The following is a 57671-nucleotide window of genomic DNA, read 5'->3' as shown; positions in this document are numbered from 1 at the left end:
GGGGCGGGGCGGGGGCTCAGCGGTAGAGGTCGGCGATGTCGTCGCGGTGCTCGCGCAGCACGACGGACCGGCGGAGCTTGAGGCTGGGGGTGAGCTGCCCGGCCTCCTCGGTCCAGTCGTGGCCGAGGACGGCGAAGCGGCGGATCGACTCGGCCTTCGACACCGCGGCGTTGGCCTCCTCGACCGCGTCGGCGACCGCGGAGCGGAGGTCGGGGTCGTCGACGAGGTCGGCGACCGTGCCGCGCTTGCCGTGCGCCTCCGCCCAGGCGGGGAAGGACTCCTCGTCGATCGTCACCAGGGCACCCACGAAGGGCTGCCCGTCGCCGACGACCAGGCACTGGGAGACCAGGGGGTGCGCCCGCAGGCGGTCCTCCAGGACGGCCGGGGCGACGTTCTTGCCGCCGGCGGTCACGAGGATCTCGGTCTTGCGGCCGGTCACGCGGACGAAGCCCTCGTCGTCGACCTCCCCGACGTCCCCGGTGCGCAGCCAGCCGTCGCCGTCGAGCACCTGGGCGGTGGCCTCGGAGCGGTCCCGACCGGGCGGCGCCCAGTAGCCGTCGAAGACCTGGGCGCCGCGGAACAGCAGCTCGCCGTCGTCGGCGACACGGACCGTGACGCCCGGCAGGGGCCGGCCGACCGTGCCGACCTTGTGGGCGTCCGGCAGGTTCACGGTCAGGGCTCCGGCCGACTCGGTCAGGCCGTAGCCCTCGAGCACCGGGACGCCGACGCCGCGGAAGACGTGGCCCAGCCGCTCGCCCAGCGGGGCGCCGCCGGACACGGCGTACCGGCAGGCGCCGCCGAGGGCCGCGCGCAGGCGTCCGTAGACCAGCCGGGAGTACAGGGCGTGGCGGGCGCGCAGCCGCAGCGGCACTCGGGGGCCGTCGATGGCCCGGGAGTAGTCGATGGCGGTGCGCACGGCGGCGTCGAACACCGGGCCGCGGCCGTCGGCCGCGGCGTTCTGCGACGCCGCGTTGAAGATCTTCTCGAACACGCGCGGGACGGCGAGCAGGAACGTGGGCGCGAAGGACCGCAGGTCGTCGTCCAGGTCCTTCACGTCACCGCAGTGGCCCAGACGGACGCCCGCGCGCAGGCAGCCGAGCTGGATGATCCGGGCGAAGACGTGGGCGAGGGGGAGGAACAGCAGGGTGGAGGCCTGCTCGCCGGGCTCCTGCTCGTCGGGGTCCTCGGCCTCCGCGGGCCGGAACACCTCGGCGAGCTCGGCGACGGCGACGGACAGCTCGACGTCCAGGTTGCCGTGGGTGACGCGGCAGCCCTTGGGCCGGTCGGTGGTGCCGGAGGTGTAGATCAGCGTGGCCAGGTCGCCCGGCCCCGCCGTACGGCGTCGCTCCTCGAGCTGCTCGTCGGTGACGTCCCCGCCGAGGCGGCGCAGCACGTGGACGGCGTGGTCGTCGATCGACCACACCTGCCGCAGCTCCTCGAGGTCGGCGCGGACCGAGGACACCCGGGCGAGGTGGCGGCGGCTCTCGACGACGGCGGCGCGGGCCCCGGAGTCCCCGAGCACCCAGGCCACCTGCTCGGTCGAGGAGGTCTCGTAGACCGGGACGGACACCGCGCCGGCGAACCAGATCGCGTAGTCGAGCAGCGTCCACTCGTAGCGGGTGCGGGAGATGAGCGCGACCCGGTCGCCGACCTCGATGCCGGCCGCGACGAGGCCCTTGGCGACCGCGCGGACCTCGGCGAGGAAGGTGGCGGCACCGACGTCGACCCACGTGCCGTCGTCGCCGCGGCGGGCGAGGACCGCACGGTCGGGGTCCGTCCCGGCCCAGCGCAGGAGGTCGTCGGTGAGGTTGCCGGTGCGCTCGACGAGGCTGGGGACGTGCACGGTCATCGGGGTCGAGAACTCCCGCACAGCCCCTCCTCCACCTGCTCTGCTCGGCGCTGCCGCGCGACCTCGGTGCAGGTTACCGGCGTGCGGTCGGCGGGCCCGGGTCCGGTACGCTCCGCGGAGGTCAGCCGGACGCCGCCGCGCCCGTCGTCCACACCCCGACCCGCCCCACCAGGAGACCCGATGGCCGAGCAGACGACGTCCTCGATCGTCGTCGACGCCCCGCCGGCGCAGGTGATGGACGTGATCGCCGACTTCGAGTCCTACCCGCAGTGGGCCAAGGGGATGAAGAGCGTCGAGGTCGTCGAGCCGGGCGCCGCGGGCGCCCGCGCCGAGCGGGTCCGCTTCGAATTGGACGTCACGCCCATCCGCGACGAGTACACGCTCGCCTACGAGTGGGACGGCGACCGCGAGGTCACCTGGAGCCTCGTCGAGGGGACGATGCTGAAGACCCTCGACGGCGCCTACACGCTGCGGCCCCTCGACGGCGGCGCGCGCACCGAGGTGTCGTACCGGCTCTCGCTCGACGTCACCATCCCGCTCATCGGGATGATCAAGCGCAAGGGCGAGAAGATCCTCATCGACACCGCCCTCAAGGGGCTCAAGAAGCGCGTCGAGCAGCACCCCTGAGGGCCAGGGTGAGGGTCTGTCTGTTCACCGGCAAGGGCGGGGTCGGGAAGTCGACCGTGGCCGCCGGGACCGCTGCCCTCGCCGCGACGTCCGGCCTGCGGACGCTCGTGCTGTCCACCGACGCCGCCCACTCGCTGGGTGACGCGCTCGACCACCCCGTCGGCGCCGAGCCGACCCCCGTCGCCCCGGGCCTGTGGGCCCAGCAGGTCGACGCGCAGTTGCGCTTCGAGCAGTCGTGGAGCGAGGTGCAGCGGTATCTCCTCGCCGTGCTGGACGCCGCGGGCGTCGACGCCGTCGCCGCCGGCGAGATCACCGTGCTGCCCGGCGCCGAGGAGGTCCTCGCCCTGCTCGAGGTACGACGCCAGGTCGAGGAGGGGTGCCCGGACGGGGTCCCGTGGGACCTCGTCGTCGTCGACTGCGCGCCCACCGCGGAGACGCTGCGGTTGCTGGCGCTGCCCGAGGCGCTCGGGTGGTACATGGACCGGGTCCTGCCCGCCGAGCGACGGATCGTGAAGGTCCTCAAGCCGGTGCTCACCCGCGCGGCGGGCGTGCCGATGCCCACCGACGACGTCTTCGACGCGCTCGTGCGGCTGCACGCCGACCTCGAGGACGTCCGCCGGCTGCTCACGGGGCCCGACGCGTCGGTCCGGCTCGTCCTGACGCCCGAGTCCGTCGTCCTCGCCGAGGCGCGCCGGTCGTGGACGACGCTGTCGCTGTTCGGCTACCGCGTCGACGGCGTCGTCGCGAACCGTGTCTTCCCGCCCGCGGAGGCCGACGACTGGCGGGCCGGCTGGGTGCTGGCGCAGGACGCCGTCCTCGAGGAGGCGGCCGTCTCGTTCCCGGGCCTGCCGCTGTGGCGGTCGACGTACGCCGCGACCGAGCCGGTGGGCCGTGAGGCGCTCGTCGCGCTCGCCACCGCGCTGTACGGCTACGACGAGCCGTGGGCGACGCCCGGCGGCGCCGCGCCCTTCGTCGTACGACGGGAGGCCGGGGCCGGCCCCGAGCTGCGGCTGTCGCTGCCCGGAGCGTCCCGCGAGGAGGTCGACCTCGCCCGCCGCGGCGACGAGCTCGTGGTGACCGTCGGCTCCTACCGCCGCCTGCTCGCCCTGCCCGCCGGGCTCGCGGGCTGCCCGGTGACCGGGGCGAGCGTGGCCGACGGCGAGCTGACCGTGCGCTTCGCGGAGCGTGGGGCATGACCGACCGCGGCCCGGACGACGGCTCCGCCGGCACTGGGGGCACCGACGGGGTCGGCGACCTCGGCGAGGAGGCGGCGCGCCTGCTCGGGGTGCTCGCGAGCTTCACCCGCAGCGTCGACGAGCACGTCGCCACCGGCGCCCCCGAGTGCGAGTGGTGCCCGGTCTGCCGTGCCGTGCACGTCGTGCGGTCGGCGAGCCCGGAGGTCCGGGACCACCTGGCCACGGCGGCGTCGTCGTTGCTGCAGGCCGCGGCGTCGCTGCTGGCCTCGGCGGGCGGGGCCACGACGGAGGGGGACGGCGGATCGCCGTCCGACGACGGTCTCGAGCACATCGACCTGGACCCCGGACCCGGGCCCGGCGAGGAGGAGTCATGAACCAGGCGCGACCGGCGTGCGGCATCGACATCGGCGGCACGAAGATCGCCGGCGGCGTCGTCGACGCGGACGGCACGATCCTGCGGCAGGAGACCGTGGTCTCCCCGGCCACCGACAGCACCGCCATCGAGCGCGCGGTGGCCGACCTCGTGGCCGAGCTCGGCCGTGACCACGACCTCTGCGGCGTCGGCGTCGGCGCGGCCGGTTTCGTCGACAAGACGGGCTCGACGGTGATGTTCGCCCCGAACCTCGCGTGGCGCGACGAGCCGCTGCGTCGCGACCTCGAGCAGCTCACGGGCCTCGGTGTCGTCGTCGAGAACGACGCCAACGCCGCCGCCTGGGGCGAGTTCCGCTTCGGCGCCGCGAGCGACGCCGACGACCTGCTGATGCTCACCCTCGGCACTGGCGTGGGCGGCGGGATGGTCACCGACGGTGAGCTGTACCGCGGCGGCTTCGGCGTCGCCGGCGAGCTGGGCCACCTGCGGATCGAGCGCGGTGGGCGCCCCTGCGGGTGCGGGAACCTCGGCTGCCTCGAGCAGTACGCCAGCGGCACGGCGCTGGTGCGCGGCGTCCACGAGGCCGCGCAGCGGGGCGTGCCCGGGGCACGGATCCTCGTCGAGCGCGCCGGCGGCGACCCGGCCGCCATCACCGGCCCGATGGTGACCGAGGCCGCGCTGGGCGGCGACCGCTTCGCCCTCGAGCACCTGGCCGACCTCGGCCGGTGGCTCGGCGAGGGCGTCGCGATCGTGTCCGCCGTCCTCGACCCCGCCGTGGTGCTGGTGGGCGGTGGCGTCGCCGCCGCCGGCGACCTGCTGCTCGACCCGGCCCGCGAGGTCCTGGCCAGCCACCTCACCGGTCGGGGCTACCGGCCGGAGCCCGAGCTGCGGGTCGCCGTCCTCGGGGGCGAGGCGGGCATGATCGGCGCCGCCGACCTCGCGCGCCGCCGCCTCGTGGCGCCCGCGTGAGGCGCCCGTGACCGTGGTCGGCGTCGACGTCGGGGGCACGAAGGTGCTCGCCGGGGTCGTGGAGCCGTCCGGGGCCGTCGCCCGCGTCGTACGACGCTCCACGCCGGGGCGTCTCGCCTCCGTCGGCGCGACGGAGGACGCTGTCGTGTCCGCCGTCGTCGAGGCCGCGGGCGGCGCCCCGATCGACGCGGTCGGGGTGTCCGCCGCCGGGTTCGTCGACGCGGCGGGGGAGCGGGTGGCCTTCGCGCCGCACCTGCCGTGGCGCGGCGAGGCCGTCCGGGCCCGGCTCGAGGATCGCTGCGGGGCACCGGTCGTGCTCGACAACGACGCCAACGCGGCGGCGTGGGCCGAGTACACCCTCGGCGCCGCCCGCGGTGCCGACACCGCCGTCGTCGTCACCCTCGGCACCGGGATCGGCGGCGGGCTGGTCGTCGGCGGTCGGCTGCACCGGGGCTCCGGCGGGATGGCGGGGGAGTTCGGCCACGCCCAGGTCGTGCCCGACGGCCGGCCCTGCGAGTGCGGCGGACGCGGGTGCTGGGAGCAGTACACGAGCGGCAACGCCCTCCTCCGTCACGCCCGCGCCGCCGTCGGCACCTCGGCCGGTCCGCTCGCGGCGCTCTGCGACGGCGACCCGGCCGCGCTGACCGGACCGCTCGTGACCCGGGCCGCGGCGGAGGGGGACGACGTCGCGCTGCACGCCTTCGAGGAGGTCGGCAGCTGGCTGGGCGTCGGGGTCGCGAACCTCGTCGCCGCGCTCGACCCCGACGTCGTCGTGATCGGCGGCGGCCTCGTCGCGGCGGGCGACCTGCTGCTCGCCCCCGCCCGCACCGCCCTGCGCCGCTCGCTCGTCGGCGCGTCGTACCGCACCGTCCCCGACCTCCGCCCCGCCGCCCTCGGCCCCGAGGCCGGCATGGTGGGTGCGGCCCTGCTCGCGAGTCGGCCCGAACGCACCCGCTGAGGACGCCGAGTCGGCCCGAACGCACCTGCTCAGGACGCCGAGTCGGCCCGAACGCACCACGGAGCGGCGTCCAGTCGGCCCGAGCGTCTGCACAGGCGCCGCCGGGCCGCCACTGTCCACAGGCGGGCGCCCGATGGGCGTACGTCGGGTCGGCGGGGGGAGACCCCTCGGCATGCCGACCCACCCGTCCTGGACCGAGACCTCCCTGCTGGGGAGCGACTTCCCGCTGCCCCTCGACCAGCCCTTCACGCTCGCGCAGTCCCGGGCCGAGGGCGTCCGACCGCCGGTGCTACGCCGCCTGTGCGAGTCGGGTCTGTTGCGCAGACCCGTGCGGGGCGTCTACCTCGCGACGCAGGCGGGTGACTCCCCGTTGCTCCGAGCGCAGTCCCTCGGTCTCGTGATGCCCCCCGACGCTGTCGTCTGCGATCGTCACGCGGGCTACCTGCACGGGACCGACATGACCCTGGCGCCCAACGAGCACCTGCACCTGTCGCCGGTCTCGGTCGCGCGCCCCAGCGACCACGGCCGGGTCAAGGGCGCCCTCGCCGTCGGTGGCGAGCGTGCGCTCGCGTCGTACGACGTCACCGAGGTGATGGGCCTGCCCGTCACCACGCGCCTCCGCACGGCACTCGACCTCGGGCGCGTGCGGAACCCGGACCGGGCCATCGCGGGCATGGACGCCATGCTCCGGCTCGGCGGTTTCACCCAGGACGAGCTCGTGGCGAGCACCGCTCGGTTCGCCGGTGCGCGGTGGGTGACCACGTTGCGGGAGATCGCCCCGCTCACCGACGCCCGGGCCGAGTCGCCTCCGGAGTCGGTGCTGCGGTTGCGCTGCCTGCAGGCCGGGATCGAGGGGATGGTGCCCCAGGTGGAGGTGTACGACGACGGCCGGTTGCTCGCTCGGCTGGACCTCGCGGACGAGGAGCTGCGCTTCGCCGCGGAGTACGACGGCGTCGCGTTCCACAGCTCGTCGCAGCAGGTGAGCGACGACCGCACCCGTCGGTCCGCCCTGGAGGAGAAGCAGGACTGGACGATCGTCGTCGTCGTGAACCACCACCTCGTCGGGCCGCACCAGGACGCCGAGCTCCTGCTGCGTCAGGGCGTGCGGGAGGCGCGACGACGTGCCGGACGACGCGTCCACCTGGACTGGTGAGTCCGGCGTCCGGGCCGACTCGGCGCTCGGAGCGGGTGTGTTCGGGCCGACTCGGCGCTCCGGGCGGGTGTGTTCGGGCCGACTCGGCGCTCAGACCCGGGCGCCGTCGTCCCAGGGGTCGCGGGGGTCGCGGGGCATGCGGATGACGAGGTAGACGAACCCGCCCACGAAGCCGGCGACCGCGAGGAGCTGGATGATCCCCGGCAGCCAGAAGTCCAGGACCAGGCTGAGGAGCAGCAGCACCGGGCCGCCCACCATCAGGCACCAGGCGAGCAGCCGCGAGGGGGGCACGTACGGCAGCGGGGGCGGCTCCGGCGGGACGAACCGCTCGGGCACCTCGTGCTGGGCCTCGAACTCCTGCTCCCGGCGGGCGGCCTCGGCCGCCCGGGCCGCCTCGTGGTCGGCGCCGTCGGACGCCGGGGCGTCGGCACCCGCGTCCTCGGCGGGCGTCGACTCGACGGTGTCGGTCGCCGTGTCGCCCGAGGGGTCGGCCGTGTCAGGCACGTCGGCCGTGCTGACGGCCGCGGCGCCCGCGCCGTCAGGGGTCGAGGCGTCGATGTCGGCACGCTCGCCGTAGTTCTCGACGATGGCGCGCCACAGCGCGTCCTCCTTCGACCGGTCCACGCCCCTCACACTACGTCAGCGAGGCGGGCGACCCGAGCCACGAAGTCCGCCGACGCGGACGCGATCAACGGCGCGTCGTGGTCGAGGGTCGCGACGTGCCAGCTCCGGGTCAGCAGCTGCTCGGTCACCTCGTCCGACGACACCGACGCGGTGATCAGGGCCGCGGACGACGGGTCGACGACGTGGTCGACCACCGAGCGGAACAGCAGCACGGGCGCCGTCACGCGGGGCAGCTCGCGCCGCAGGTCGCGCCACCCGCGCAGCATCGTGTGCAGGGCCGCGAGGGGCACGGTGTCGTAGCCGACCTCGTCCTGGCCCTCGAGGCGGATGTCGCCGACGATCCCGGGCTGGGTGGCCAGCACCCGCTTCAGCAGCGGTACGGCGACCAGCCGGCGGTCGCGGCTCGTCACCGCCGGGTTGACCAGCAGGAGCCCCGCGACGTCGCCCGGCCGCTCGGCGGCGAGCCGCAGCGCGAGCCCGCCGCCCATCGACAGCCCGCCGACCACGACGACGTCGTGCTCGGCGACGAGCGCGTCGAGGGCGCGGTCGAGCTCGGCGTGCCAGTCGTCCCAGCCGGTCGTCGCCATGTCCTGCCAGGAGGTGCCGTGCCCGGGCAGCCGCGGGACGGCGACGCCGTACCCCCGCTCGGCCAGCGCGGTCGCCCACGGCCGGATCGAGGCGGGCGACCCGGTGAAGCCGTGGGACAGCAGGACGCCCACGCGGCGCCCACCCGTCAGCTCGGGGCGGGCGGCGAGCGAGAGGGCCTCCGCCCGCGGGTCCCGGACGGTCTGCGAGCTCGTCACGGCGCGATCATGCCGCACCTCGGCAGGTGCGCCGCGTGGGACTACTCTTCGGTCAGCCGACCCGGCCGGGTCGACGGCGCCCTGGGAGGAGCACGCGGTGTTCTACTGGTTCCTCAAGCTGGTCGCCATCGGCCCCGCGCTGCGCCTGGTGTTCCGCCCGCGCGTCGAGGGTCTGGAGAACGTCCCGGACGAGGGCCCGGCCGTCCTGGCCAGCAACCACCTGTCGTACGCCGACTGGCTGTTCATGCCGCTGACGTTGTCGCGGCGGGTCAGCTTCGTGGCAAAGGCGGAGTACTTCACCGGCCCCGGGGTCAAGGGGTGGCTGCAGAAGCGCTTCTTCTCCGGCGCCGGCCAGATCCCCATCGACCGCTCCGGCGTGGACGCCGCCGCCGGCGCGCTGATGTCCGCCAAGAAGGTCCTGGGCCGCGGCGAGCTGTTCGGCATCTACCCCGAGGGCACCCGCTCCCACGACGGCCGCCTCTACCGCGGCAAGGTCGGCGTCGCGCGGCTCGCGCTGGAGACGGGCGTCCCGGTGATCCCGGTCGCCGTCGTCGGCACCGACGAGGTCGCCCCGCCCGGCAAGAAGTTCGGCCGGATCACCCGCCCGGTCGTCCGGTTCGGGCCGCCGCTGGACTTCGCCCGCTACGAGGGCATGGAGGGCGACCGCTACATCCTGCGGTCGGTGACCGACCAGATCATGTACGAGATCATGCGGCTCTCCGGCCAGGAGTACGTCGACGAGTACGCCGCCCAGGCGAAGGCCGCCGAGCAGGCCGCCCGCAAGGCCGCCGCCGAGGCGGCCGCGGAGGGCGAGGACCCCGACGCCCCGGAGGCGAAGGCGTCCTGAGCGCCCAGCCGACCACCAGCCCGGGTCGGACGGCGGCGGTCGCCGTCCAGGACCGGATGTTCCGGGCCCTGGCGGTCCTGCGTGCCCTCGTGCTCGCCAACACCCTCGTCGTCTTCGGGTTCCGGTACGACGGCATCGAGCGGCCCGCGCTCGGGCTCACGGTCATGGGGCTGCTGGTCGTCTGGTCGCTGGTGGTCGTCCTCGTGCTGCGGCGGGCGCGGCGTCGCACTCTGCCCGTCCTGGTCCTCGACCTGGCCGTCGCGGCGGGCGCGCTGCTGGCCTCCCCGCTGGTCGAGGGCCCCGACTTCACCACATCCCTGCCCAGCTTCTGGGTGATGGCGCCGCTGCTGGTCTGGGCGGTGCGGCTGGGGTGGCCGGGCGGGCTGCTGGCGGCCGTCGTGCTGACGGCCTGCGACCTCGCCGTGCGCCCGGAGATCACCCAGACCAACCTCGGCAACGTCTTCCTGGTCCTCATCGGCGGCCCGATCGTCGGCTACCTCTGCGGCTCGCTGCAGGAGATGGCGGCCCAGCGCGACGCGGCGCAGCGGGCGGCCGCCCTGGCCCAGGAGCGCGCGCGGCTGGCGCGGGCGGTCCACGACGGTGTCCTCCAGGTGCTCGCGATGGTGCAGCGCAAGGGCCCTGTCCTCGGCCCCGAGGGCGCCGAGCTCGGGCGGCTCGCGGGGGAGCAGGAGACGTCGCTGCGCACGCTCATCAACCGCCAGGACGCCCTGGTGCGGCCCGAGGCCGCCTCGACGGTCGACCTCGCCGAGGCACTCGCCGCCCGGGTGGCCCGCCGCCCACCGGCGGGGTCGCTCGTGGGGACGGGCGCGCCCGTCCTGGTGCCCGCGGCGGTCGCGACCGAGCTCGTCGACGCGGTCGGCGCCTGTCTCGACAACGTGGCGCGCCACGTCGGCGAGGACGCGCCCGCGTTCGTGCTGCTCGAGGACACCGCCGGCTCCGTCGTCCTGACCGTCCGCGACACCGGCCCCGGCATCGCACCCGGCCGCCTGGAGGACGCCGAGGCCCAGGGCCGCCTCGGGGTCACCGGCTCCATCCGCGGTCGCCTGGCCGACCTCGGCGGCACCGCCTCGCTCACCACCGGCACGGGCGGCACGTCCTGGGAGCTCACCTGGCCCCGGACGGGCGCCGGCACCGCTGGCTAGCGTGGACGGGTGACCATCCACGACACCCACCCCTTCGCGGACCCCGAGGGCGCCCGCGAGCCCGGCCGTCGCCTGCGGGGCCGGCTGACCGGGACCGTGTCGCTGTGGACCGCCGGAGGGCCCGGCGTCCCGGACGGCGGGGAGCGGGCCGGCCTGACCGTCAGCTCCTGGCTCGTCGTCGCCGGCGAGGAGACCCGCCTGGTGGCCATGCTCGACCCCGACTCCGACCTGCTCGACGCCGTCGAGCGCACCGGGCGGGCCGTGGTGCAGCTGCTGCGGTGGGACGACCGCGACCTCGCCGAGGTCTTCGCCGGGCAGGCACCCGCCCCCGGCGGCATGTTCGCGCAGGCCGCCTTCGACGACACCGACCACGGCCCGCGCCTGACCGCGGCCGGCACCTGGGCCGACGTCCGGCTCGAGTCGACCGCGACCGTCGGCTGGTCGACCCAGGTCACCTGCGTCGCCGAGCGGGTCGTGGTCGGCGACGAGTCGGACGACGGCGGTGGGGCGGTCCTGGAGCACCGTCGGGGCCGCTACCGGCGTCCCGACGCCGGCGCGCGCTAGCCTCCGCCGCGTGAGCGACGTACCTGACTCCTCCGACGCGGACAGCGGCAGCGGGACCGACGCGGCCCTGCGCGTGATGGTGGTCGACGACCACCCGATGTGGCGCGACGCCGTCGAGCGGGACCTCGCCGCCGCGGGCTGCGAGGTCGTCGCCGTCGCCGCCGACGGCACCCAGGCGATCGCCCGGTTCAAGGCCGCCCGGCCGCGGGTCGTCGTCCTCGACCTGCAGATCCCGGAGCCCAACGGCGTCGAGGTGACCCGCGAGGTGCTCGCCCACGACCCGTCCGCCCGGGTGCTGATCCTGTCGGCGTCCGGGGAGCAGGCCGACGTGCTGGCGGCGGTCAAGGCGGGGGCGACGGGATACCTCGTCAAGTCGGCGTCGGCGGCCGACCTCCTCGCCGCGGTACGACGGGTGGCGGACGGCGACACCGTCTTCACCCCGGGCCTGGCCGGGCTGGTGCTGGGCGAGTTCCGCCGGATGGCCGACGGCCCCGCCGAGCCGGAGAACCCGGCCCCCGAGCTGACCGACCGGGAGGTGGAGATCCTGCGCCTCGTCGCGACGGGGCTGAGCTACAAGCAGATCGCCGAGGCCCTCGTGCTGTCGCACCGCACGGTGCAGAACCACGTGCAGAACACCCTGCGCAAGCTGCAGATGCACAACCGGGTCGAGCTGACCCGGTGGGCCATCGAGCGGGGGCTGGACGGCTGAGCACCCCGGCGAGGACCGAGCCGCTGCCCTGGCGCACCGCCGGGCCGGGGGACGCCGTGGCGCTGCGCGACCTCGAGCGCCGGGCGAACCTCGCCGGCCTCGGGCACGTCTTCGGCGCCGAGCCGTTCCCCGACGACGACGTGCTCGCCCGCTGGCGGGCGACGCTGGCGGAGCCGGGCGTCGTCACCGAGGTCCTCGACGGGACCGACCGCCCCGTGGCGCTGCTGTGCCACGACGCCCACGTCCTGCGGCACCTGTCGGTCGAGCCCGCGGTGTGGGGCCTCGGGATCGGCTCCGCGGCCCTGGCCCGCTTCGCCGAGGGCCACGGCCCCGGGTCGACGCTGTGGTGCCTGGAGCGCAACACCCGGGCCCTGGCCCTCTACGGCCGCCACGGCTGGACGCCGACCGGGACCACCCGTCGTACCCCCTGGCCGCCGTGGCCGGTCGAGGTCGAGCTGGTCGCGACGGCCCTACCATCGCCGGGTGGCCGCTGACCCTGTCCTCGCCGAGGCCGACGCGCTGTACGGGCTCCTGCCCGGCGACTTCACCGCGGCGCGGGACGCCCGGGCGAAGGAGCTGAAGGGCTCGGGCGAGGACGGCGCCGCCGAGCTCTCCGCCCGCGTCAAGAAGCTCCGCAAGCCGTCGGTCGCCGCCTGGGTCCTCAACCTCCTCGTACGGCGGGAGGCCGGCCAGGTCGACGAGGTGCTGGCCGTCGGGCGGGCGCTGCGCGAGGCCGCGGCCGACCTCGACGCGGCCGCGATGCGCGAGCTCACCACCCAGCGCCGCCAGCTCACCGCCGCCGTGACCACGCGGGCCCGGCGGCTTGCCCGCGAGTCGGGGCACAAGGTCAGCGAGGCGGTGGCCGAGCAGGTCCAGGGCTCGCTGACGGCAGCCATGATCGACGAGTCCTGCGCGGCGCTGGTCCGCAGCGGGCTGCTGGTCGCCACCGTGTCGGCCACCGGGCCGGGGATGACCGACCCCGAGGACCCTGCGCAGGCCGCGGCGCTGCCCGAGGCCGCGGGCTTCCTGCCCCGGACCGTCGAGGGCGCCGGCACGGGCGCGGGCGCCGGGGCGGAGCGGCAGGACGGCGGCGGGCCCGCCCTCCGCGTCGTCCCCGACCCCGACGCCGGGGCGAAGGCCCGGGCGGCCGCGCAGGAGGCGCTCGACGAGGCCGCGGCGGCGCTGGAGCAGGCCACGGCCGCGGCCCAGGAGGCCGAGGAGGCGGTCAGCGGGCTCGAGGCCCGCGGGCTGCAGCTGCAGGCCGAGATCGACGAGCACCGCCGCGCGCTCGCCGAGCTGGAGGAGCAGGCGGAGGAGGTCGACGACGACCTCGAGGCCGCCGAGGACGAGCGGGCGGACGCCCGGGACGCGCTCAGCGCGGCCGAGCGGGACCGGGCCGCCGCGCAGGCGGCGCTGGACCGGCTGGAGGAGCGCGGCTAGGAGGTCCGCCGACCCTGCTCCCGCAGGATCGCGAGCACCCGCTGGTCGATCCACGACCCGTCGTCCGCGACGCGCATCTCGTGGTTCTCGGTGCCGACCCAGGACGCGAGGTCGGGGTGGCCGAGCCCCTCGACGAGCTGCTGGAGCTCGGCGGCGAGGGCGTCGTCGACCGCGACCTTCTCCTCCTCGGTGGAGGCGGTCAGGTACAGGTCGTTGAGGTCGAGCAGCCGTGCGAGCTCGGTCACGGGGTCGGCGTGGTCGTCGACCCGCAGGTCGACGGCGATGTCGTCACGGCCGCCGTACCCCGCCTCGTCGCGGACGACGAGCAGCGCGGCGGACTGGCGTCCGCGCTTGTCCCCGCCGGCCTCGTCGCCCGCAGCCAGCGCGGCGAGCAGCCGCCGGGCGAGGTCGGGCTCCCCGGCGGAGCGGTGCCACGCGGCGAGCATCTCCTCGACCACCTCGGGGCCGGCCAGGATGTTGCCCTGGATCGCCACACCGTCGTCGGTGACGCCCCCGGCCCAGTCGAAGCACGACGCCCCGGTGTGGCTGGCCGCCGTGCCGTCCATGTCGACGAGGCCGACCTGACGGTGGTCCCGCCCGTCGTCCTCCTCGAGGAGCCGCTGGAGGGCGACCGGGGCGGTGGCGCCCTCGTCGAGGTGCGAGAGCGCGAGGCCCTTGTAGGCCACGTTGGCGTCGGCCTGGGTGGCGATCGCGCCGACACCCGCCACGGCGGCGGGGACGGCGCTGCCGACGGCCAGGAACTTGGAGGCGACCGCGACGCCCCAGGACTCGCCGTCGTCGGACCGGGCCACGATCGAGAAGGTCACCGGACCAGCCTAGGCGCTGGTCACTCTCGTCGCCGGGGCCCTCCGGCCCCTAGGGTGGGCCGCAATGTGAACGATCCAACAACGGAGGCCTGATGCGCGTCGGAGTGCTGACCGGAGGCGGGGACTGTCCCGGCCTGAACGCCGTGATCCGTGCGGTGGTCCGCAAGGGCGTCGCCGCCCACGGCTTCGAGTTCGTCGGCTACCGCGACGGCTGGAAGGGCCCGCTGGAGGGCTACACGATGCCGCTGGGCGTCGAGCAGTGCCGCGGCATCCTGCCGCGCGGCGGGACGATCCTCGGCTCCTCGCGCACCAACCCGTTCGGCATCGAGAACGGTGTCGAGCGCATCAAGGACAACCTGGCGGCCGACGGCGTCGACGCCCTCGTCGCGATCGGCGGCGAGGACACCCTCGGCGTCGCCACCAAGCTCGCCGACCTCGGCGTCAACGTCGTCGGCGTGCCGAAGACCATCGACAACGACCTGTCCGGGACCGACTTCACCTTCGGCTTCGACACCGCCGTCAACATCGCCACGGAGGCGATCGACCGGCTCCACACCACCGCCGAGTCCCACCACCGGGTGCTCGTCGTGGAGGTCATGGGCCGTCACGCCGGCTGGATCGCGCTCCACTCCGGCATCGCCGGCGGCGCCAACATCGTGCTGATCCCCGAGGTCCCCTTCGACATCGCGGAGGTCTGCGCGCAGGTCGAGTCCCGCTTCCGCAGCCAGTACTCGCCGATCGTCGTGGTCTCCGAGGGCGCCACCCCGCAGGACGGCGACATGGCGCTGCAGGCCGGCGACACCGACGCCTTCGGCCACGTCCGCCTCGGCGGGATCGGCGACCAGCTCGCGAAGGCGATCGAGGAGCGCACCGGCAAGGAGGCGCGCTCCGTCGTCCTCGGTCACATCCAGCGCGGCGGCACCCCCACCGCGTTCGACCGGTGGCTGGCGACGCGGCTGGGCCTGCACGCCATCGACGCCGTGGCCGAGCAGGACTGGGGCGTCATGACCGCGCTGCGCGGCACCAAGGTCGTCCGCGTCCCGCTCGCCGAGGCCACCGGCGAGCTGAAGCTCGTCAGCGCCGAGGAGTACGCCGAGGCGCAGGTCTTCTTCGGCTGAGTCGCACCCGGCGGTCCGCCCGGACCTCAGCCGGCCAGATGGCCCCAGGTCGACGACAGCTCGGTCCACGGACCCTGCGCGGCGATCCGGCCGTCGACCAGGACGACGACGGTGTCGGCGAGCGCCAGGGCGGCGGCCTTGGACGTCGACCCGAGGACGGTCGTCCCGCGCTCGCGCAGCGCCGACCACAGCTCGATCTCCGTGGTGGCGTCGAGTGCCGAGGACACGTCGTCGGCGAGCAGCAGCTCCGCGTCGGTGGCGAGCGCGCGGGCGAGGGCCAGGCGCTGCACCTGGCCGCCCGACAACCGGACGCCGCGGTGCCCGACCAGGGAGTCCGGACCGCCGGCCTCCTCCAGGTCGCGGCCGAGGCGGGCGTCGTCCACCGCCGGGTGGAGCGTGCGGTCGGCGTGGTCGAGGAGCACGTTGTCGCCGAAGGTGCCGGACAGCACCCGGGGCACCTGCGCGACGTGCGCCACCCGGGCGGGTCGCAGGTCGTGCTCCGGGTCGTCGACCGCGACGCCGTTCCACCGGATCGCCCCGGTGTGGGTGACCAGCCCCGCCAGCGCGGAGAGCAGGCTCGACTTGCCCGACCCGACCTGGCCGACGAGCAGCACCAGGTCGCCGCGGTCGACGCGCAGGTCGACGTCGCTGACGCCGATCGTCCCGTCGTCGTGGATGGCGTCGACGTCGGCCAGCTCGATGCTCTCCAGGCGCTGGCGGGCGGCGGGCGGGGGTGCGGGCGCGCTGCCCGCGACGAGGTCGACGCCGTCCGGGAGGGTCATCAGGTCGCGGCCGCCGGCGAAGCGGGAGGTCTCGGCGGCCCAGGCCCGGACGCCGGGGGCCTCGGTGATGACCCGGGCGGCGACCTGGCCGAACCAGCCGAAGCCGAGGACGGCGCCGGACACGAGCAGCGCCGTCGCGAGGTCCCAGCCCTCGAGCAGGTACACCGCCCACGCGGTGACCACGCCCACCTGGACCATCACGACGGGCACGCCCTCGAGCAGCGCCAGGATGCGGTGCTCCTTGACCGCTGCGTCCACCCGGCCGCCGTCGACGGCGGCGAGGTGGGTCCGGGCGTCGCGGGTGGCGGCGGCGAGCTTGAGCGTGCGGGCGGAGTCGAGCGCCGAGACCAGGGCGCGGCCGAAGCGCGCCCGGCTGGTCGAGGCCCCCGCCGCCGCACGGCCGGCGTACGGCGCCCCGATGACGGAGGCGATCGCCGAGACGCCCATGACCACGAGCAGCACGAGACCGGCGCCGAGGTTGAGCCCGAGGGCGGCGGTGACCACGGCGACCAGCAGCCCGTTGGTGACGTCGACCCAGCGGTCGCCGTACCGGGCCAGACGGTCGGAGTCCATGGCGCGGGCGACGACCTCGCCGGGCGGGGTGCGGGGCAGGCGGTGCTGGTCGGTCTGCGCGGCGAGCACCGAGGTGCGCACGCGCAGCATCACCGCGATCCACCACCGGGGGTAGCCGCGGATCGCCTGGGCGATCAGGAGCGGGGACAGGAGCAGCGAGACGACGACGCCGACGAGCAGCCACCACGGGCGGCCGCCGTCACGCAGGTCCTCGATCGCCAGGCCCCACGCCAGCCCGGTGACGGCGCCGAACGCCCCCACCAGCGAGCAGAGGAGGAACAGGAACGCGCAGAACAGGCCCCACCAGGGGTGGATCGACAGCACGCGCCGGGTCAGCCGCGCCAGCGGCAGGCCCGGTCCGGGGCTCTCGCGCTCCGGCGGGGGACCGGTACGACGGCGACCGCCCACGGCGACGGGACCGCCGTCCGGGCCGGACGGGGCCGGCGGGGCCTCGACCTCGGCGCCGAAGGTGTGGTCGAACCCGGCGGCGTCCAGCAGGTCGCGCAGCGGCCCCGGCTCCGCGGCGAGCCGCATCCGGGAGCCCTGCTGGACCGCGCGGCCCGCCTCGAGGACGACGACGTCGTCCGCGCGGGCGATCGTCGCGAGGCGGTGGGCGACCAGGACGCCGGTGCGCCCGGCGAGGAGCCGGTCGGCGGCGTGCACGACCTGGGCCTCGGTGTGCGGGTCCATGCGCGCGGTGGCCTCGTCGAGGACGACGAGGCGGACGTCGCGCACCAGCAGCCTCGCGAACGCCACGAGCTGCTCCTCGCCGGCGGACAGCGTCACGCCGCCGGGGCCGAGCAGGGTGTCGAGGCCGCGGGGGAGACCGGCGACCCAGCCCTCCAGCCCGAGCTCGGCGACCGCCGACTCGACCCGGTGGCGCGGCACGTCGCCGAAGAGGGCGACGTTCTCGGCCAGGGTGCCGGCGACGATCTCGGTGCGCTGGCTGACGACGCCGACGCCGCGGCGGAGCTCCTCGAGGTCGACGTCGAGGACGTCGCGGCCGCCGAGCAGCACGCTCCCGGCCGGGGGCTCGACCGCCCGGGAGAGCAGCGAGACGACCGTGGACTTGCCCGACCCGGTGCGACCGACGAGCGCCAGGGTGCGCCCGGCGCGGAGGTGCACGTCGAGGCCCTGGAGCGCGAACGCGCCCCCGCCGGTCTCGGTGGGGTAGCGGAAGTGGAGGTCGCGGAGCTCCAGGTCGAGCGAGCCGGGCGGCAGCGGGCGTCCGCCGACGGGCTCGGGCGGGACCTCCAGCAGCTGTCGCAGCCGGACGACGGCGCCCAGGCCGGCCTGCAGGTCGGGGAGCTGCTCGGCCAGTCGGGAGACCTGCCCGACGAAGGTCGAGGTGACCAGGAAGAGCGTGACGAGCGCGCCGACGCCCAGGCCGCCGTCGATCGCGACCGCGACGCCGCCGACGGCGATGCCGGCCAGCAGCAGGTGCAGGATCAGCCCGGCCCGCCGCGTCACGGACACCTCGAGCCGCAGGACGTCGTCGAAGCGGGCGTGGCAGGCGGCCGCCAGCTCGCTGGTGCGCCGCAGCAGGTAGGAGCGGCCGAGGCTGGTGCGGAGGTCGTCGCGCCCGGCGATGCCCTCCTCCATCGCGGCGGCGTGGTCGGTCCACGCCATCTCCTCGATGATCCGCAGCCGCTTGATCTCGCCGAGCGTGCGTCGTACGGCGGCCAGCGCGAGCGCCGCGGCGAGCGGGAACAGCAGCCACATCGGCCACCAGGTGACGCCGGCGACGACCCAGAGCGGCAGGGCGACCAGGGTGGTGCGCAGCGCCTCCCAGGCCGGCCCGCGCAGCAGCGTCCCGATCTCGTGGGTGTCGTCGTCGACCCGGTCGAGGATCTCCCCGACGGCCTGCTCGGACAGCGCCGCCAGCGGTTGCGACAGCGCGGCGGTGACGAGGTCGGCGCGCAGCCGGCCCTCGGCACGGTCGACGACGGCCGACCAGACGGTGCGCCCGGCGGTGTCGAGCAGGGCGCCGCCGACGACGGCGATCGCCAGCAGCCCCACGAGCAGGCTCGTCGGGTCGTCGGCGATCCGGCCGGCCACGACGCTGCCCAGCGCCGAGCCGAGCGCCCCGAGGGCGGCCACCGACACCGCGGTCGTGGCCTGCGGGCTGCGCAGCCGGCCGAGGTCGAGCCGGCGGGCCGGGTCGTCGGTCGTCCCGGGGGTGAGGGGGTCCGGGACGGCGGAGGCCTCGGTGGCCCGGGTGGTGGTCGACACGAGGATCCACAGTAGGCGTGCGTCCGGACAGTCTCATCCGGTTATTCGCTTCCGGCAGCACCGCGGGCCCACCGGACAGGTGGCCACGGAAACTGCCGATGTCGTGGACATCGTCCGGTGGGGCGGCCACAGTGGTGGGCCACGGATGCGCTGGGGGGTGCCTCCGGCGACGGGCGCGGACGCGCCCGCGGACGAGGGGAGTGTCATGTCGGACCTGGCGGGTCAGGACCTCGGGGGACGGACCGCCGCGGAACCACCGCTGAAGCGGGTGCTGGGTCCACGGCTGCTGCTGCTGTTCATCGTCGGCGACATCCTCGGCGCCGGCATCTACGCCGTCACCGGCGACATCGCCGGCGAGGTCGGCGGCATGGCCTGGCTGCCGTTCCTCGTCGCCTTCGCGATCGCCACGCTGACGGCCTTCTCCTACCTCGAGCTGGTCACGAAGTACCCGCAGGCGGCCGGCGCCGCGCTGTACACGCACAAGGCGTTCGGCCTGCACTTCGTGACGTTCCTGGTCGCCTTCGCCGTCGTCTGCTCCGGCATCACCAGCGCCTCCACGTCGTCCAACCTGCTCGCCAGCAACCTGCTGATCGGCCTGGGCTTCGACGACGCCCCGGCGCTGCCGGTCGCGCTGCTGTTCATGGTCGTCCTCGCGCTGATCAACCTGCGCGGCGTCGGCGAGAGCGTGAAGTTCAACGTCGTCCTCACGATGGTCGAGGTCACCGCGCTCGCGATCGTGATCGGCGTCGGGATCTGGGCCATCGGCCGAGGGGACGGCGACCTCGGCCGCGTCGTGGTCTTCGAGTCCGGCTCCGACCGCGGCATGTTCGCCGCCGTCACCGTGGCCACCGCGATCGCGTTCTTCGCGATGGTGGGCTTCGAGGACTCCGTGAACATGGTCGAGGAGACGAAGGACCCGCAGCGGATCTTCCCCCGCACGATGCTCACCGGGCTCGGGATCGCCGTCCTGATCTACATGGTCGTCGCGGTGATGGTGGTCGCGGTGATCCCACCGGGCGACATCGCCGACCCCGTGAACCCGGACGCCGGGATCCTGCTGGACGTCGTCCGCGTCGGCGCCCCGGACCTGCCCGTGGACACGATCTTCCCGTTCCTCACCGTCTTCGCCGTCGCGAACACCGCGCTGATCAACATGCTGATGGCGAGCCGCCTGGTCTACGGCATGGCCAAGCAGGACGTCCTGCCGCGGTCGCTGGCGAAGGTGCTGCCGAAGCGGCAGTCGCCGTGGTCCGCGATCCTCTTCACCACGGTGCTCGCGCTCGGCGTGATCACGGTCGTCGCCCAGCTCGGCGACACCACGGTGGTCTCGGCGCTGGCCGGCACCACCGGCCTCCTCCTGCTCGTCGTCTTCACCATCGTCAACGTCGCCTGCCTCGTGCTGCGTCGCGACCCCACCCCGCAGGGCGCCTTCCGGGCCCCCACCCCCATCCCGGTCGCCGGCGCGGTCGCCAGCGCCTTCCTCGTCGGCCCGTGGGCACGCGACTCCGAGGACTGGGTGCAGTACGAGGTCGCCGGCGGCCTCCTGCTGCTCGGCATCGTGCTCTGGGCCTTCACCTGGCTCACCAACCGCGGCATCCGCGCCAAGAAGACCGGCTTCCGCGACATCGAGCACCTCGAGGACTGACCCGCGCTCGCCGTGCGGCGGCCGGTGACCCGTCCGTCGGGTGCGGGTCGTCCGGCAGCGGTCGTCGAGGTGCCGTTTCGTCACAAACGGCAGTCGTTCGGCACCGGAAGCCACCGTTTCCGCACAAACGGAGGGCCGCCGGCCGCCGTAGCCGCGCCGCGGGCGGCCGGAGCCGGACGCGACCACGGAGCAGGCGTCAGCGCCGCGCCCAGGGACCCAGCGCGAGGACGTGGCCGACGAGTGGCCACCAGAACTCGCCGGAGCAGCGGCGCTCCAGCTCGGTCGGCGTCACCCAGGCGTGGCCGGTGGTCTCGTCGCCCTCGCCGGCGAGCGGGGGGCTGCCGGGCACGGTGGCGGTGAGGAACGCGAGCAGGTCTCGGCCCGGGGCGAGGGCGGGCCGGAACACCTCGTGGCCCAGCAGCCGCAGGTCCGCCGGGTCGAGGCGGACGCCGGTCTCCTCCGCCACCTCGCGGACCGCGGTCGCGACGGCGTCCTCGCCGGGCTCCGTGCGGCCCGCGGGCGGGCCCCAGACCCGGCGGCGGGTGCTGAACACGACCGCGCAGCGGCCGGCTGAGTCGCGCAGCAGCACGCTGGCGGCGTACGTGCGCTCGGCCGGCGGGGGCCAGTCCGACAGCAGCAGGTCGACCTCGCGGGGGACGCCGTCGCCGAGGTCGAGGCCGGTCAGCCGCTCCACCGGCCGCTCGCCCTTCCGCTTCCGCAGCCGCAGGCCGGCCGCGCGCAGCGCCGTCACCACCTCACGGGACGTCACCGGGCGGGCGCCGGCCGCGACGAGGGCGTCGTACGCGACGTCGGGGACGTCGTAGTGGTCGCCCTCGAACAACCGACGGCTCACCCCGTGGTCCGCGGCGAACGCGTGCAGCTCGGCGAGCGAGGTGTCGCTGACCAGGTGCGACCACAGCCGTCCGTACGCCGGCCACGCCGCCGGGTCGATGAGGATGGCCACCGGAGGAGGCTAGTCCGCGCCTCGTCACCGGTGCGGGGCGCGAGGCGGGACCGCCGTACCCTGGGGGCCGTGACGATCCCCGACCTCGAGAGCCTGCACGCACGCGGAGCGGCCCAGCAGCCGACGTACCCCGACCGTGCCGCGCTCGACGCCGCCGTGGCCCGTCTGCGCACGTTCCCGCCGCTGGTGTTCGCCGGGGAGTGCGACGCCCTGACCGACCAGCTGGCGGCCGTGGCGCGGGGCGAGGCGTTCGTCCTGCAGGGCGGCGACTGCGCCGAGACCTTCGCCGGCGTGACCGCCGACAACGTGCGCAACAAGCTGCGGGTGCTGCTGCAGATGGCCGTCGTGCTGACGTACGCCGCCTCCGTGCCCGTCGTGAAGGTCGGCCGGATCGCCGGGCAGTACGCCAAGCCGCGCTCCTCCGACACCGAGACCCGCACGGTCGACGGGCGCGAGCTGACGCTCCCCGCCTACCGCGGCGACGCGGTCAACGGCTTCCCGTTCACCGAGGCCGACCGGGTGCCGGACCCCGAGCGCCTGGTCGACGTCTACCACTCGTCGGCCGCGACGCTGAACCTCGTCCGCGCCTTCGTCACCGGCGGGTACGCCGACCTGCGCGAGGTCCACACCTGGAACACCGACTTCGTCCGCGACTCGCCCGCCGGGCAGCGCTACGAGGTGCTCGCCGGCGAGATCGACCGCGCGATGACCTTCATGAAGGCCATCGGCGCCGACCCGAGCGAGCTCGCCACCACCCAGGTGCACTCCAGCCACGAGGCGCTCGTGCTCGAGTACGAGCACGCCATGACCCGCATCGACTCCCGCACGCAGGCGCCGTACGACGTCTCGGGGCACTTCGTGTGGATCGGTGAGCGCACCCGCCAGCTCGACGGGGCGCACGTCGAGCTGCTGCGCCACATCCGCAACCCGATCGGCGTCAAGCTCGGGCCCACGACCAGCGCGGACGACGCCATCGCGCTCGCGGAGCGCCTCAACCCCGACAACACCCCGGGCCGGCTGACGTTCATCACCCGCTTCGGCGCCTCCAAGATCCGCGACGGCCTGCCGTCGCTGGTCGAGAAGGTCACCGCGGCCGGCCTCTCGGTCGCGTGGATCTGCGACCCGATGCACGGCAACACCTTCGAGGCGTCCTCGGGCTACAAGACCCGGCGCCTCGACGACGTGACCGACGAGGTGCAGGGCTTCTTCGACGTCCACCGCTCGCTCGGCACCTGGCCCGGCGGCATCCACGTCGAGCTCACCGGTGACGACGTCACGGAGTGCGTCGGCGGCGGGGAGGACCTCGCCGAGGTCGACCTGCACAACCGCTACGAGTCGGTCTGCGACCCGCGCCTCAACCGCGTGCAGTCCCTCGAGCTGGCCTTCCTCGTGGCCGCGATGCTCCGCCGCGCCTGAGCCGCCACACGTGACCCGCGCCCGACCCGCGCGGGCCCCCTGCCGCCGGTGAGGGGCTCGACGGGGTCTGGTTGGCTCGACGGGTGGACGCCCCCATCGACCTGAGGTCCGACACCGTCACCCGCCCCACCGAGGCGATGCGCGCCGCGATGGCCCGCGCCGAGGTCGGCGACGACGTGTACGGCGAGGACCCGACCGTCGCCGCGCTCGAGGAGCGGGTGGCGGCGCTGCTCGGCCACGAGGCGGCGCTGTTCACCCCCACCGGCTCGATGGCGAACGTGCTCGCGCTGCGCACGGTCGTCGGCGTCGGGCAGGAGGTGCTGTGCGAGGCCTCGGCGCACATCGCGCGGGCTGAGCTGGGCGCCCACGCGGCGTACACGGGCGTCACGATGCGGACCTGGCACCACCCGCGCGGCGGGGTGGACCTGCCGACCGTCGAGCGGATGTTCGCCCCCGACCTCGGCCCGTACTTCGTGCCGACCGCGGCGATCGCGCTCGAGAACACCCACAACTTCGCCGGCGGCACCGTGGTGCCGCTGGAGGACCTGCGGGCGGTCCGCGCCTTCGCCGACGCCCAGGGCTGCGCCGTCCACCTCGACGGCGCCCGGATCTGGAACGCCCACGTCGCGAGCGGCGTCGACCTCGCGACGTACGGCGGGCTGGTCGACGTCGGCGCCGTCTGCCTGTCCAAGGGTCTCGGCGCCCCCGTCGGGTCGCTCGTGTTCGGCAGCGCCGACGCGATCGCGGAGTCGCGGACCTGGCGCAAGCGGATGGGTGGCGGGATGCGGCAGGTCGGCGTGCTCGCGGCCGCGGGCCTGCACGCACTCGACCACCACGTCGAGCGTCTGGCGGACGACCACGCCCACGCGAAGCGGCTCGCCGAGGCCTGCGGCGTCGACCCGGACGGGGTGGACACCAACATCGTCGTCGTCGAGGTCGACGGGCCGGGCGGCGCCGCCGACGTCGTACGACGGGCCGCCGAGCAGGGCGTCCGCGTCGGGGCCGTGGGCGCCCGCACGCTGCGCGTGGTCACCCACCTCGACGTCGACACCGCCCAGGTGGACCGGGCGGCGTCGGTGCTGGCCGGTCTCCTCGCCGCCTGAACGCCCCCTGGACGCCGACGGCCCGCCTCCCCGGGGGGAGACGGGCCGCGGCGGGTCACCGATGGTGTCGGTCGGTCAGCCCTGCGCGGGCACGACCTCCTCGACGAGCACTTGGCCGGAGCCGACGCGCTCGCCCTCGGTGTCGACGACGGCGACCTCACCGAGCAGGGAGCGGCCCTCGCCCGGGTCGGACTCCGCGGTCAGCACGCCCTCGACGGTCCAGGTCTCCCCGGTGGCGCGCTGCTTGTCGGTGTCGTCGAGCACCAGCGAGCCGTAGCCCGGCGCCGCGATGACGTCGCGGTAGTCGTACTCCGTCGTGCCCGCGGGCACGGAGTAGCCGTCCACCAGCGCCACCCAGGTGCCGGCCTGCGGGTTCGCGACCCGGACGGCCTCCTCGGAGGTGCCGCCCGCCGAGGACGCCCGCTCGACGCAGTCCCCGTCGGCGGGGCAGTAGTAGAGGATCAGGTCCAGGTCGGACCCCGCGTCGGACGGGTTGCCGATCTGCACCGACAGCGACGTCGCGTCGGCCGGGACCTCGATCTCCTGCTCGTTCTGCGCCAGGTCCGCGATGGTCGGACGGTCGATGAACGCGCTGCTCAGCGCGCCACCGCGGGCCCGGCCCTCGAATGCCGCGAACTGGTTGGTGATCTCGTAGCTCCGCTCGACGGGCTCACCGACGACGGCCTGCTCGACCACGTCCGGGTCGGGGGTGACCACGGCGCCGAGCACGGTGGCCTCGACGGTGAAGCGGGCCGCGTTCGTGTCGGAGGTACGACGGGCGTCGACGACGACCTCCCAGACGCCGGGCGTCGGGTTGAGGGTCGTGCGGCTGTCCGGGTCACCGGTGGCGCAGCTGCCGCCGGGCGTGACGACCGGGGTGTAGCAGGCCAGCGAGCCGGCCGGGTCGATCGGCAGGCCGTCGGGCCCGATGCGGTTGAACCGGATCTGGCCGGCGCCGGCGGCCTCGCCGCCCCCGGTCATGTCGACGCGGAGCGCGGTCGCGCCCTCGGGCACCCGGACGAACATGCTCTTCGTCTCGTTGCGACCCACGGTGCCGCGCTTGCGCACCGAGAAGCCGTTGCCCTCGCCGGCGACGTTCGGGTTCACCACGACGTTCATGGTCTGGCCGTCGACACCGGTGGTGTCGGGGGAGTCCATGCGCAGGACGGCGGAGTGCGCGCCCTTGCCCTTCGGGGTGATCCGGACGGGCACGTCGACGGCCTGGCCCAGCGGCAGGTCGACGCTGGAGGGCGCCGTGAACGTGCCGTCGTTGCCGACCCACGACAGGGTGAACGGGTGGGTGCCCGGACGGCCCTCGGTGCGGGTGACGCTGTAGGTGCGGGTGTAGCTGCCGCTCACGCCCTCGCGGTCGTGGATGCCGACGCCGACGCCGGGCTCACCGAGCTGGTCGGCGAGGACGGTGTTGACCTGGACCCGGGTCTCGATGGACTCGGTGTCGATGCCGGCCTTGAGGAGCTGCCAGGCGGCGGGGACGTCGACCACGCCGGTGCCCTGCTCCGCGGCGTCGGCCGCGGGCATGAAGCGGGCGCTGGACATGATGGCCGTGCGCAGGTCCTCGGCGGACGGACGCTCGCCGTCGTTGAGGCGCTTGTAGGCGCCGATCAGCAGCGCCGCGGCGCCGGTGGTCTGCGGCGCGGCCATGGAGGTGCCGTTGAACTGGCTGTAGCCCGGGGGCAGCGCGTAGGTGCCGGCGACGGGGCCGCCCGGCTGCCACGGCGGGGTGGTGGAGATCGCCGAGCCAGGGGCCGAGACCTGCGGCTTGAAGCCGCCGTCCTCGCGGGGCCCGCGGGAGGAGAACTGGTGCAGGTCCTCGGGCGCGGTGACCTCGGCGCCGTAGTTCGACAGCCAGGTGTCGTCGGTGATCGACGAGGCGACGCTGAGGGCGTTGCTCGCGACCGAGGGGTCGCCGACCGTGTTGAGGCCGGCGCCGGAGTTGCCGGCCGAGATGACGAGCTGCATGTCGTACTCGTCGATCACGCGGTTGTAGAGCTCCGCGCGGGCGTTGTCGCCGTCGTTGAGGGCGGGCAGGCCGCCGATCGAGATGTTGACGACGTCGGCGCCGTTGCGGGCGGCGTACAGGACGCCGTCGACGAGGCCGGAGCTGGTGCAGGACGTGGAGGCGAGGCAGGCCTTGATGGCCATCACCTTCGCGCCGGGCGCGGCGCCGTTCATCGCGCCACCGAACAGCGCGTGGCCGGTGGCGATGCCGGCGACGTGCGAGCCGTGGCTGCCGGAGATGCCGATGCCGACCCACGGGATGCCGGAGCCGTACTGGGACCGGTCGGTCTGGACGACGAACGCCATCCGCTCGCGGATCGCGGTCTGCTCGTCGTCGACGCCGAAGAAGCCGACGTCCTTCTTCACCTTGTAGTCGATCAGGCGCTTCGAGTCGGTGAAGTCGCGGTCACCGTCGAGGTCGACGAGGACCTCCTTGGTGGTGGTGTCCTGGATGACGCCGATGTTCTCGCGCAGGACGCCGTCCCGGTCGAGGTCGGCGCCGAAGTCGCTGCCGGCCTGCCCCAGGTCCTGGGCGCCCTCGTTGAGGACGGCGAAGCTGTACGGGCCGCCCGAGGCGGGCGCCGTCCAGGTGCCGCCGGCGGCGGTGAACTCACCGGTGTACGTCGCGCTCGACATGCGCAGCCAGGTGCCGTCACCGGAGGTGGGGGAGTTGGCGTTGTACCAGTCGATCACCTTGCGCTGCCCCTGCGAGGTGGTGCGGAGCGCGGGGTGGTCCATGTCGACGCCGGAGTCGAGGATCGCGACGGTCACGCCGCGGCCGTCGCGCGCGCCCTTGGCGAACTGCGCGGCACCGGTGTCCTGGGTCGGCATGTAGGGGTTCGCGACCGGGGTGCGCTTGTTCGGCGCCTTCTGCGGCTGCGGGTCCTCCTGGCCCTGGCCGATCGGCCGCGGGTCGTCGAGCTCCACCAGGCCGTCGACGTCGACGGCCTTGACGGAGCCGAGGCGGGGGACGTCCTCGGCGTTCTCCAGCGGCACGGAGACGCGGAGGTAGTCGACGGACTCGTCGCGGGCCTCGAGGCGCCCGCCGAGGTCGGCGAGGGCGGCGAGGGCGGTGTCGCTCTCACCCTCCCCGGCGGCGACGAGGAGCGACACGCGCTCCTGGCCGGCCTCCTCGGCGTCGGCGAGACGCTGGGTGTCGGCCGGCCCGTAGCCCTTGTCGGGGGCGCCGACCTCGCTCGGGTCGGCCGCGACGCCGGCGGGACTGCTACCGGGCCCGGTGGGGGCGGCGTACGCCGGGGCGACGGCACCCAGGGTCGAGGCGGTGACGGCCGCGGCGGCGAGGGTGGCCGCTGCGACGACGACGCGGCGCTGTCGGCGCGCGCGCAGGGGTGATGGATTCACAGAGTGGTCCGTTCCGAGAGGGGATCCGAGAGGTGCTGCGATCAGCGCGCCGCGTGACGGCGGTCGGGACCCGAGACAGACCGGTCTGGACCAGTGCAGAGGCGCGCACTCCGTTCTAACCCGGTCCGGCGGACCACGTCCATGGCTGGCAGGTCACGGAACGGCCTCGGTCCGTTCGTGGACCGGCCACGTAGCGTCGGTGGACATGAGCGGGGCGACGGGCGCAGGGCGCCGCTGGCTGGTCCTGGCCGTCGGCCTGGCGCTGTTCGTCGCGGCCGTCGTCGCCGTCCGCTCCTGGCCGGCCGCTGACTCCGACGTCGACGCGGTCGCCCTCGCCGAGCGGGTGCAGGCCTCGACGGACGAGCCGTGGTCCGGGTACGCCGTCTCCCGGGGCAGCCTCGCGCTGCCCGACGCCGACCGGTTCTCCTCCGTCGGCGACCTGCTGGGCGAGGAGACCCGGCTGCGTGCCTGGTGGCGCGGCCCGGACGTCTGGCGCGTCGACGAGCTGCGGACCGCCGGCGAGGTCGGGCTGCGGCACGAGGGCGTGCGGACCACCGAGTGGAGCTACGAGACCGGCATCGCCGAGGGCACCGCGGAGCGGTCGCGCGACCCCGACGTCCGGCTGCCCCGCACCGTCGACCTGCTGCCGCCCGAGCTCGCCCGCCACGTGATGGCCGGGGTCCGCGACGACGAGGTCTCCCGGATCGGCGCCCGCCGCGTCGCCGGCCGCGACGCCCTCGGCCTGCGGGTCACCCCGTCGCTCGAGCAGGCGACCGTCCGCCACGTCGACGTCTGGGCCGACGCCGAGACCGCCGTCCCCCTCGCGGTGGAGGTGTACGGCGACGGCGACGACCCGGTGCTGAGCACGGCGTTCGCCGAGTTCGACGACGCCACCCCCGCCGCCTCCACGGTGGCGTTCGACCCACCCGACGGCGTGGTCGTCGAGGACGAGGAGGTGCTCGACATCGTCGACGCCGTCAGCCGGTACGCCGAGGTCGCGCCGCCCGGGCGCCTCGCGGGCCTGCCCCGCACCGCCGACTCCTCCGGGGCCGTCGGCATCTACGGACGGGGGGTCACCCGGATGATGGCGCTGCCGCTGGACGACCGGGGAGCCGGCCCGCTGCGCGAGCAGCTCGCGCTGACCCCCGGGGCCTCGGTGACGCCCGAGCGGACGGTCGTCGCCCTCGGGCCGCTGGGCGTGCTGCTGACCGACGACGGCAGCGGGGGCGGCTGGCTCGTGACCGGGCCCGTCACCACCGACACCCTCGAGCGGGCCGGCCGGGCGCTGACGCCGACGTGGGCGTTCATGACGACCGCGCTGGAGGCGTCGTGAGCGGGTCCGTGATCCGCACCGCGGGTCTCACCAAGCGGTTCGGCCGCGTCACCGCGGTGGACGGCGTCGACCTCGACGTCCGCGACGGCGACGTCTACGGCTTCCTCGGCGCGAACGGGTCCGGCAAGACGACGACGGTGCGGATGCTGCTGGGGCTGGTGCTGGCGACCCGCGGCGATGCCGAGGTGCTCGGCCTGTCGATGCCGCGCCACCGGCACGAGGTGCTGCCGCAGGTGGGGGCCCTCGTCGAGGGCCCCGGCGCGTACGACCAGCTGTCGGGCCGCGCCAACCTGCGCCTGTTCGACGCGATGGGCCGCGCCGGCGCCGCGGGAGGGCGTCGTACCCGGGAGCGACGGGTGGGCGAGGCCCTCGAGCGCGTCGGCCTCGCCGGCATCGACCGGCGACCCGTGCGGGCCTACTCGCTGGGCATGCGGCAGCGGCTCGGGCTCGCCTCCGCGCTGCTGCGCTCGCCGCGGCTGCTCGTGCTCGACGAGCCGACCAACGGTCTCGACCCCCAGGGCATCCACGAGATCCGCGAGCTGCTGCTCGAGCTGAACCGCACGGGCGTCACCGTGTTCCTCTCCAGCCACCTGCTCGCCGAGATCGAGCAGATGTGCACCCGGGTCGGGGTCCTCGACCGGGGGCGGTTGGTGCTGCAGGACGAGCTGTCGACGCTGCACGGACCCACCGGGCGCACCGAGGTCGTCACCGTCGACGCCGACCGCGCCGCCACGCTGCTCGGGGACGCCGTCGAGCACCGCGAGGGCGACCGCCTGCTGGTGCGGGCCGGCGACCCCGGCCGGCTCAACCGCCACCTCGTCGAGGCCGGCTGCCGTGTCTCCCTGCTCGCGCCCGAGCGGCGCAGCCTCGAGGACGTCGTCCTCGAGGCCTCGCAGGGCACCGGCGACCGGCGGGACCGCCAGGAGCGTGCCTCGTGATCCGCGTCGAGCTCGTCAAGCTGCTCCGCAGCCGTCGGACCTGGGTGACGATCGCGCTGATCGACGCCCTGCCCGTGCTGGTCGCGATCCTGCTCGCCGTCACGGGCGTCGGGCCGCGCCCCGGCAGCGGCCCCGCGTTCCTCTCGGCGGTGCTGACCGACGGCACCCTCTACCCGCTGGCCGCGCTCGCGATGGTCGTGCCGCTGTTCCTGCCGGTCGCCGTCGCCGTGACCGCCGGCGAGGCCGTCGCGGGCGAGGGTCAGGCCGGGACCCTGCGCTACGTCCTGATCCGCCCCGTCGGCCGGACCCGGCTGCTCGTCGCGAAGCTCGTCGCCGTCATCGTGTTCGCCCTGCTGGCGGTCGTCGTCGTCGCGGTCACGGCGTACGTCGTCGGCGTGACCCTGCTCGGCCAGCAGGACGTCACCACCGGGACGGCGACCTTCTCGGGCACCTCCCTGACGACGCCCGAGCTCGTGGCGCGGACGTTGATGTCGCTCGGCTACGCGATGCTCTGCATGCTCGGGGTCGCCGCCATCGCGCTGTTCTGCTCGACCCTGGTCGACACCCCGCTCGCCGCGGCGCTCGGCGCGATCGCCGTCCTGATCGCCTCGACGCTGCTGCTCACGCTCGACGCCGCGAGCGCCCTGCACCCGTGGTTGATCACGCGGTACTGGCTCGCGTTCACCGACCTCTTCCGCGACCCGATCTTCTGGCGCGACATCCTGCGCGGCGTCGGCCTGCAGCTGCTCTACGTCGCGGTGTTCCTCGGCGCCGCCTGGGCGAACTTCACCACCAAGGACGTCACCCGCTAGGTCGAGTCGGCACGTCTGCGCAGCCGTACGACGCCGAGTCGGCAGGTCTGCGCAGATGTACGGGCTCGAGTCGGCACGTCTGCGCAGGTGTGCGACGTCGGCTGGCACCCGTGGGGTGCGCAGACGTGCCGACTCGGCCGTCATGGGGTGCGCAGACGTGCCGACTCGACTAACAGACGGAGGGGGGCGGGGGGCCGCTGGGGACGTCGACGCCGAGGGCGTCGAGGACCATCGCGATCACCGCGGGGTCCGAGGGCAGGTCGCCGTGCTCCACGGCGAGGCCCCCGCAGACGTCCTGGACGGCGTACGCCACGGAGCCGTCGAGCCGCCCCGAGGTGGGGGGGACGACGACCTGGTCGCCCTCGGTCCAGACGCTCACCCACACCGGGCCCTCCGGGGTCTCGTCGCCACTGTTCAGGCCCGCGAGCAGCGGGCTGTCGCTCGTGAGCTGGCGGCAGGCCTCCGGGCAGGAGTCCGGGGTTAGCTCGGCGCCCAGGTCGGCCACCTCGGTGCCGTGGTGCGGCGAGCCCAGCGTCACCACGCGGCGGGCGAGCGCGTCGCCACCTTCCTCGGCGACCCACAGCCGGGCGACCACGCCGCCGGCGGAGTGCCCGACGACGTCCACGGACGCCGCGCCGGCCTCGTCCGCGGTCTCCTGCGCCACCTCGTGCAGGGCGACCGCCTGAGCCCGCAGGTCGCCGGTGCCGCCGTCGACGGGATCGACGACGACCACCTCGCGTCCCTCGGCCCGCAGGGCGTCGGCGAGCGGCTCGAGGCCGGCGCCGGACGCGCCGTACCCCGGCACGAGCAGCACCGGGCCGGGGTCGTCCTGCGCCACGGCGGTGGCGGCGTCCGGCGTCCGGGTCAGCACCACGGCCACGACCGCGGCGACCAGCGCGAGCCCCAGCGCCCCGGCGAGGACGAGCACCAGCCGGCGCCGGGCCGGTGCCAGGGAGTCGAGCACCGCGGCGACCCTCAGTCGAGCGACGAGCGCGGGACGCCGTCCAGGGCGACCTCGCTGATCGCCGTGTAGTCGCGCCTGTCCGGCCCGCCGCCCGGACCGGACACGCGGGTCAGCCGGAGTCGGACCGTGGACGTGGTGCGCGGCCGGATGTCGGTGCGCTGCACCTGCGGGGTGTCGCGCAGGGTGTGCACGACGCGGGAGCCGTCGTCGAAGAACCACTCGACCTGGCGGACCCGGCGGTTGCCGGCGTACCAGTCGACGTCGCGCCCACCGGTCGACCCGGTCTTCGCGTAGCCGTTGAGCAGTCCGACGGTCGTCACCATGACGGGCTCCTCGAAGGTGAAGGTGAGGACGGAGCCGCGACCGTCACCGACCATGCGCCAGGCCGTCTCGTCGCGCCCGTCGAGCATGTTCGGCGCGGCGTAGCTGACGGTGCGCCCGGAGAGGTCCTCGTTCGGCGGGGCGGTGGACGGCGCGGTCGCCGTCACGGCCTCCGTCAGCGGCTCGGCGGCGCGGCGGGCGCGGCTCGCGAGGTCCGGCGGGCGTGCCCCCCGATCGGCGCGGTCGGTGCGGTCGGCGCGGTCGCGCCGGCCCTGCTGGTCCTGGCGCTGCTGGTCCTCGCGCTGCTCGCCGCGCGAGGTGCCGCCCTCGCGGGGCTCGGCGGCGTCGTCCACCTGCCGGCCGGCGGTCGGGGCGTCGCTCGTGACCGCGCCGTCGGGCTGCCAGCCGAGCCAGACGCCGGTGCCGGCGGCCAGGGTGACCGCGAGGGCGGCGGCGACCAGGGGCAGGACCGGCCGGGAGGACGTGCCCCCGCGGCGGCCGGCGGCAGCCCCGGTCAGCGGAGTCGCGGCCTGGACGGACGTGGTGGCCGTGGTGGCCGTGGTGGCCGTGGTGGTCGGCTCGTCGGCGTACAGCGGCCAGCGCGGGGAGCGGGGCAGGTCGCCGGTGGGCTCGGCGGGCACCAGGAGGGGTGCCGCGCTGCGGGTCTCGTCCGGCGACGAGCCGGGGGCGTACGGCGTCAGCACGAGGTCGCGCTCGTCCGCCGGCACCGCGGGCAACGAGTCGCGCTCGGCGGTGTCGGTGCGCCAGTCGGACCAGCTCGGGGACATCACGACCTCCTTCCTGCGTCGACGACGACGGGCCGGGAGCCCTCCACGGTAGCGGCAGGGCCCCGGCCCGTCGTACGGCCGGGCACACCGGACCCCGCGGGGTCGGGCGCGCGGCGGGCGTCAGCCGTCGGTGCGGCTCGCGTCGGCGGCACCGGTCTCGCTGCCGGCGCCCTCGCTGGTCAGGTCACCGCCGATGCTCTCGAGGTGGGCCCGGACGAACCACTGGAACTTCTCGAGCTCGGCGGTCTGGGCGATCACCATGTCCTCGGTGATCGGGTCGATGTCGCCGGTGGTCTCGATGACCTTGCGGTTGTCGGTGATGGCGCCGACGTACACCAGGTCCAGCGCACCGAGGTGCGCCAGCGCGGTGTCGCGGCCGAGGGAGTAGTCGTCCCAGGTGCGGTCCGCGATGACCGCGCCCGGGGTGCCCTTCGGCGAGCCACCCAGGGTGGCGATCCGCTCGGCGACCTCGTCGGCGTACCCGCGGACCAGCTCCACCTGCGGGTCGATCATCTCGTGCACCGCGATGAAGTGCGGGCCGACGACGTTCCAGTGGACGTGCTTCAGCGTGAGGTGCAGGTCGTTGTACGCCGACAGACGGCCCTGGAGCAGGCCGATGACGGTGTGCGCCTGCTCGGTGGACAGGCCGGGGACGGTGTAGGACACGTGTTCTCCTCGTGGGGTTGGCGTCGTGTGACTGTGCTGGGTGCAACGCCACCGGTGGGTGGCGGATTCCGGGTCGGGTGAAGTCAGGCCAGGAACGGGCGGACGTCGAGGTGCTCGCCGTCGCCGGAGTCGATGGCGTCGGTGAGGCGCTCGAGGACGTCGTCGCCGACGTCGAGGCCGGCCTGGGAGACGGCGCCGTCCAGCTCGGCGCGGATCGTCTCGCGGGGCGCGGACTCCTCGTAGGAGACGACCCGGTCGACGGCGGCCTGGAGGGCCTCCACGCGGGGGTCGTCGTCGGGGGTGGCGGGGGTGACGGGCTCGGTCATGGCCTCCGGGTACCCACTGGCTGGCCCGGTGCTCCTACGGTGTGCCCGTGAGGCCATCCCGGACCGTCCTGTCCACCACGGCGCTGGCCGTCGCCGTCACGGTGCTGGCGGGGTGCGGCGGAGGCGACGACGAGCCCGGCTCGGGCGCCCCCGGCGACGAGGTCTCCGTGGGGGAGACGCTCGACCCGACCGCGGACTCGACGCCCCTGCCCGACGACGTGGCCGCCTCGACCACCGAGCTGCGCTCCGCGGTGCGCACCTTCAGCGACGCGCTGCTGACCGGGGACGGCGAGCTGGCCTACGCCTTCTACACCGCCGAGTGCCAGACCAAGGTCCCGCAGGGCACGTACCTGCTCATCGTGAAGCGCGCCGGCGCCGTGTACGGCGAGCCGCTGCCGTTCGCGACGTACGAGGCGACCGTCTCGGAGGAGGAGACCGACGCCGGCCCGCAGGAGGTGGCGGCGGTCGACTACACGTTCCGCGGCGCCAAGGGCCTCGTCCAGGACGACGAGGAGTGGACGAACACCGACGAGGGCTGGCGGCTGTCGGACTGCTGAGCTGGCGGCTCAGATGACGGTGAGCGTGACCCGGGTGCCGGGGTCGACCGTCTCGCCCTCGCCGGGGTCGACCGCGGTGACGTAGCCGAGCTCGAAGATCCCGCCGCCCTCCTCGACGACGACCAGGCCCAGGTCCTCGAGGGTCCGTCGGGCCTCCTCGACGCTGCTGTTGACGATCCCCTCGGGGATCACGACCCCCTCGGGACCGCTCGAGACGACGAGCTCGAGGGTGTCGCCGGGCAGGAGCTCCTCGCCCGCGCCGGGGCTGCTGGAGACGACGAGCCCCTCCTCGAGGGTCTCGGAGGACTCCTCGGTCCGGACCACCTCGACCCCGGCGTCGGAGTAGCGCTGCTCGACCTCGTCGGCGTCCTGCCCGACGAGGTCGTCGACTGCGACCGGCTCCGGCCCGAGGCTCACGACGATCGAGACCCGGCTGCCGGGGCTCAGCTCCGTGCCGGCCTCGGGGTCGGTGCCGATGACGTCGCCCTCGGCCACGCTGTCGCTGTACTGCTCGGTGGCGTCGTCGACGACCAGGTCGAGCGCGAGGAGCGCGTCCTGTGCACGGTCCTCGCTGCCGCCGCGCAGGCGCGGCACCTCGACCCGCTCGGGCCCGAGGGACAGCGTGAGCGTCACCGTGCCGCCGTCGAGGACCCGGTCGCCGCGGTCCGGGTCGGTGGACATGACCTCGCCCTCGGGGACCGTCTCGGAGTAGTCCTCGTCGACGTCGACGTCGAGCCCCGCGGCCTCGAGCCGCTCGGTGGCGGCCTGCTCGTCCAGGCCGACCACGCCGGGGGTCGAGGTGTAGCGGCCGAAGCCGAGCCACCAGCCGCCGACGGCCGCCGCGAGGAGCAGGAGCACGAGGGCGCCGACGAGCAGGGTCCCCCGCCGTGACCGGGCTGGACGGCCCGGCCGCCCCGGCTGACCCGGGCCGCTCCGCGGGGGGCGCGGCGGGTAGCCCCCGGCGGGCACCGGCGCCGGCCGGGACGGCGCCGGGGCGGGGGGGACGACCGGGAGGTCCTGGGTGTCGCGTCGCGGTCCGACCGGGGGACGCACCCGCGTCGCGCCACCGGCCCGCTCGCGGGTCGGGTCCGGACGGGGCAGCGCGACCGGGGGCTCCCACGAGTCGGCGTCGTCCGCCGGCGGCCACCGCGCCTCGGCCTCGCCGGCCCCGAAGAGCCAGGTGCCGCTGTCCTCCGGCTCGGGCCCGGTCGCGCTCTCGGCGTCGTCGTACGGCGTGGGGACGTCGGGCCCGCCGACCGGGAGGGGCCGCAGGTCGCCCACCAGCTCGGGGTCGTCGACGGCGCCGGCGTCCAGCGCCTGCAGGACGCGGCGGACGTGGCGCAGCAGCACCCCGGCGTCGGCCGGCCGCTGGCCCGCGTCCCGGACGCAGGCGCGCGCCACGAGCGCGTCGACGTACGCCGGGATGCCGGGCACCGTCGCCGACGGGGCGGGCACGTCGGTGTGGACGTGGTGGTAGGCGATCTGGATGGGGGTGTCGCCCCGGTGGGGCTTGAGGCCGGTCAGCAGCTCGTGCAGGACGACGCCCGCGGCGTACACGTCGGCTCGGGGGTCGGCGTGGCCGTCGGTGAGGAGCTCGGGGGCGAGGTAGGACACGGTGCCGATGAGGACGCCGCCGGTGGCGGTGTGCTGGCTCTCCGCGCTGACCGCCTTGGCGAGGCCGAAGTCGGCGACCTTGACGCGCGCGCCGGCGTCGGTGTGGCCGGCGCTGACGTCGGCGATGAGCACGTTCTCCGGCTTCACGTCACGGTGGACGATCCCGGCGCGGTGCGCCGCGGCGAGTGCGGCGAGGACGGGCTCGAGCGTGCGCAGCGCCGCCGCGGGCGGCAGCGGGGCCTCGTCGCGGACGACGTCGCGCAGCGTCCGGCCCGGCAGGTGCTCCATGACGAGGTAGACCAGCCCGTCGTCCTCGCCCTGGTCGTGGACGGCGACGACGTTGGGGTGCGACAGCCGCGCCGCCGAGCGGGCCTCCCGCACGAACCGGGCGACGAACTCCTGGTCGTCGCCGAGCGCGCTGTGCATGACCTTGAGGGCGACCGTGCGGTCGAGGCGGGTGTCGACCGCGACGTGCACGGTGGCCATCCCGCCGCGCGCGATCCGCGGTCCGACGCGGTAGCGGCCGTCGACCAGGTGTCCCTCGAGGGAGGCGTCGGCGGGACCGCGCTGGCGCACGTCGCCGTCCGTCATCGTCCCTCCCCGCCGTCCGGCCCGGCGCCGGTCGGTGGTCCATCGTACGAAGACCCGGTCCTCCCGTGCCGCCCACGCGCACCGGCCGTGTCGCGCGCGCCGCCCGTGCGACACCATGGAGCCATGAGCAGCACCACCGGCAGTCCCTCCCCGGACCCCCTCGACGGACCCCTCGCCGCGGCGGACCTCGACGCCCTCGTCGACGAGTGGGGCGACTGGGCGCAGGTCGCCGACCTCCTCGACGTCCCGCGGACGAAGGTCGGCACCCTGCTGCGCGAGCACCGCCTCGCCGCGGCGGTGCCGCGCCCCGGCGCCGGCCAGCGGGTGCCGCTGGCGTTCGTGCAGGACGGCGAGGTCGTCAAGGGCCTCCCGGGGATCCTCACGGTCCTCCACGACGGCGGGTACGACGACCGCGAGTGCATCGCCTGGCTCTTCACCGACCTCGGGCTGCCGGGTCGGCCGATCGACGCGCTGCGCGAGAACCGGGGCAGCGAGGCCAAGCGCCGCGCCCAGGCGATGGCGCTGTAGTCCCTCGGGGCCGGGGAGGCCCTCAGGCCGTCAGGCCGTCCGGGACGTCGCCGCGGCGCCCAGGGCCCGCAGCGCCGCGGTCGCGGTCTCGTCCAGCCCGGCCCGGTCGAGCGCCGCGTCGGCGTGCGTGACCAGCCCGGTGATCGCCTCCTCGACCTGCGCCTCGGCGCCGGAGTCGACGATGAGCTCCTGGAGGTGGCGCAGGGTCGCGGCGTCGTGGGGGCGTCCGAGGCTCGCGGCGAGCTCGTCGCGGTCCGCCGTCCTCCCCGCGGCGGCCAGGCCGTCGAGGGCGAGCGCGACCAGGACCGTCTGCTTGCCCTCGACGAGGTCGTCGCCCGCGGGCTTGCCGGTGACGGCGGGGTCTCCGAACACGCCGAGGAGGTCGTCGCGCAGCTGGAAGGCCTCGCCCAGCGGCAGCCCGAAGGCGCCGAGGGCGTCCTGGGTGGCGGTGTCCGCGCCGGCGAGGGCCGCCCCGAGGTGCAGGGGCTGCTCGACGGAGTACTTGGCGGACTTGTAGCGCAGCACCGTCATGGCCTCGGCGACGTCCTCGAGCCCCCGGGCCTGTACGGAGATGTCGAGGAACTGCCCGGCGATCACCTCGGTGCGGCAGAGGTCGAGGACGTCGAGCGCGGCGCCGACCTGCTCGGCGGGCAGCCCGCAGCGGCGGAGCATCTCGTCGGACCAGCTGAGCAGCAGGTCGCCCAGCAGGATGGCGCCGGCGGCGCCGTACCGCTCCGGGGGGCCGCTCCAGCCGGCGGCGCGGTGCTCGGCCTCGAGCGCGCGGTGCGCGGCGGGGTGACCGCGGCGGGTGTCGGAGGCGTCCATGTAGTCGTCGTGGACCAGGGCGCTGGCGTGGAGCAGCTCCAGCGAGGCGCAGGCGCGCAGCAGGGCGGTCTCGTCGACGACGTCCGGGCGGACCGCCCGGTAGCCCCACCAGCAGAACGCGGCCCGCAGCCGCTTGCCACCGGCGGTCGCCGTCCGCGCCTCGGCGAGCAGCCGCGCGGCGTCGGCGCCGAGGGGCTCGAGCCGCGGCGCCATCGAGTCGAGGAAGCCCGCGACCTGGGCGGAGACCGCGGCGCGGAAGGTGGCGTCGTCGCTGTCGGGCACGGGTCCGAGGCTAGTGGGGCCGGGCCGCGTCGGGATTCGGGGCGGCCGCCGGGGCGTGCCTAGACTCCGATCCGTGGCCGACGGCGTGCAGTCCCAGGCGGGCTCGGGTGAGCACTTCCACGACCCGCGCGACGCGCGGCGCAGCATCGCGGCGCTGATCGCGGCGGGGGAGCGGTCGTACTCGTTCGAGTTCATGCCGCCCAAGGACGAGGCCGGCGAGGCCCAGCTCTGGACGGCGATCAGCGAGCTCGAGCCCTACCGGCCCACCTTCGTGTCCGTCACGTACGGCGCCGGCGGCTCGTCGCGCGACACCACCGTCCGGGTCACCGGCCGCATCGCCCGCGAGACGTCGATGGTGCCGCTGGGCCACCTGACCTGCGTGGGCCACAGCGAGGCCGAGCTGCGGTCGATCCTGGCGTCGTACGCCGGGGCCGGGGTGCACAACGTCCTCGCGCTGCGGGGCGACCCGCGTGAGGGGCCGCGCTCGCCGTGGACGCCGACCGAGGGCGGCTTCACCTACGCCGAGGAGCTGGTCCGGCTGGCCGCGGGCGGCGGGTTCACCGTCGGCGTCGCGGCGTTCCCCGGCGTCCACCCGGGCGCCGAGTCGGTCGAGCGCGACACCGAGGTGCTGCTCTCCAAGCAGCGGGCGGGCGCCGAGTTCGCCATCACCGACATGGTCTTCCAGGCCTCCGACTACGCCGCCCTGCTGGAGCGCTCGAGCGCCCGGGGCGTCGACTTCCCGATCCTCCCGGGGATCATGCCGATCCTGAACCTCGGCCAGGTCGCCCGCATGGCGGAGCTGTCGGGCCGTGAGCTGCCCGCCCGGGTGCGGGAGCGCGTCGAGCGCCACGGCGACGACAAGGCGGCGGTCCGGGCGGAGGGCATCGCGATGGCCGCCGAGCTGTGCGTGGAGCTCGAGGCCGCCGGCGCGCCGGGGCTGCACTTCTACACGCTCAACCGCTCCACCGCGACGCGCGAGATCTTCTCGGCGCTGCGCATCACGGCCTGAGGCTCGCCGACCCCTCCCGGATTCTCAGACGGGCGGGACCTCCGCGGCCACCAGTGCCGAGGCGAGCCCGACGAACGCCAGCCCCGGCCCCACGGCCGCGTGCGCGCCGGTGACGAGCACGCCCGGGACCGGGGTGCGCGGCCCCAGCCGCTGTCGCGTCGTGCCGCGCCCCTCCCAGCGCACGCCGTACGGCGACCCGCCCCACCGCTCCGCCGCGGCGCGGGGGGAGAGGTCGATCCGGGTGACGACGTGCGGCCGGACGTGGACGCCGCGCTCGGCGAGCGAGCGCACGGGGTCCTCGGCGCCCCGGCCGCGGGCGACGACCGTCCAGGCGGCACCCCCGGCCGGCGCGGACCCGGGGGGCTGGACGCGGACGACGAGCAGCGGGTCGCCGTGGATCACGGTCTCGTGGTGCGGCAGGTCGGGCAGGTCGCCCTCGAGCCCCAGGTGGGCGACGACGGGCGGCATGGCCGGCTGCGTCGCGCCGACGTGCGGGGCCAGGACGGGCAGGCGGCGCGGGTCGATCGCGCAGACGACGACGTCGGCGTCGACCTCGCCCGCCGACGTCGCCACGGCGACCGCGCGTCCGCCCCGCACGACGACGTCGTGCACGCGGGTGCCCAGCCGCACCTCGGCCCCGCGCCCCGCGAGCCGGTCGGCGAGGACCTCCGTCACCGTGGCCATGTGGGTCGGCACGCTCCAGGTGCCGAAGCGCTGCTCGAGGTAGGCCACCACGCCGGCCCACGCCGGCACGCCGCCGGGCTCGTGGCCGTCGACGTCGAACGGGTGGCTGGCCACGAGCCGCAGCCGGCGGTCGCGCAGCCCCCGGCGCAGCGCCCGCTGCAGGGTGGCCCGGGAGTCGAGCAGGCGGGCCGTCGCGGTCCGCCCCACCTCGGGGGACCAGCGGCGCTCGAGCACGTCGGTGCGGAGCAGCTCCCAGGTCTCGGTGTACGACGCGACGTACGCCGCCCACTGCTCGCCCAGGCCCGCGCCGAGGCCGTCGACGGCCCGGACCTGCGCGCCCCGCGAGCCGCCCGGCAGCGCCAGGGAGGTGCCGTCGGCGAACCGGTGCTCGCGGACCACGTCGTGGGCCACCAGGTCCATCTCCCGCTCGAGCGGCCGTCCGCTCTTGCGGAACAGGTCGCGCAGCACGGCCGGCAGCAGCGTGTACGTCGGACCGGCGTCCCAGGTGTGCCCGTCCCGCTCGACGCGCCTGCAGACGCCGCCCGCGGCGTCGGCGGCGTCGAGGACGACGACCTCGTGGCCGAGCCGGACGAGGCGGGCCGCGGCGGCCAGCCCGCCGAACCCGGCGCCGACCACCACCACCCGCGCCATGGCGCCAGGCTAGGCGGACGTCGGTGCGCGGATGTGCGCGCCTCCGTGGTGGGCGGCAGAATGGACCCCTCACGACGGACGCTGGAGGGCGCGGATGAGCCAGGTCGAGGCACGGCGCGCCGAGCGTCCCCCCGCGTCGGTCCGGGCCGCCACCGCCGTGATGGGCGTGCAGGCCGTGCTCCTGGCCGCCCTCGTCGGGGCGACCGTGGTGTGGGAGGACCTCCTGGTGACGGCGTGGGCCTCGGACAACCCGGCCGCCGGCGCGGTCGTGGAGCAGGGTGGTCTGACGGCCCTCGAGGAGTCGCCGGTCGCCGTCCCCGACTTCGTGCCGCTCGCCGTGGTCGTGTTCCTGACCCTCGTGCCGATCGGCGCCGTGCTCGCGGCGATGCTGCGGCACCGCGCCGGCTGGGTCCGCACGTGGCTGACCGCGGGCGCCGCGGCCGGCGTGGTCGCCGCGGCCCTGGCCGCCCGGACAGGCGCGCCCCTCGCCTTCACGGGCCTCGCCGTCCTGACCGGTCTCTCGTGCGTCGCGCTCGTCGCCTGCCTGTGGCACCCGGGGACCTCGCGCTGGCTCGCCCGTCGCGCCCCGGCGGCCTGACGTACAGCCCGCGCCGGGGTGCTTGACCCCGGCCGACGCCCGACCTACTCTGGTCACATCGAACACGCGTTCGATCGACCGTGGTGGCGTCGCCTCGACCCCGGCGTCACCACGGTCACCCCCGGGTCGAGTCCCCGTTCCCGACGGGCGGTCGGCGACCGCCCGCGCCCACCCGGAGGCCGCCGTGCGACCACAGACGATGCTCCACCCCCAGGCCCTCCCGGCCAGCACCCACGCCTACCTCGACCGGTCGGCGGCCTCGTTGGAGGTGGCGGCCACCACCCCGGACGTCAACCGTCGCTACGCCACCGCCCACGTCGCCGCCCTCCAGGCGGCTGCCGCGCTGCTGGCCGCCCGCGCCCAGCCGGACCCGCGGCGTCGTCCGCAGCGCAACGCCTGGGTGCTCCTGACCCGCGTCGCCCCCGAGCTCGCCGAGTGGGCCCGGTTCTTCTCCGACGGCGCCGCCCGGCGCGCCGCCGCCGAGGCGGGGGCGAGGGGAGCGGTCTCCGAGCGGGAGGCCGACGACCTCGTCCGTGACGCCGACCGGTTCCTGGCCACGGTGGAGTCGGCGCTGGGGCTCGTGCCCCACCACACCGGCCCCCGGCGGACGGCCGTCGCCGGGCGAGCGGCGTACGACCTCGAGCGCCCGTCGGCCTGAGCGCGGCCGAGGGCGGCGCCGACACTAGGGTGTGCGCCATGCCCGCGCCGACACCCGAGCGACCCTCCGAACGTCGCGGTGCCGCGCGGACGACGGTGCTGTGGGCCACGCTGCGCGACGCGCTGCCCGCCGAGCCGGCCGACGTCCTGGACGTCGGCGGCGGTACCGGTGGTCTCGCCGTCCGGGTCGCCGAGCTGGGGCACCGGGTCACCGTGGTCGACCCCAGCCCGGACGCGCTGGCGATGCTCGCGCGCCGAGCCGACGAGCGTGGGGTGGCCGAGCGGGTCCACGGCGTCCTGGGCGACCTGGCCGACCTGGGTGGCGTCGAGCAGGTCGACGCCGTCCTGTGCCACGGCGTGCTCGAGGTGGTGACCGACCCCGTCGCCGCGCTGACCGCACTCGCCGGCTGCCTGAGGCCCGACGGGGTGCTGAGCCTGGTCGTCGCCCAGCGGTACGCCGCCGTCCTGGCGCGCGCCATGGCGGGCCACCTGGTGCAGGCCCGCGAGCTGCTCGACCCCGCGACCCCGCCCGCCGCCGCCCCTCGCGGTCGACGCTTCACCCACGAGGAGCTCCGGACCCTGCTCGGCGGGGCCGGCCTCGACGTGGTCTCCGTCCACGGCGTCCGCGTGTTCGCCGACCTGGTGCCCGGGGCGCTGCTCGACCTGGAGCCCGGCGCCTCGCAGGCGCTGGTCGATCTCGAGCAGGCGGCCGCGGTGCGCCCGGAGCTGTTCCCGCTGGCGACCCAGCTCCACGTCGTGGCTCGCGGCGGGCGTCCCTGACCCCGGCCGCACCACGGACGGGCGTCGGTGATTTCCGCACCTTGGGTACCGTCGTCGGCAGAGGCTGCCTAGACTTGTCGTCTCGTCATCGCCGGGGTCCCCGAGGACCCCTGTGTACTTGGGAGGTCCCCTTGCCGCTCTCGGAAGAGGAGCTGCGCATGCTCGAGCAGATGGAGCGCGCGCTGGTCGAGGAGGACCCCAAGCTGGCGTCCACCCTGCGGGGCACCACGCTCCGGCGTGCCGCCCGCCGTCGTGCCATCGGCGCCGGGGTCGTGTTCCTCGGCGGAGTCGCCGTCATGCTCGGTGGCGCCGTCTCCGGCTACACCGTCATCGGGGTCGTCGGCTTCGTCATCATGCTGGCCTCCGCGACCCTCGGCATCGCCGCCGTCCGCAGCCGCCAGCAGGTCGGCGACGGCGCGCCCCACGACGCCGGCGAAGCCACCGGTGGCCCCTTCACCGTCATCGAGGGCGGCCGCAGCCGAGGCCGTGGCCGCAACCGTCAGCGCCGCGAGCGTGAGCGCGCCTCCGGCTCCTTCATGGAGCGCATGGAGGAGCGGTGGCGCCGCCGCCGCGAGGGCGGCCAGGGCTTCTGAGCCCCACTCCCTGACGTCGAGTCGGCACGTCTGCGCACGCTGAAGGCGTCGAGTTGGCACGTGTGCGCAGGCTGAGGGCGTCGAGTCGGCACGTCTGCGCAGCCGGAGGGCGTCGAGTCGGCAGGTCTGCGCAGGCTGGACGCGCTGAGCCGGGCGGCGGTCGCGTCGGAAGGCACGTGCTTCGCTCACTCATGGGGCTCGCGGTGCGCGCAGGTGCCGACTCGGGCGACGTACGGCGTGATCAAGCGCCGCCTCGAGGCTCGTACGGTGCGCAGACGTGCCGACTCGAGCCTTGTGAAGTGCGCAGACGTGCCGACTCGAGCCTTGTGAAGTGCGCAGACGTGCCGACTCGAGCCCTGTGAAGTGCGCAGACGTGCCGACTCGAGCCTGATGAAGTGCGCAGACGTGCCGACTCGACCGCTCCCAGCTGCGCAGACGTGCCGACTCGGCTCCTCAGACCAGGCGGTCGACGACGGTGCCGGGGCGTCCCGCCCCCGAGCCCGTACGACGGGTGGCCGGCGTGGGCGCGGCGGGCCGCGCCGCCGTGGGGAGCGCCGAGGCGGGCAGCCAGCGGGCGAGGCGGCGGCGTCGTCCGCCGGTGGCACCGGCGAGGGCCAGCCGGACGGCTTCGACGTCGGCGTCCAGGGCGGCGGCGTGGCCCGGGTCCTGGGCGGGGGTCGCGCGGGCGTAGCGCTCCTGCTCGACCGCGGCGACGAGCCGGCGCAGCGCGGGGACGGCGGCGGCGTGGTCGCTGGCCGCACGGTCCGACCGGGAGTCGGGGTCGGGCTGCAGCAGGGGCTCGAGCAGGGCGAGGGCCTGGCGGGGCGAGCGCCCGGCGGGCCAGGGCTGACGCAGGTCGACGACGGTGTCGCGGAGCTCGGCCCAGGCGGCCTCGACCGGGCTCCAGGTGGTCCGGCGGTGGGTGCGGCGACGGCGTCGCAGCAGGGCGGGCGCCGCGGCCAGGAGCACCACGAGGGCGAGGCCGCCCAGGGACAGGGCGACCGTGCGCCACGCCGCGAGCGGTGAGGAGGACGTCGCCGAGGCCTCGACGGCGACCTGCCGGTCGGCCGGCTCGGGGACCCCGCCCTCGCCGCCGCCCTGGTCGGGGATCGGCGCGTCCCCGGCGCCCTGCCCGGGCTCGGTGACGTCCGGGCGGTCGGTGTCGCCGAGGCCCTGGGTGTAGTCCGGGACCTCCGAGGCGCGGCCGGCGGGGGTGGGCTCGAAGCGGACCCAGCCGGAGCCGGGGAAGTACAGCTCGGGCCAGGCGTGCAGGTCGTCGGAGGAGTACTCCCACAGGGCCTCGTCGCCGTCGCTGCCGACCTGCTCGGGGTGCAGGAAGCCCACCGCGACCCGGGCGGGGATGTCGAGCGCGCGCGCCATCACGGCCATCGCCGAGGCGAACTGCTCGCAGTAGCCGGTGCGCCCGTCGGGGCCGTCGTCGAGGAACGACACCAGGTCGTCGGCGCCGTTGCCGCTGTCGGCCTGCAGGCTGTAGGTGAACCCGCCGTCGCGGCGGAACCACTGCTGCAGCGCCACCGCGCGGTCCAGGTCGGTGGTGGCGCCGTCGGTGACGGCCCGGGACAGCTGGCGCACCTCGAGCGGCAGGTCGTCGGGCAGCTCGGTGAACTCCGAGCCCAGCGCGCTGCTGCTGGGGGTCGAGGTGACGAGCGCGGCCTGCGTGATGTCCAGGTCGAGACCGGTCGCGGTGTAGCGCAGCCCCGCGGTGGTGAGGTCGTCCTCGGCGGCGATGAAGTCGCGGGTGGAGACGTCGTACTTCCACAACCCCTCGGCGTCCACGCGCTGCGCGGGGAACGGCGTGGGCAGCCAGGCCGAGACGAAGTCGGGGGAGACCCGGATGTCGTAGTCGTGCTCGCGCCGCGCGACGGTCTCCGCGACGCCCTCCGGCGCCGGCATCAGCCCGGACGCGCTCTGGTCGTCGGGCAGGTCCCGGTTGCCGCTCGTCCAGGCCTCGTCGGAGAAGCGGTTCAGCACCGAGATACGCAGGTACGACGGGTCGGGGTCGGAGGTGCGCAGCTGCAGCAGCGGCGTGTCCTCGGGCCGGCGCAGGTCGCGGCGCAGGTCGGTCATCGGGTTGGTCAGCGAGATCTCCCGGTCACCACCGCCCGTGCCGTCCCCGTCGAGGGCGGCCAGGCCGAGGGTGGGGACGGCGAGGGGGACGACGAGCGCCAGGCCCGTCGCGGTCGCGCCCAGGCCGAGCGCCGTGGCCCCCACCCCGCCGGTCCGGACGCCGAACCCGGTGTCCTGGACGGCGTCGTCGCGGTCTCCCGCGGTGCCGTCCTCGGCGGCGTCCCATCGGTCCAGCTCGGCGGCGGTGCTCTGGAAGAGCATCCACAGGAACCCGGCGGCGGGGGCCGCGAAGACCCACCACGTCACCTCGCCGCCCAGCATGCTGACCGGGAGCGTGTAGACCGTCAGCAGCGGCAGGCCCGCGAGCGAGACCGTGCGGATGCTGCAGGCGAGCACGTCGACCATCAGCAGGCACGCCAGGCCCGCGAGCAGCAGCAGCGGCTCCACCGGGGGGACGTCGCCGCCGACCGGGGCGGCGTACCGCCCGGCGCTGACCACGGCGTCCTCGAGCGCCCGGACGGCGAGCGCCACGGTGTCCGGCGTGGGCAGCCACGACCCGGTCGCACTGCGGAGGAACCCGACCGCGGCGACGCCGAGCTGTGCCACGACGACGAGCACCGCCGGCACGCCGAGGGTGCGCAGCGCGCTGCCGACGACCGCGACCACGAGGCCGATGCCCAGCAGCGGGACGAGGAAGCGGTCCGGGTTCTCGGTGAAGCCGCGCCACGCCATCGTCGTCGTCCACGCGGTGAGGCACGCCGTCAGGGCGAGCAGCAGGTCGCGGCCACCGGAGATCCGGCCGCGGCGGTACGACGCGCTCATCGTGCGAGTCCCGTCAGGGGCGCGCTCGTCGCGGACGGGTGGGCCAGGCGGGCCCAGGCGACGTCGACGGTCTCGGCGGGCCACAGCTCGGAGAGCCGCCAGCCCTGGCTCGCCAGCACGGCCCGGGTCGGGGACGCCGGGCGCCCGTCGGTGCCGTCCCCCCAGGCCGACAGGTCGACCGGCAGCGCCACGGCGGTCCCGGCGTGGTGCCGCATCCGGCGCAGCACGGGCGCGTCGCCGGGCTCGGAGCCGCCGAGGAGCGCGACGAGGATGCCGCCCCGAGCGCTGTCGGTGAGCCAGGAGGTGTCGAGGTCGACGCGGGAGGTCGGGGTGAGCACGGCGAGGGCCTCCAGCAGCGCGGTCGAGTCGGTGGTGCCCGTGCGGTCGTGCCAGCCGGCACCCGGGTGCTCGCCCGCGGCGGTCACCAGCCGCACCATGTAGCCCCGGCGGGTCAGGTGCACGGCCACCGAGGCGGCCGCCGCGACGGACAGCTCGAGCGAGGACGCCGCACCCTGCCCGCGGTGCGCGCGGGCACGGTCGTCGACCATCACCGTGGCCCGGGGCTGCCAGGGCTGCTCCTCGCGGCGCACCATCAGCTCGCCCGCCCGGGCCGAGCTGCGCCAGTGGACGCGGCGCAGGTCGTCCCCGACGCGGTAGTCGCGCACCGTGACGTCCTCGGCGCTGCCGGTGGCGAAGGAGCGGGGGCGCTCGTCACCGGCGCCCGTCCACTGCCCGCCGAGGGCGACCGGGGCCAGCGGGACGACCGCGGGGACGACGACCAGCGACGTCTCGGACCGGAACGACCGGCCCACCTCGACGAGGCCGAAGGGGTCGCTGACCCGCACGTCCATGGGGCCGACGGGGTAGCGGCCCCGCACGCCTGGACGCACGGGGTAGGAGACGTGGCGCCGCCAGCCGTGCCCGATGCCCTCGAGCACGAACCGGGGGCGGGAGCCGAGCGCGTGCGGCACGTGGTCCTCCAGCAGCAGCACCCCGGTGGGGGTGCGGCCCTCGTTGACCAGCAGCAGGTCGACGCGGGCGGCCTCGCCGACGGTGAGGGTGGACGGCGTGACGGTGCGCTCGAGCGTCAGGCGGTAGCGGCTGCGGCCGATGGCGAACGCCGCGAGCAGCGGCAGCAGGGCGACGAGGACGCCGACCCGCACCAACGCGGACTGCCCCAGCACCACGGCGCACAGCACCGCGGTCAGGCCGGCCGCGACGAAGGCGCGCCCGCGGACCGTCAGTCCCGCCAGGGCCTCACGCACGCTCCCGTCCTCAGCGGCCGGGCTCGGGGACCGGCACCTCGGCCAGCAGCCCGCGCAGGACCTCGGAGGTGCCCCGACCCGCCATCGTGGCCTCGACCGAGGGCAGCAGGCGGTGGGCGAGCACGCGCTCGGCGAGGTCGCGGACGTCGTCGGGCAGCACGTAGTCCCGGCCGGCCATCGCCGCGCGGGCCTTCGCCGCGCGCAGCAGGTGCAGCGACGCCCGGGGCGAGGCGCCGAGGGTCAGCTCGCGGGAGGCGCGGGTGGCGGTGGTGAGCGCGACGACGTACCGCTGCACGGCGGGGGCGGCGTACACGCCGCCGACGATGCCGACCAGCTTGCGGATCTCCGCCGCGTCGGCGACCGGCTCGAGGTCGTCGAGCGGGTCGGCGGACGTGTGGTGCTCGAGCATCGCGAGCTCTGCGGCCTCGACCGGGTAGCCCATGGACACCCGCGCCATGAAGCGGTCGCGCTGCGCCTCGGGGAGGGGGTAGGTGCCCTCCATCTCCACCGGGTTCTGCGTGGCCACGACCATGAAGGGCGCCTGCAGGGGGTACGTCGTCCCGTCGACGGTGACCTGGCGCTCCTCCATGCACTCCAGCAGGGCGGACTGCGTCTTGGGGGAGGCGCGGTTGATCTCGTCTCCGACGACGAGGTTGGCGAAGATCCCGCCGGGGCGGAACTCGAACGAGCGGGTCTCCTGGTTGAACACCGAGACGCCCGTGACGTCGGAGGGCAGCAGGTCCGGCGTGAACTGGATGCGCCGCACGCTCGCGTCGATGCTGCGCGCCAGCGTCTTGCTGAGCATCGTCTTGCCGACGCCGGGCACGTCCTCGACCAGCAGGTGACCCTCGGCGAGCAGGACGGTGATCGCGGACGCCACGACGTCCGGCTTGCCCTCGATGACGCGCTCCACGTTGGCGCGGATGCGCTCCACGACGGAGACGAGGGTCGCGATGTCGCCGCTGCGGTCCGGCGGCGCGCCGGCCTGGTGCCGCATCGTGTCGCTCTCGGCCGCTTCCGGTCGGGTCACTGGTCCCTCTCCTGTGGGTGAGGACACCACCGTAGTCGGCCCGCCCCACCCGGTCCCTCCACCTGCCTCCACCCGGTGGGCTCCCGTCCCTCCACTTCCCTCCACCCCGCCCGTACGGCGTCCTGGTCGGCCCCACGTCGGGCCCGGGAGGCCGTCCCGGGCGTCCCCGGTTCGCGGGTCGCTGCCGTGCGCGGGCGCGAAAAGGCGCGGAAAGGCGGGGAAAGGGGTCGGATGTGGTTGCAGGTGGAGGAAAGTGGGTTAGAGTGGAGCGCAGTGGAGGATCGTGGGAACGGGGGGTTCGATGTTCATCGGAACCTTCGCACCCAAGCTCGACGACAAGGGCCGGCTGATCCTCCCGGCGAAGTTCAGGGACGCGTTCGCGGGGGGAGTGGTGATGACGAAGGGGCAGGAGCGCTGCATCGAGCTCCAGACGTCGGCACAGCTCGAGGCCAAGGCCGTCCGCCTCCGTGAGGCGTCCATGACCAACCCCGAGGTCCGCGGCTACGTGCGGATGCTCTTCACCGGCGGCCACGAGCAGGTCCCCGACAAGCAGGGGCGCGTCGGCGTGCCGACGAACCTCCGCGACTACGCCTCCCTCGACCGCGAGGTCGTCGTCCTCGGCGTGATGGACCACGTGGAGATGTGGAACCCGCGGACGTGGGAGTCCTACTCCGCGGAGCAGGAGCCCAAGTTCGCCGAGCTCGCCCACGAGGTCTTCCCCGGCATCTGATCCAGCACCACGGCACGCGCAGCACCACCAGCAGGACCGGCACCACCAGCAGCACAACTCGACAGCGGGACGCGCAGGACGAGGCCTCTGGCCCGCCCGCGAGGAGTCATCTGACGCACCTTCCCCGGCGCCAGAGGACCCCCGGCGGGCGGGCAAGGGACCTGGACCGGCGCCTCCCGCCGACGGGACCACCACCGGAAGGGTCGAGACATCGTGAGCACGCGCCAGGCCCCCCAGGGCACGCCGCCGGTACGCCGGGTGCGCGAGCAGGCGCGTGACGTCCTCGCCGTGATGGCCTTCTCCGCGGTCGCCTCGACGGCGCTGGCCGCCGGGCTCCTCCTCGTCCTGTCCCTGGGCCGGTAGTCGCCGTGACCGAGCCGGTGTCCCCCCAGGGAGCGGACGACGGGGCGGACGCAGGCTCGGGCGCGACCCACGAGCCCGTCATGCTCGCCCGGGTCGTCGAGCTCCTCGCGCCCGCCCTGACCCACGACGGCGCGACCCTGGTCGACGGCACGCTGGGCCTGGGCGGCCACACGGCCGCCGTCCTCGAGGCCTGCCCCACGGCGCGCGTCGTCGGCATCGACCGCGACCCGGCCGCCCTCGAGCGGGCCGGGGCGCGGCTCGCGTCGTACGGCGACCGCTTCACCGGCGTGCACGCCACCTACGACCAGCTCGCCGACGTCCTCGACGACCTCGGCCTGCGCACCGTGGACGCGGTCCTCCTGGACCTCGGCGTCTCCTCGATGCAGCTCGACCGGCTCGACCGCGGGTTCGCCTACCGCGCCGACTCGCCGCTGGACATGCGCATGGACCCCACCGGTGGCGTCACCGCGGCCGACGTCCTCAACACCTACGACGCGAAGGACCTCTCCCGCGTGCTGTCGCACTTCGGGGAGGAGAAGTTCGCCCGCCGCATCGCCGAGGCGGTGGTGCGCGAGCGCGCGACCGAGCCCTTCGCCTCCTCCGGGCGCCTCGTCGAGCTGCTGTACGACGTCATCCCGGCGCCGGCCCGCCGGACCGGGGGCCACCCGGCGAAGCGCACCTTCCAGGCGCTCCGCATGGAGGTCAACGACGAGCTCGGCGGCCTGGGCCGCGTGCTGCCGGCCGCGCTCGAGGCCGTCGGCGTCGGTGGCCGCGTGGTCGTGGAGTCCTACCACTCGCTGGAGGACCGCCTGGTCAAGCGCGCATTCAGCGCCGCCACGACCAGCACCGCCCCGCACGACCTCCCCGTCGTGCCGCCCGAGCTCGAGCCGTCGATGGTCGCCGTCACCCGCGGCGCCGAGCAGGCCGACCCCGCCGAGCGGGCCACGAACCCCCGCGCCGCCAGCGTCCGCCTGCGGGCGGTCGAGCGTGTCCGACCGACCGGTTCCTCCCGCTCTCAGCAACGCGCCCCCGGAGGTGCCCGATGAGCAGTCCGCTCCGTCTCCCCGACCCGCACCCCCGCGAGGCGCGCGAGCCCCGCCGCACGCGGCCCCCGCTGCGCCTGGCGCCCCGCCGCCGCCCGCGACCGCCGAAGGTGCCCTTCGTCGTGGTGGTCGCCCTCGTCGCCCTGGGCGGCGTCGTCGGCCTGCTCCTGTTCAACACCTCCATGCAGCAGGCCTCCTTCGCGGCGAGCGCCCTCGAGCGGCACGCGGGCACCCTCGCCGCCCGGGAGCAGAAGCTCCAGATGGAGCTGGAGGGCCTCCGCGACCCGCAGCGGGTGGCGCGGGCCGCCCGCGACGCGGGCATGGTCGTCGGTCGCAGCACCTGCTTCCTCTCCCTGGCCGACGGCGCCACCAGCGGGCCCTGCACCCCCGCGACCGCCGCCGACGGCATGCCCATCGAGCCGCAGCCCCAGGCCCGGCCCGGGGTCCTCGACCCCGCCCCGACGTACGTCGACCCGCCCGCCGAGCAGAACCAGGTGGGCGACACGGGCTCGCGTGGCGGCGCGGGGGACGCCCGGGGGTCTAGGAATGACCCACGGGGCGCCGACCGCGGCGCCCGCGACCGCGACCGTGACCGCGGCGACGACGGCACCGCCCGTGGACGCCGGGGAGGAGCCACCCGGTGAGCCGAGCCCGTCCGAGCCTGCGAGGTCAGTCGGTCCTCCGCCTGCGCGTCGCGATGGTCGTGATCGCGATGGCGCTCTCCGTCCTCGGAGCCCGCCTGGTGCAGCTGCAGGGCGTGGACCCCGACTCGTACGCCGAGATGGCCGCCGCCGAGGGCACGGTCGACGCGGTCCTGCCCGCCCAGCGCGGCGAGATCCTCGACCGCAACGGTGTCGCGCTGGCGAGCTCGGTCGACGGGATGATGGTCGTCGTCAACCCGCAGCTGGTCGACGAGGACGCCGCCCCCGAGCTGGCCCGGCTGCTCGCCGACCGCCTCGACGTCGACTACTTCGACACCCTCACCCAGGTCCGCGACCAGCGCTACCAGTTCCGCTACGTCGCCCGCCGGGTGCCGTCCACCGTCGCCAACGAGACCCTCGAGGCCGTCGAGGACGCCGGGTTCGACGGCCTCAGCCTCGAGGAGGACCCGGTCCGCGACTACCCCGCGGGCGACGTCGCCGCGAACCTCGTCGGCTTCATGGGCGCCGAGGGTGAGCCCCGCGCCGGTCTGGAGCTGACGTTCGAGTCGATGCTGCACGGCACCGACGGCGAGGCGCGCTACTCCACCGGCGGCGGCAACCGGATCCCGCTGGGGGAGACCAGCACCGTCGACCCGGTCGACGGCGAGGACCTCACGCTGACCATCGACCGCGACGTCCAGTGGTTCGTCCAGCGGGCCCTGCGTAACGCCGTCGAGGGTGCCGACGCCGACTCGGGGGTCGCGATCGTCCAGGACACCCGCTCGGGGGAGATCCTCGCCCTGGCCGACCACCCCACCTTCGACGCGTCCCAGCCGCTGCTGTCGGACAAGGCCGACCTGGGCTCGCGCGCGCTGAGCGACGTCTACGAGCCGGGCTCGGTCCAGAAGGCGCTCACCCTCGCCTCGCTGCTGGACGCCGAGGAGGTCACCCCGACCACGCGGATCACCGTGCCGTCCGAGCTCGAGAGCGGCGACACCGTGATCGGCGACTACTGGGACCACGACACGCTGCGGCTCACCGTCGCCGGCGCGATCTCCCAGTCGTCCAACATCGGCACCGTCCTCGCCGCCCGGCGGATGGACCCCGAGCGGCTCCACGACTACCTCGTCGGGTTCGGCGAGGGGGCCCCGACCGGTGTCGGGGTGGGCGGGGAGTCGACCCTGCCGCTCCCCGACGGCGAGGTCTGGACCCCCATGGCCGCCGACCGCATCGCCTTCGGCCAGTCGGTGTCGGTGAACGCGCTGCAGATGACGGCGGGGATCAACGCCATCGCGAACGGCGGCGTGTACGTCAGCCCCAGCCTGGTCCGGGGCTCGGCCACCACCGCCGCGGGCGACGAGGTCGGCACCGACGAGGTCGAGCGCCGTCGGGTCGTCTCCGAGGTCGCCGCCCGCCAGACGTCCGACGTCCTCGAGCAGGTCGTGGACCCCGAGACCGGCGTCGCCCCCGGGGCGGCGGTCCCGGGCTACCGGGTCGCCGGCAAGACCGGCACGGCGCAGCGCGCCAACGACGAGTGCAACTGCTACGACGGCACGCTGACCGTGTCGTTCGGCGGCTTCGCCCCGGCCGACGACCCCCGCTTCACCGTCTACGTCGCCGTGCAGAACCCCCGCAACGGCGGGGGCGGCGGGTCGGTCGGCGGTCCGGCGTTCTCCTCGATCATGGGGCAGCTGCTGCGCCACTACTCCGTCCCGCCGACCAACTCCAGCCCCGCCGAGCTCCCCATCGAGTGGTGAGCGACCCCACGTCACGGGCGCGGGTGCCGGGGTGCGGCGCCCGGGGCCGATAGCCTCGCCGGGTGGTCGAGGAGGATCGGGTGGAGACGCTGCGCGCGACGCGGCCGAGGCACCGTGAGCCGGTGCCGCTGGGGGACCTCGTGGCGGCGCTGGAGGACGGGGCGGGCACCGTCGAGGTCCACGGTGACGCGACCGCCGTCAGGGTCGGCGGCCTGACCCTCGCCACCTCCCGGGTCCTGCCCGGCGACCTGTACGCCGCCCTGCCGGGCGCCCGTGCCCACGGCGCCGACCACGCGCCCGCGGCGCTGGCCGCCGGGGCGGTCGCCGTCCTCACCGACGCCGAGGGCCTGCGGCGCCTGCCGGGCGACGTCGCCGACGGGGCCGTACCCGTGGTCGTCGTGGACGACCCCCGCCGCCTGCTCGGTGCCCTCGCCGCCCGCGTGTACGGCGACCCCGCCGGCCGGATCCGCCTCGTCGCGGTCACCGGCACCCAGGGCAAGACCACCACCACCCGCCTCGCCCTGTCCGCGCTCGAGGCGGCCGGAGTGCGCGCCGCGGCCATCGGCACCGTCGGCACCCGGGTGGGTGGCCGTGACCTGTCGACGAAGCTCACCACCCCCGAGGCCCCCGACCTGTTCGCCCTGCTCGCGCTGATGGTCGAGGAGGGCGTCGAGGTGTGCCTGATGGAGGTCTCCAGCCACGCCCTCGTCCTCGGTCGCGTCGACGGGGTCGTGTTCGACGTCGCCTGCTTCACCAACCTCGGCCGCGACCACCTCGACTTCCACACGGAGGTCGAGGACTACTACCGCGCCAAGGCCTCGCTGTTCACGCACCGGCGCGCCCGCCGCGCCCTGGTGAACCTGGACGACGAGCACGGCCGTCGACTCCTGGCCGAGACCACGCTGCCCGTCCGCACCTTCTCGGGGTCGGGCACCCCCGGCGCCGACTGGTGGGCCGCGGACGTCCGCTCCGACGCCACCGGGTCGTCGTACACGCTGCACGGCCCGGAGGGCCTCGCCCTCGGCACCGGCGTCGGCCTGCCCGGCGACTTCAACGTCGCCAACGCCCTCGCCGCCCTCGCGTGCCTCGGCGAGGCCGGCCTCGACGTCGCGGGCCCGGCCGGCGTGATGGCCACCGCGGGCGGCGTCCCCGGTCGGCTCGAGCGGGTCGGGGACGGGAGGACGGACGGCGACACCGACGTCACCGTCGTCGTCGACTACGCCCACAAGCCCGACGCGGTCGAGGCGGCGCTGGCGGCCATGCGGACCCTCACCACCGGCCGGCTCCTGGTCGTGATCGGGGCCGGCGGCGACCGCGACCCCGGCAAGCGACCCCTGATGGGCGCCGTCGCGGCCCGCCTCGCGGACGTCGTCGTCGTCACCGACGACAACCCCCGCTCCGAGGACCCCGCCGCGATCCGGGCCGCGGTCCTCGACGGTGCCCGCGCCGAGGACACGGGGTGCCTGCTGGAGGAGGTCGGCGACCGCCGCGACGCCGTACGACGGGCGCTCGCGCTCGCCGGGCCGGGCGACGTGGTCGTCGTGGCCGGCAAGGGCCACGAGACCGGCCAGGAGGTCGACGGCGTCGTCCACCCCTTCGACGACCGCGCCGTGGTCCGCGAGGAGCTCGCCGCCCGGGCGGGGGCGTCGCGATGATCCCGATGACGCTGACCGAGGTCGCCGCGGTCGTCGGTGGCCGGCTCGCCGACGCGACCGGCGACGAGCTCGTCACCGCACCCGCCACGATCGACAGCCGTGACGTCCCCGCCGGCAGCCTCTTCGTGGCCCTGCCGGGGGAGCGGGTCGACGGCCACGACTACGCCGCCGGAGCGGTCGCCGACGGGGCCGCCGGGGTGCTCGGGGCCCGCGACGTCGGGGTGCCCGCCGTCCTCGTCGAGGACCCCGCCGCGGCCCTGGGGGTGCTCGCCCGCCACGTGCGCGACCGCCTCGCCGCCACCGTGCTCGCCCTCACGGGCAGCCAGGGCAAGACCGGCACGAAGGACTACCTCGCCGGCCTCCTCGCCCACACGGGGGCCGAGACGGTCGCCACCCGTGGCAACCTCAACAACGAGCTCGGCGTCCCCCTCACCGTGCTGCGCGCCACCCCCACCACCCGCTACCTCGTCGTCGAGATGGGCGCCCGCGGCGTCGGCCACATCGCCCTGCTCTGCGGCATCGCCCGGCCCGACGTCGCCGCCGTCCTCAACGTCGGCTCCGCCCACCTCGGGGAGTTCGGCTCCGTCGAGGCCATCGCGCGGGCCAAGGGCGAGATCGTGGAGTCGCTCGCCCCGGACGGCGTCGCCGTGCTCGCCGCGGACGACCCGCGGGTCGCCGCCATGCGTCCCCGCACCTCCGCCGCGGTCCTCACCTTCGGCGGGCCCGGCGCCGACGTCGCCGGCGACCTCCTCGCCCTCGACCCTCGGGGCCGGCCCCGCTTCACGCTGTCGCACGGCGACGAGCGCGCCGAGGTCACCCTCGCCCTCCCGGGCCGTCACCAGGTCGCCAACGCCACGGCCGCCGCGACCATGGCGCTCGCCGCCGGGGTGGGGCTGGCGGACGTCGCCGCCGGCCTGACCGCGGCCCGTCCGGACTCGCGGTGGCGCACCGAGGTCACCGAGCGCGCCGACGGCCTGCTCGTGCTCAACGACGCCTACAACGCGAACCCCGCCTCCATGCACGCTGCGCTCGCCACTCTCGTCGACCTCGCCGCCGGCGACGGCTCCGGGGCGCGCCGGCGGACGGTCGCCGTCCTCGGCGAGATGAAGGAGCTCGGCGGGGCGGCGTACGACGGTCACGTCGAGGTGGGCCGCGCCGCCGCCCGGCAGGGCGTCGACGTCCTGGTCGTCGTGGACGGCGCACCCGGCGGCGCCGCGGCGGGCCTCGCCGACGGGGCCGAGACGGCCGAGGACACCCCCGGGACGGCGCAGCACACCCCGCTCGTCGTGCGCACGACGGGTCGCGACGAGGCCACGGCGTGGGTAGGTGAGAATGTCGCGGCGGACGACGTCGTCCTGGTCAAGGCCAGCCGCGGCGTCGCGCTGGAGCGCGTGGCGGAGACGCTGACGCACGGACCGACGGAGTCATCGACGGAGTCATCGAGGGAGGGAGACCCGACGTGAGGGCGATCCTCCTCTCGGGTGGGCTGGCGCTCATCATCTCGCTGCTCGGCACCAAGGTCGCGATCTCGGTGCTGTCCAAGCGGGGCTACGGCCAGGAGATCCGCGACGACGGCCCGACCAGCCACCACACGAAGCGCGGCACGCCCACCATGGGCGGGATCGTCATCATCCTGGCCACGGTCGTCAGCTACTTCGCGGCCAAGCTGCTGACGATGAGCGTGCCGTCGGCCTCGGCGCTGCTGCTGCTGTTCCTCTTCGTCGGCATGGGCCTGGTCGGCTTCCTCGACGACGCCATCAAGATCTGGAAGCAACGCTCCCTGGGCCTGCGGAGCAAGGCGAAGATGGTCGGGCAGACCGTCGTGGCGCTGGTGTTCGGGGTCCTCGCGCTGTCGCCGTGGCTGGCCGACGAGAACGGCCGCACCCCCGCCTCGGAGAAGGTCTCCTTCATCCGCGAGATCGACTGGCTGGCGCTGCCGTTCGTGCTGGCGGTGCTGCTGATCTGGCTGATCATCGCGGGCACGAGCAACGGCGTGAACCTCACCGACGGCCTCGACGGCCTCGCCACCGGCGCCTCGGTGATGGTCTTCGGCGCCTACACGCTGGTCAACATCTGGCAGAACAACCAGTTCTGCCAGACCAACCCCACCGGCTCCTGCTACGACGTGCGAGATCCGCTCGACCTCGCGGTGGTGGCGGCGGCGATCACCGGGGCCTGCTTCGGGTTCCTGTGGTGGAACGCGTCCCCGGCCGCCATCTTCATGGGCGACACCGGGTCGCTCGCCCTCGGCGCCGCGCTCGCCGGCTTCGCCGTGCTGACCCGCACCGAGCTGCTCCTGGTCATCCTCGGCGGCCTGTTCCTGCTCGAGACCCTCTCGGTGATGGTCCAGGTCGGGGTGTTCAAGGTCAGCCGCGCCAGCGGGTTGTTCCGCACCGTGTTCCGCGTGAAGGCGGGGCACCGCGTGTTCCGGCTCGCCCCGCTGCACCACCACTTCGAGATGCTCGGCTGGGAGCAGGTCACCGTGGTGATCCGCTTCTGGATCATCACGGGGCTGTTCGTGGTCGTCGGGCTCGGCATCTTCTACGCCGAGTGGGTGGCGAATGTCTGACGCACACGAGGGCGCCCGCGTCGAGCGGCTCGGCCGCGACGACTGGGAGGGCGTCCGCGCCGTCGTCGCCGGCTTCGGGGTCTCCGGCTTCGCCGCGGCCGACAACCTCACCCACGTCGGCGCCCGCGTCGTCGCCGTCGACGACCGCGAGACCGAGGCGCTGGCCGAGCGGGCCGAGCTCCTCGGCGTGCTCGGCGCCGACGTCTCGCTCGGTCCCGGCAGCACCGGGGCCGACGCCCTGCCCGACGACGCCGAGGTCCTCGTGGTCTCCCCGGGCTGGCGTCCCGACGCCCCGCTGGTCGCCGAGGCCGAGCGTCGCGGCATCCCCGTCTGGAGCGAGGTCGAGCTGGCCTGGCGCCTCCGCGAGAAGCGGCCCGACGGCACCGCGACCCCCTGGCTGGCGGTCACCGGCACCAACGGCAAGACCACCACCGTGCGGATGCTCGAGTCGATCCTGCGCGCCGCCGGCCTGCGCACCGTCGCGGCCGGGAACGTCGGCCTGCCGCTGACGGAGGCCGTCATGGACCCCACGCCGTACGACGTGCTGGCGGTCGAGCTGTCCAGCTTCCAGCTGCACCACACCCGCAGCGTCGCCGCCGAGTCCGCGGTCTGCCTCAACGTCGCCGAGGACCACCTCGACTGGTACGCCGACATGGACGCCTACGCCCGCGACAAGGGCCGCGTCTACGCCGGCGTCTCCCGGGCCTGCGTCTACAACACCGCCGACCGGACCACCGAGCAGCTGGTCCGCGACGCCGAGGTCGTCGAGGGCGCCCGCGCGATCGGCTTCACCCTCGGCACCCCGGGCGTGGGCATGGTCGGCCTGGTCGAGGACATCCTCGCCGACCGCGCCTTCGTCGAGGCGCGCGCGACGAGCG

52 protein-coding genes (1 of these 52 only partly in view) are annotated in these 57671 nt (G+C 75.4%); 35 read left to right on the top strand and 17 right to left on the bottom strand.

The window, feature by feature from the left end:
- Window positions 1-16 precede the first annotated feature (16 nt).
- On the bottom strand, window positions 17-1870 hold the full coding sequence (locus Q0858_RS18930) for a long-chain fatty acid--CoA ligase (protein WP_299057758.1): 1854 nt from the start codon (window positions 1868-1870) through the stop codon (window positions 17-19).
- A gap of 159 nt (window positions 1871-2029) precedes the next feature.
- Here Q0858_RS18930 and Q0858_RS18925 point away from each other — a divergent pair, with 159 nt between their 5' ends.
- From Q0858_RS18925 to Q0858_RS18900, 6 genes are all read left to right on the top strand, one after another.
- Window positions 2030-2476, top strand: coding sequence for an SRPBCC family protein (locus Q0858_RS18925; protein WP_299057756.1), 447 nt, complete (start codon window positions 2030-2032; stop codon window positions 2474-2476).
- Between the two features lie 8 nt (window positions 2477-2484).
- Entirely contained in the window at window positions 2485-3672 is a 1188-nt protein-coding gene (locus tag Q0858_RS18920; protein ID WP_299057754.1) for an ArsA family ATPase, read from the top strand.
- On the top strand, window positions 3669-4046 hold the full coding sequence (locus tag Q0858_RS18915; RefSeq protein ID WP_299057752.1) for a hypothetical protein: 378 nt from the start codon (window positions 3669-3671) through the stop codon (window positions 4044-4046). The genes Q0858_RS18920 and Q0858_RS18915 overlap by 4 nt, the downstream gene beginning before the upstream one ends.
- Complete coding sequence (locus Q0858_RS18910; protein ID WP_299057750.1) at window positions 4043-5011, top strand: ROK family glucokinase; 969 nt, start codon at window positions 4043-4045, stop codon at window positions 5009-5011. The genes Q0858_RS18915 and Q0858_RS18910 overlap by 4 nt, the downstream gene beginning before the upstream one ends.
- A gap of 7 nt (window positions 5012-5018) precedes the next feature.
- Window positions 5019-5969, top strand: a complete 951-nt coding sequence (locus tag Q0858_RS18905) for an ROK family protein (protein WP_299057748.1) — start codon at window positions 5019-5021, stop codon at window positions 5967-5969.
- Window positions 5970-6141: 172 nt separating this feature from the next.
- A complete protein-coding gene (locus Q0858_RS18900; protein WP_299057746.1) occupies window positions 6142-7122 on the top strand; it encodes a type IV toxin-antitoxin system AbiEi family antitoxin domain-containing protein in 981 nt (326 codons plus the stop codon).
- Window positions 7123-7212: 90 nt separating this feature from the next.
- On the opposite strand, the gene Q0858_RS18895 is transcribed toward Q0858_RS18900, so the two are convergent.
- The gene (locus Q0858_RS18895; protein WP_299057744.1) at window positions 7213-7746 is read right to left on the bottom strand and encodes a hypothetical protein; all 534 of its coding nucleotides are present in this window, start codon (window positions 7744-7746) and stop codon (window positions 7213-7215) included.
- 5 nt (window positions 7747-7751) lie between these two features.
- Window positions 7752-8549, bottom strand: a complete 798-nt coding sequence (locus tag Q0858_RS18890) for an alpha/beta fold hydrolase (RefSeq protein ID WP_299057743.1) — start codon at window positions 8547-8549, stop codon at window positions 7752-7754.
- A gap of 97 nt (window positions 8550-8646) precedes the next feature.
- Here Q0858_RS18890 and Q0858_RS18885 point away from each other — a divergent pair, with 97 nt between their 5' ends.
- From Q0858_RS18885 to Q0858_RS18860, 6 genes are all read left to right on the top strand, one after another.
- Window positions 8647-9396 carry a lysophospholipid acyltransferase family protein gene (locus Q0858_RS18885; protein ID WP_299057741.1) on the top strand — a complete coding sequence of 250 codons (750 nt, stop codon included), beginning with the start codon at window positions 8647-8649 and terminating at the stop codon, window positions 9394-9396.
- Entirely contained in the window at window positions 9393-10559 is a 1167-nt protein-coding gene (locus Q0858_RS18880) for a DUF5931 domain-containing protein (RefSeq protein WP_299057968.1), read from the top strand. The genes Q0858_RS18885 and Q0858_RS18880 overlap by 4 nt, the downstream gene beginning before the upstream one ends.
- Window positions 10560-10568: 9 nt before the next feature.
- The gene (locus Q0858_RS18875) at window positions 10569-11123 is read left to right on the top strand and encodes a flavin reductase (protein ID WP_299057739.1); all 555 of its coding nucleotides are present in this window, start codon (window positions 10569-10571) and stop codon (window positions 11121-11123) included.
- A gap of 76 nt (window positions 11124-11199) precedes the next feature.
- Entirely contained in the window at window positions 11200-11832 is a 633-nt protein-coding gene (locus Q0858_RS18870) for a response regulator transcription factor (protein WP_299057966.1), read from the top strand.
- A complete protein-coding gene (locus Q0858_RS18865; RefSeq protein WP_299057737.1) occupies window positions 11802-12326 on the top strand; it encodes a GNAT family N-acetyltransferase in 525 nt (174 codons plus the stop codon). Before Q0858_RS18870 ends, Q0858_RS18865 begins: the two co-directional genes overlap by 31 nt.
- Window positions 12316-13272 (top strand): hypothetical protein, encoded by a 957-nt coding sequence (locus tag Q0858_RS18860; protein WP_299057735.1) that lies wholly within the window; start codon window positions 12316-12318, stop codon window positions 13270-13272. The genes Q0858_RS18865 and Q0858_RS18860 overlap by 11 nt, the downstream gene beginning before the upstream one ends.
- Here the strand turns inward: Q0858_RS18860 and Q0858_RS18855 are convergent.
- Entirely contained in the window at window positions 13269-14099 is an 831-nt protein-coding gene (locus tag Q0858_RS18855) for a DUF1028 domain-containing protein (RefSeq protein ID WP_299057733.1), read from the bottom strand. The two genes, Q0858_RS18860 and Q0858_RS18855, sit on opposite strands and share 4 nt — an antisense overlap.
- Window positions 14100-14191: 92 nt before the next feature.
- Between Q0858_RS18855 and Q0858_RS18850 the strand changes: the two genes are divergently transcribed.
- Window positions 14192-15217, top strand: a complete 1026-nt coding sequence (locus Q0858_RS18850) for a 6-phosphofructokinase (protein WP_299057731.1) — start codon at window positions 14192-14194, stop codon at window positions 15215-15217.
- 26 nt (window positions 15218-15243) lie between these two features.
- Here Q0858_RS18850 and Q0858_RS18845 read toward each other — a convergent pair whose 3' ends face one another.
- The gene (locus Q0858_RS18845; protein WP_299057729.1) at window positions 15244-18804 is read right to left on the bottom strand and encodes an ABC transporter ATP-binding protein; all 3561 of its coding nucleotides are present in this window, start codon (window positions 18802-18804) and stop codon (window positions 15244-15246) included.
- A 205-nt stretch (window positions 18805-19009) separates the two neighbouring features.
- On the opposite strand from Q0858_RS18845, the gene Q0858_RS18840 reads away from it, so the two are divergent.
- Window positions 19010-20449: an APC family permease gene (locus tag Q0858_RS18840; protein WP_299057727.1), complete on the top strand. Its 1440-nt coding sequence runs from the start codon at window positions 19010-19012 to the stop codon at window positions 20447-20449.
- A 196-nt stretch (window positions 20450-20645) separates the two neighbouring features.
- Here Q0858_RS18840 and Q0858_RS18835 read toward each other — a convergent pair whose 3' ends face one another.
- Window positions 20646-21413: a DUF4031 domain-containing protein gene (locus tag Q0858_RS18835; RefSeq protein ID WP_299057723.1), complete on the bottom strand. Its 768-nt coding sequence runs from the start codon at window positions 21411-21413 to the stop codon at window positions 20646-20648.
- Between the two features lie 60 nt (window positions 21414-21473).
- On the opposite strand from Q0858_RS18835, the gene Q0858_RS18830 reads away from it, so the two are divergent.
- Both Q0858_RS18830 and Q0858_RS18825 read left to right on the top strand, forming a co-directional pair.
- Window positions 21474-22829 carry a class II 3-deoxy-7-phosphoheptulonate synthase gene (locus Q0858_RS18830; RefSeq protein ID WP_299057965.1) on the top strand — a complete coding sequence of 452 codons (1356 nt, stop codon included), beginning with the start codon at window positions 21474-21476 and terminating at the stop codon, window positions 22827-22829.
- 83 nt (window positions 22830-22912) lie between these two features.
- The gene (locus Q0858_RS18825) at window positions 22913-23932 is read left to right on the top strand and encodes a low specificity L-threonine aldolase (RefSeq protein WP_299057721.1); all 1020 of its coding nucleotides are present in this window, start codon (window positions 22913-22915) and stop codon (window positions 23930-23932) included.
- Between the two features lie 75 nt (window positions 23933-24007).
- On the opposite strand, the gene Q0858_RS18820 is transcribed toward Q0858_RS18825, so the two are convergent.
- Window positions 24008-27313, bottom strand: a complete 3306-nt coding sequence (locus Q0858_RS18820; protein ID WP_299057719.1) for a S8 family serine peptidase — start codon at window positions 27311-27313, stop codon at window positions 24008-24010.
- 205 nt (window positions 27314-27518) lie between these two features.
- On the opposite strand from Q0858_RS18820, the gene Q0858_RS18815 reads away from it, so the two are divergent.
- From Q0858_RS18815 to Q0858_RS18805, 3 genes are read left to right on the top strand one after another with little or no spacing between them, the layout of a single operon-like run.
- A complete protein-coding gene (locus Q0858_RS18815; RefSeq protein ID WP_299057717.1) occupies window positions 27519-28646 on the top strand; it encodes a hypothetical protein in 1128 nt (375 codons plus the stop codon).
- Window positions 28643-29584 carry an ATP-binding cassette domain-containing protein gene (locus Q0858_RS18810; RefSeq protein ID WP_299057715.1) on the top strand — a complete coding sequence of 314 codons (942 nt, stop codon included), beginning with the start codon at window positions 28643-28645 and terminating at the stop codon, window positions 29582-29584. Before Q0858_RS18815 ends, Q0858_RS18810 begins: the two co-directional genes overlap by 4 nt.
- On the top strand, window positions 29581-30396 hold the full coding sequence (locus Q0858_RS18805) for an ABC transporter permease (RefSeq protein WP_299057713.1): 816 nt from the start codon (window positions 29581-29583) through the stop codon (window positions 30394-30396). Before Q0858_RS18810 ends, Q0858_RS18805 begins: the two co-directional genes overlap by 4 nt.
- Before the next feature lie 169 nt (window positions 30397-30565).
- Here the strand turns inward: Q0858_RS18805 and Q0858_RS18800 are convergent, their stop codons facing one another.
- The 4 genes from Q0858_RS18800 to Q0858_RS18785 all read right to left on the bottom strand — a co-directional run bounded on the left by Q0858_RS18800 (window position 30566) and on the right by Q0858_RS18785 (window position 33461).
- Entirely contained in the window at window positions 30566-31360 is a 795-nt protein-coding gene (locus Q0858_RS18800) for an alpha/beta fold hydrolase (protein WP_299057711.1), read from the bottom strand.
- Window positions 31361-31371: 11 nt separating this feature from the next.
- Window positions 31372-32469 carry a hypothetical protein gene (locus Q0858_RS18795; protein WP_299057709.1) on the bottom strand — a complete coding sequence of 366 codons (1098 nt, stop codon included), beginning with the start codon at window positions 32467-32469 and terminating at the stop codon, window positions 31372-31374.
- Window positions 32470-32589: 120 nt separating this feature from the next.
- Window positions 32590-33135 (bottom strand): DNA starvation/stationary phase protection protein, encoded by a 546-nt coding sequence (locus Q0858_RS18790; protein WP_299057707.1) that lies wholly within the window; start codon window positions 33133-33135, stop codon window positions 32590-32592.
- Window positions 33136-33218: 83 nt separating this feature from the next.
- On the bottom strand, window positions 33219-33461 hold the full coding sequence (locus Q0858_RS18785) for a hypothetical protein (RefSeq protein WP_299057705.1): 243 nt from the start codon (window positions 33459-33461) through the stop codon (window positions 33219-33221).
- A gap of 47 nt (window positions 33462-33508) precedes the next feature.
- Between Q0858_RS18785 and Q0858_RS18780 the strand changes: the two genes are divergently transcribed.
- Window positions 33509-34018 (top strand): hypothetical protein, encoded by a 510-nt coding sequence (locus Q0858_RS18780; RefSeq protein WP_299057703.1) that lies wholly within the window; start codon window positions 33509-33511, stop codon window positions 34016-34018.
- Window positions 34019-34027: 9 nt separating this feature from the next.
- Here Q0858_RS18780 and Q0858_RS18775 read toward each other — a convergent pair whose 3' ends face one another.
- A complete protein-coding gene (locus tag Q0858_RS18775) occupies window positions 34028-36223 on the bottom strand; it encodes a Stk1 family PASTA domain-containing Ser/Thr kinase (RefSeq protein WP_299057701.1) in 2196 nt (731 codons plus the stop codon).
- Window positions 36224-36346: 123 nt separating this feature from the next.
- Between Q0858_RS18775 and Q0858_RS18770 the strand changes: the two genes are divergently transcribed.
- Window positions 36347-36751 carry an Rv2175c family DNA-binding protein gene (locus tag Q0858_RS18770; protein ID WP_299057699.1) on the top strand — a complete coding sequence of 135 codons (405 nt, stop codon included), beginning with the start codon at window positions 36347-36349 and terminating at the stop codon, window positions 36749-36751.
- 30 nt (window positions 36752-36781) lie between these two features.
- On the opposite strand, the gene Q0858_RS18765 is transcribed toward Q0858_RS18770, so the two are convergent.
- Complete coding sequence (locus Q0858_RS18765) at window positions 36782-37858, bottom strand: polyprenyl synthetase family protein (RefSeq protein WP_299057697.1); 1077 nt, start codon at window positions 37856-37858, stop codon at window positions 36782-36784.
- A 73-nt stretch (window positions 37859-37931) separates the two neighbouring features.
- Between Q0858_RS18765 and Q0858_RS18760 the strand changes: the two genes are divergently transcribed.
- Window positions 37932-38867, top strand: a complete 936-nt coding sequence (locus Q0858_RS18760; RefSeq protein ID WP_366916025.1) for a methylenetetrahydrofolate reductase — start codon at window positions 37932-37934, stop codon at window positions 38865-38867.
- Between the two features lie 24 nt (window positions 38868-38891).
- Here Q0858_RS18760 and Q0858_RS18755 read toward each other — a convergent pair whose 3' ends face one another.
- Window positions 38892-40202 carry an FAD-dependent oxidoreductase gene (locus Q0858_RS18755; protein WP_299057695.1) on the bottom strand — a complete coding sequence of 437 codons (1311 nt, stop codon included), beginning with the start codon at window positions 40200-40202 and terminating at the stop codon, window positions 38892-38894.
- A 94-nt stretch (window positions 40203-40296) separates the two neighbouring features.
- On the opposite strand from Q0858_RS18755, the gene Q0858_RS18750 reads away from it, so the two are divergent.
- From Q0858_RS18750 to Q0858_RS18735, 4 genes are all read left to right on the top strand, one after another.
- A complete protein-coding gene (locus Q0858_RS18750; RefSeq protein ID WP_299057693.1) occupies window positions 40297-40800 on the top strand; it encodes a hypothetical protein in 504 nt (167 codons plus the stop codon).
- Window positions 40801-40984: 184 nt separating this feature from the next.
- Window positions 40985-41458 carry an SAV_6107 family HEPN domain-containing protein gene (locus Q0858_RS18745; protein ID WP_299057691.1) on the top strand — a complete coding sequence of 158 codons (474 nt, stop codon included), beginning with the start codon at window positions 40985-40987 and terminating at the stop codon, window positions 41456-41458.
- A 38-nt stretch (window positions 41459-41496) separates the two neighbouring features.
- Window positions 41497-42237 carry a methyltransferase gene (locus tag Q0858_RS18740; protein WP_299057689.1) on the top strand — a complete coding sequence of 247 codons (741 nt, stop codon included), beginning with the start codon at window positions 41497-41499 and terminating at the stop codon, window positions 42235-42237.
- Between the two features lie 74 nt (window positions 42238-42311).
- Window positions 42312-42830 carry a DUF3040 domain-containing protein gene (locus Q0858_RS18735; protein ID WP_366916024.1) on the top strand — a complete coding sequence of 173 codons (519 nt, stop codon included), beginning with the start codon at window positions 42312-42314 and terminating at the stop codon, window positions 42828-42830.
- 453 nt (window positions 42831-43283) lie between these two features.
- Here Q0858_RS18735 and Q0858_RS18730 read toward each other — a convergent pair whose 3' ends face one another.
- Genes Q0858_RS18730 through Q0858_RS18720 form a run of 3 tightly spaced genes read right to left on the bottom strand, consistent with a single transcriptional unit; the run spans window position 43284 to window position 48002 of the window.
- Window positions 43284-45740 carry a DUF3488 and transglutaminase-like domain-containing protein gene (locus Q0858_RS18730; RefSeq protein WP_299057686.1) on the bottom strand — a complete coding sequence of 819 codons (2457 nt, stop codon included), beginning with the start codon at window positions 45738-45740 and terminating at the stop codon, window positions 43284-43286.
- Window positions 45737-47005, bottom strand: coding sequence for a DUF58 domain-containing protein (locus Q0858_RS18725; protein WP_299057684.1), 1269 nt, complete (start codon window positions 47003-47005; stop codon window positions 45737-45739). The genes Q0858_RS18730 and Q0858_RS18725 overlap by 4 nt, the downstream gene beginning before the upstream one ends.
- Window positions 47006-47015: 10 nt before the next feature.
- Entirely contained in the window at window positions 47016-48002 is a 987-nt protein-coding gene (locus tag Q0858_RS18720; RefSeq protein WP_299057961.1) for an AAA family ATPase, read from the bottom strand.
- Window positions 48003-48336: 334 nt separating this feature from the next.
- Here Q0858_RS18720 and mraZ point away from each other — a divergent pair, with 334 nt between their 5' ends.
- From mraZ to murD, 9 genes are all read left to right on the top strand, one after another.
- A complete protein-coding gene (mraZ, locus tag Q0858_RS18715; RefSeq protein WP_299057682.1) occupies window positions 48337-48765 on the top strand; it encodes a division/cell wall cluster transcriptional repressor MraZ in 429 nt (142 codons plus the stop codon).
- 213 nt (window positions 48766-48978) lie between these two features.
- Window positions 48979-49128: a hypothetical protein gene (locus Q0858_RS18710; protein WP_299057680.1), complete on the top strand. Its 150-nt coding sequence runs from the start codon at window positions 48979-48981 to the stop codon at window positions 49126-49128.
- Between the two features lie 17 nt (window positions 49129-49145).
- The gene (gene rsmH / locus Q0858_RS18705) at window positions 49146-50174 is read left to right on the top strand and encodes a 16S rRNA (cytosine(1402)-N(4))-methyltransferase RsmH (RefSeq protein WP_299057959.1); all 1029 of its coding nucleotides are present in this window, start codon (window positions 49146-49148) and stop codon (window positions 50172-50174) included.
- Window positions 50171-50815, top strand: a complete 645-nt coding sequence (locus Q0858_RS18700; protein ID WP_299057678.1) for a hypothetical protein — start codon at window positions 50171-50173, stop codon at window positions 50813-50815. The genes rsmH and Q0858_RS18700 overlap by 4 nt, the downstream gene beginning before the upstream one ends.
- On the top strand, window positions 50812-52569 hold the full coding sequence (locus Q0858_RS18695; protein ID WP_299057676.1) for a penicillin-binding protein 2: 1758 nt from the start codon (window positions 50812-50814) through the stop codon (window positions 52567-52569). The genes Q0858_RS18700 and Q0858_RS18695 overlap by 4 nt, the downstream gene beginning before the upstream one ends.
- Before the next feature lie 149 nt (window positions 52570-52718).
- Window positions 52719-54224: a UDP-N-acetylmuramoyl-L-alanyl-D-glutamate--2,6-diaminopimelate ligase gene (locus Q0858_RS18690; RefSeq protein WP_299057957.1), complete on the top strand. Its 1506-nt coding sequence runs from the start codon at window positions 52719-52721 to the stop codon at window positions 54222-54224.
- Window positions 54225-54229: 5 nt separating this feature from the next.
- Window positions 54230-55687: a UDP-N-acetylmuramoyl-tripeptide--D-alanyl-D-alanine ligase gene (gene murF, locus Q0858_RS18685; protein WP_299057674.1), complete on the top strand. Its 1458-nt coding sequence runs from the start codon at window positions 54230-54232 to the stop codon at window positions 55685-55687.
- Entirely contained in the window at window positions 55684-56793 is a 1110-nt protein-coding gene (mraY, locus tag Q0858_RS18680; RefSeq protein WP_299057672.1) for a phospho-N-acetylmuramoyl-pentapeptide-transferase, read from the top strand. The genes murF and mraY overlap by 4 nt, the downstream gene beginning before the upstream one ends.
- Window positions 56786-57671, top strand: the 5' portion of a protein-coding gene (gene murD, locus Q0858_RS18675) for a UDP-N-acetylmuramoyl-L-alanine--D-glutamate ligase (RefSeq protein ID WP_299057670.1). It continues 617 nt past the right edge of the window; the window shows 886 of its 1503 coding nt (coding positions 1-886); its start codon is at window positions 56786-56788; its stop codon lies beyond the right edge, outside the window. The genes mraY and murD overlap by 8 nt, the downstream gene beginning before the upstream one ends.

It is taken from the genome of uncultured Nocardioides sp., assembly GCF_947489365.1.
Lineage (GTDB): Bacteria > Actinomycetota > Actinomycetes > Propionibacteriales > Nocardioidaceae > Nocardioides.
The sequence above is the reverse complement of the archived record's forward strand: the minus strand, read 5'-3'. Positions and strand labels throughout refer to the sequence as shown.

Coding starts and splice junctions, on each gene's coding strand:
- Q0858_RS18925 (WP_299057756.1), top strand. CDS start 2,030: ATGGCCGAGCAGACGACGTCCTCGATCGTCGTCGACGCCCCGCCGGCG.
- Q0858_RS18915 (WP_299057752.1), top strand. CDS start 3,669: ATGACCGACCGCGGCCCGGACGACGGCTCCGCCGGCACTGGGGGCACC.
- Q0858_RS18910 (WP_299057750.1), top strand. CDS start 4,043: ATGAACCAGGCGCGACCGGCGTGCGGCATCGACATCGGCGGCACGAAG.
- Q0858_RS18900 (WP_299057746.1), top strand. CDS start 6,142: ATGCCGACCCACCCGTCCTGGACCGAGACCTCCCTGCTGGGGAGCGAC.
- Q0858_RS18870 (WP_299057966.1), top strand. CDS start 11,200: ATGGTGGTCGACGACCACCCGATGTGGCGCGACGCCGTCGAGCGGGAC.
- Q0858_RS18850 (WP_299057731.1), top strand. CDS start 14,192: ATGCGCGTCGGAGTGCTGACCGGAGGCGGGGACTGTCCCGGCCTGAAC.
- Q0858_RS18840 (WP_299057727.1), top strand. CDS start 19,010: ATGTCGGACCTGGCGGGTCAGGACCTCGGGGGACGGACCGCCGCGGAA.
- Q0858_RS18815 (WP_299057717.1), top strand. CDS start 27,519: ATGAGCGGGGCGACGGGCGCAGGGCGCCGCTGGCTGGTCCTGGCCGTC.
- Q0858_RS18795 (WP_299057709.1), bottom strand. CDS start 32,469: ATGTCCCCGAGCTGGTCCGACTGGCGCACCGACACCGCCGAGCGCGAC.
- Q0858_RS18785 (WP_299057705.1), bottom strand. CDS start 33,461: ATGACCGAGCCCGTCACCCCCGCCACCCCCGACGACGACCCCCGCGTG.
- Q0858_RS18775 (WP_299057701.1), bottom strand. CDS start 36,223: ATGACGGACGGCGACGTGCGCCAGCGCGGTCCCGCCGACGCCTCCCTC.
- Q0858_RS18770 (WP_299057699.1), top strand. CDS start 36,347: ATGAGCAGCACCACCGGCAGTCCCTCCCCGGACCCCCTCGACGGACCC.
- Q0858_RS18755 (WP_299057695.1), bottom strand. CDS start 40,202: ATGGCGCGGGTGGTGGTGGTCGGCGCCGGGTTCGGCGGGCTGGCCGCC.
- Q0858_RS18750 (WP_299057693.1), top strand. CDS start 40,297: ATGAGCCAGGTCGAGGCACGGCGCGCCGAGCGTCCCCCCGCGTCGGTC.
- Q0858_RS18740 (WP_299057689.1), top strand. CDS start 41,497: ATGCCCGCGCCGACACCCGAGCGACCCTCCGAACGTCGCGGTGCCGCG.
- Q0858_RS18730 (WP_299057686.1), bottom strand. CDS start 45,740: ATGAGCGCGTCGTACCGCCGCGGCCGGATCTCCGGTGGCCGCGACCTG.
- Q0858_RS18720 (WP_299057961.1), bottom strand. CDS start 48,002: ATGCGGCACCAGGCCGGCGCGCCGCCGGACCGCAGCGGCGACATCGCG.
- mraZ (WP_299057682.1), top strand. CDS start 48,337: ATGTTCATCGGAACCTTCGCACCCAAGCTCGACGACAAGGGCCGGCTG.
- Q0858_RS18700 (WP_299057678.1), top strand. CDS start 50,171: ATGAGCAGTCCGCTCCGTCTCCCCGACCCGCACCCCCGCGAGGCGCGC.
- murF (WP_299057674.1), top strand. CDS start 54,230: ATGACGCTGACCGAGGTCGCCGCGGTCGTCGGTGGCCGGCTCGCCGAC.